Origin of the sequence: Paenibacillus sp. FSL L8-0470, assembly GCF_038008625.1 — a bacterium.
Lineage (GTDB): Bacteria > Bacillota > Bacilli > Paenibacillales > Paenibacillaceae > Paenibacillus_AQ.
This window is the reverse complement of sequence record NZ_JBBOZM010000001.1, coordinates 7,304,287-7,361,957: the sequence shown is the minus strand read 5'-3', so window position 1 is coordinate 7,361,957 and position 57,671 is coordinate 7,304,287. Positions and strand designations below refer to the sequence as shown.

Genomic DNA, 57,671 nt, shown 5'->3' with positions numbered 1-57,671 from the left:
TAATCGTAATGACAACCTCTTCACGCGGGATCAGATCCTCGTCAAGAATGCTTTCTTCGCCGACAGTGATTTCGGTGCGGCGGTCATCCGAAAATTTATCACGGATTTCCTGAAGCTCGCTGCTGATGATATCCAGCACGAGATGCTCATTGGCCAGAATTTCCTTATACTCGGCAATCTTGACTAGCAATTCATTATACTCGTTCTCAATTTTCTCCCGTTCTAATCCGGTCAGGCGCTGCATCCGCATATCGAGAATTGCTTGAGCCTGCTCAATACTGAGGCTGAATGTTTCCATCAAGCCTTCACGGGCGATATCCGTCGTACGGGAAGCCCTGATCAGCGCAATAACCTCATCCAGATGATCCAGTGCAACACGCAGACCTTCCAGAATATGCGCCCGTGCCTCAGCCTTCTTCAGATCAAAGATCGTCCGCCGGCGGATAACTTCGATTTGATGCTGTAAGTAGTGATACAGCACGTCGCGAAGATTCAGGATCTTCGGCTCGTTGCCTACAATAGCCAGCATATTGATACCGAATGTAGATTGCATGGCAGTATGTTTGTACAAGTTATTGAGTACGACACTTGGATTGACATCACGCCGCATCTCAATTACAACGCGCATACCGTTACGGTCGGATTCATCACGAAGATCAGTTATTCCCTCGATCCGTTTCTCACGTACCAATTCTGCAATCTTTTCAACCAATCTCGCTTTGTTGACCTGATAAGGCAGTTCATGCACAATGATCCGCGCTTTACCATTGTTCTCCTCAATGGTTGCTTTAGCACGCATCGTAACTGATCCGCGTCCTGTACGGTAAGCTTGGCGAATACCTTCACGGCCCAAAATATAGCCCGCTGTAGGGAAATCCGGCCCTTGAATATATTCCATAAGCTCCATAGGTGTGATCTCTGGATTCCTGATCATCGCCTGTACGCCATCAATGACTTCACCCAGATTATGCGGAGGAATGTTGGTAGCCATCCCTACAGCGATCCCGGATACCCCGTTAACGAGCAGGTTAGGATAACGCGCAGGCAAAACTACAGGTTCATTCTCTTCACCGTCATAGTTAGGTGCGAAATCAACTGTTTCCTTGTTGAGATCGCGAAGCATTTCTCCGGCGATTTTGGACAGGCGTGCCTCGGTATACCGCATTGCTGCCGCCATATCTCCGTCAATGGAACCGAAGTTCCCATGACCGTCTACGAGCATGTAGCGCATGGAGAAATCCTGCGCCATCCGTACCATCGTCTCATAAACAGCGGAGTCCCCGTGAGGATGATACTTACCGATAACCTCACCGACGATTCTCGCTGACTTCTTGTGAGGTTTATCCGGAGACATTCCAAGTTCCGACATCGCAAACAAAATGCGTCGGTGAACAGGCTTGAGTCCGTCCCGCACATCTGGCAAAGCCCGGCTTACAATGATGCTCATTGCGTAATCCATAAAGGATTCGCGCATTTCCTCACCAATGTCCCGATCTTTGATTTGCGGGTTATTTTGTTCAGCCATGAGTTGCTGGACCTCCTTCAGTTAAAAACCGCTACCCTTTATTATATTACTTTCACAAAAGCAGCACAATTAAACACTATAGATTTATATCTTCTATATTCATTTCTTTTGGCACAGTCAGGGGTAAATGCCCTTTCCGCCAATGTCTTCGTTACATAGACTGTAAAGACAAGAAGATTGGTTATATGGCCCTGGTTTTGTCCAAAAAGACATAACCCCATATCCTTATATTATAACATTGTTTAGTTAGCTTGTCCTAAAATTTCAGCTTTCCAGATTCATCACTCAGATCAACCCACAAAACTTTAAGTTTATGCTTTCGGAGCAAGTTTTGTACGAGGAGAATTCAATGCTGTTACGCTCACAAAACTTTTAAAGGAGGAAGATAATGAGGATTCAACGGGTCTCCAGCAAATGGGCAAAAACTAAAGTTATCCTGCAAAACCGCCTACTGGCAATCTTCATCCCGGAAACACGAAAGTACAGTTTGGCCGCTCTTAACGAATTGCTCGGAACCTACGGGACGGTATATATAAAACCTGACCGCGGGACTTATGGGAATGGTGTGATGCGAGCCGAGCAGCGTATGGTGAATTTAAGTCCCAGCGGACAGCAGCCGGTCAACGGGGATTACGGTACTGGAAGCAGTGAAGCCGCGGTTGAACAAAAAATAATGTATATCTTGCGTCATGGTTTGGAGGCAGAAGCATTCTCCACAACGGAGGAACTGCATAATGCTTTGAAGCCGAAGATTAGAGGACGTTCCTACTTAATCCAACAGGGAATTGATTTGCTCCGGCATGCTGACCGCCCGTTTGATTTGCGCGTACTAACGCAAAAAAGACCGGATGGAGGGTGGGAAACAACCGGAATGCTGGGCAGAGTCGCCGCTCCGCAAAAGATTGTGACCAATTATCATAATGGGGGCAGTGTCTTTACCGTCAATGCGTTGTTTAAAGAACATATGAGCCCGGCAGAGATGGCATCCACTCTTCAGTCGTTAAAATCCCTGGGTGTAAAAATTGCCATGCAGCTTGAAACAGCCTACCCTGGGCTTAAAGAAATCGGGCTTGATATCGCCCTGGATCAGCATCATGATGTATGGCTGCTTGAAGTGAACACCCTTCCCTCCATCATTGCCTTTAAATTAATTCACGACAAATCTGTTTACCGCAAAATTCATCGTTATGCTGTGGCGTATGGACGGTTAAAGAGAAGAAAAACAGCCGTCTCCCGCCGGTAACCCCTCTCCTGAGCAAAAGACTACCTAACCAAAAGAACCTCCGGCTTCTATTCGCCAAGGAATAGGAAACTGGAGGTTCTTTGCTAAGAACATATGCTTCAGCCCTGTATGAGGACCGGTGTGCGCATATGATTAAATATCAAGGTTCCGAACAGATTGGGCATGTTCCTGAATGAACTCGCGACGCGGCTCAACGTTATCGCCCATCAGCGTATCGAAAATTCCGTCAGCCAAGATGGCATCATCAATCGTTACCTGCAGCATCATGCGGCTCTCAGGATCCATGGTGGTATCCCAAAGCTGAGTGGCGTTCATTTCTCCCAGACCTTTGTAGCGCTGAACATTTACCTTAACATTCTCACCAAAGGTAGCAATGATCTCATCGCGTTCTCTCTCACTTTGAGCATAGCGGATGACTTTGTTGCGCTCAATTTTGAACAGCGGCGGCTGGGCGATATAAATATAGCCAGCTTCGATAATCTTCCGCATGTAGCGGTAGAAGAAGGTCAACAGCAGAGTCCGGATATGGGCTCCGTCGACGTCCGCATCAGTCATAATAACAACCTTGTGATAACGCGCCTTGGACAGATCGAAGTCCTCGCTGATCCCGGTTCCCAGAGCAGTAATAATCGCCCGGATTTCGGCATTGGATAGGATACGGTCAAGCCGTGCTTTCTCTACGTTCAGGATTTTACCGCGCAATGGCAGAATCGCCTGGAAGTGACGGTCCCGGCCCTGCTTGGCTGATCCACCGGCAGAGTCACCTTCGACGATATACAGCTCACTGATCGAAGCGTCCTTGGATGAGCAGTCTGCCAGCTTACCCGGCAAGGCACTGACTTCAAGAGCGCTCTTGCGGCGGGTCAGTTCACGGGCTTTGCGGGCAGCCTCACGGGCACGTGAAGCCTGCAGTGACTTCTCCAGCACCCGCCGGGAAACTGCAGGGTTCTCTTCCAGGAATTCCTGCAGCTTCTCACCGAACAGGGATTCTACAATCCCGCGGACTTCACTGTTGCCGAGCTTGGTCTTCGTTTGCCCTTCGAATTGCGGCTCAGGAATTTTCACGGAAATAATCGCCGTCAATCCTTCACGAACGTCATCTCCGGTCAGATTGTTGCTGCTGTCCTTGATCACGCCGGTCTTGCGGGCATAATCATTGATGATCCGTGTCAATGCACTCTTAAAGCCAGATTCATGTGTTCCGCCTTCATGTGTATTGATATTGTTGGCAAAAGAGTAAATGTTCTCTGTGTACGAATCGTTATATTGCAGAGCTACTTCAACCGCAATCATATCCCGTGAGCCTTCCACGTAGATCGGATCTTCATGAAGCGCCTCTTTTTTCTCGTTCAAATATTTCACATATTCTACGATACCGCCATCGTATTTGAAGGTATTGGAAACCCCCGTCCGCTCATCCAGCAGTGAAAGCTCGATTCCCTTGTTAAGGAACGCCAGCTCGCGGATACGGGTAAGGAGCGTGTTGTATTCGAAGACTGTCGTTTCGGTGAAAATCTCCGAGTCTGGATGAAAGGTTGTAGTGGTACCCGTCTCGTCGGAATCTCCGATAATCTTGATATCATATTGCGGTGCACCGCGTCTGTATTCCTGCTGGTAGACGTGGCCGTCACGTTTGACGGTTACAACTACCTTCTCGGATAATGCGTTCACAACCGATATCCCTACACCGTGAAGACCGCCCGAAACCTTATATCCGCCACCGCCGAATTTACCACCTGCATGCAGGACAGTCATTACAACCTCAAGTGTCGATTTCTTCAGCTTCACGTTCTCACCGACAGGGATACCCCGTCCGTTATCAATAACGGTCACACTGTTATCTTCATGAATCATCACTTGAATCCGGTCGCAAAAACCTGCCAGCGCCTCATCGATACTGTTATCGACGACCTCCCAAACCAAATGATGCAGACCTTTAGCGCTAGTGGAGCCAATGTACATGCCGGGACGTTTCCGAACAGCTTCCAGCCCTTCCAGTACCTGAATCTGGCTCTCATCATATGTCGGTTGATTCATTGACATGCCTTCACCTACTTCTTTCTGATTATCTCTTGTAACCTGAAAAGATTATATTTCCAACAAGATTTTGGCTCTTTTTTTGAGAGTGGAGGAGGAAATAGGGGAGTAGTACACAGTATTTTTGGTCACGACAATGGACTTCGCTTCCTCTTCACCGATTCGTTCCAGTTTTTTATCCTGCTGGGAATGAACAATGAACTGCTTCGACACCTTCGAGGACTTCTCAATTGATATATCAAATATAGCAATCAGCTCTGAGGATCGAATAATCTTTTCTCCGCCCAAATGAATATACATTCTCTTCCTCCGCTCTTTATAACTCCACTTTTCCATCATGAACATGGTATAGGCTTGCGCCTTTTAATTTATCGGCACTTAAACTTTCCACACCGGTGGCAGTGATGAAGGTTTGTACCTTGCTTTGAAAGGTTTCTATAAGCTGAGTCTGGCGGTAAGGATCAAGCTCGGACAAAACATCATCAAGAAGCAGCACAGGGTACTCCCCGATTTCTTCATGGATCAGTTCGATTTCCGCCAGCTTGAGCGATAAAGCTGCCGTGCGCTGCTGCCCCTGAGAACCGTAGACCTGAGCTTCTCTTCCGTTGATAAAAAAGGACAGGTCATCCCGATGGGGACCCGTCAGCGTCATGCCGCGCCTAATTTCCTGATCTCTTGTTTGTGATAACTTTAACATAAATTTGTCTAATAAGACAGCTTCATCTTCCTCGTCCCGCTCGCCGAAAGAGGGGACGTACAGCAATTTCAGCTCTTCCCCGCCGTTCGTAATGCCCCGGTGAATGCTCTCTGCCCAGATTTGCAGCTTCTTTATGAATTGTTTCCTTTTTTTGACGATTTTAACACCATGCTCTATAAGTTGGGCATCCCATATGTCCAACAGCTCCTTGCCTGCTGCTTCTTTACCCCATAGCTGCTTCAGCAGATTGCCTCTTTGCAGAAGCACCTTCTGGTATTGCTGCAGATGGAAAAGATAACTTGGCTGCACCTGGCCAATCTCCATATCAAGAAACCGGCGCCGTATTCCAGGTGTCCCTTTGACGATCTCCAGATCTTCCGGAGCGAACATCACCACGTTGAGCGAGCCGACGAATTCACTGAGCCTGCGCTGTTCCAGCCCGTTGATTCTGGCTTTTTTGCCTTGGGCGGACAAGGTTAGCTCCAGCTTCAAATCGCCATATTTACGTTCCACCTCGGCAACAATTTGCGCGGATCCTCCGGGAGCATCAAAAGAAATGAGTTCCCGGTCCTTCGAGGTACGGTGGCTCTTGGTCATCGCCAGGACGAACAGAGCCTCCATGAGGTTTGTTTTGCCCTGGGCATTCTGACCGAGAATCAGGTTCACATCGCCCAGGTTCTCCAGACGCAGCAGCCCGTAGTTACGGTAATGCTGCAGACCGATATTTTTAACAAACACGAACCTCTGCCTCCTTGGGTGAACTACTCTTTTATTCCGCCGCCTTCAATCTCGAATGCGCCGTTGTCCTGAACCTCTATTGTATCACCCGGATAAAGCTTTCTGCCACGTCGTTCTTCTTTTTCCCCGTTAACCTTCACGTAGCCTTCCTGCAGCAGCGCCTTCGCCATGCCGCCTGTGGATACGCAATCCGAAAGCTTCAAGAACTGGTCCAGCTTAATATATCCACTGTGGATAAGTATTTTTTTCATGTTTTTTATCCTTTCCGCCACTTATCCACAGGTCCGTGAACAGCGGCGTTTAATTTGTTGTGCGGTACGGCAGAATGACATACAGACTGCGGCTGTCATCCAGCGGTCTAAGAATAATCGGACTCATCATACCGGTGAAGGCGATGACGAGCTGCTCGCTTTCGACAACTTTCAGGACATCGAGCATATATTTGGAGTTGAAGGAGATTTTGAGCGGCTCGCCTTTGAAATCAAGCACTTCCAGTTCTTCACGGACCTTCCCCAGCTCTGACGAGCTGGAAGAGATCTCAACGTCGCCGTTTTCCAGTGTCTGCATACGGACAATGTTTGTTTTTTCTTCACGGGACAGCAAATAAGCGCGGTCAATTGATTCGCTGAGTTTTTTTGTATCCAAAGTTAGTTCTGTTTTGTAGTTGGTCGGAATAATTCTAGAAGTATCCGGATAAATTCCATCCAAAATCCGCGAATAGAACAGCACCTTGTCGATTTTGAAGAGCACCTGATTATCGGCCACGACAATATCCACCAGCATATTCTGGTCCGGAATGATTTTGCTTAACTCATTCAGCGTTTTGCCGGCAATGACGATGTTGGCGAATTGGACATTCTCGGTCCCTTCCAGATGCGCAGCTCTTGTGGCCAGACGGTGGCGGTCGGTAGCTGTAAATTTAAATTCATTCTCACTCAGATTCCACAGAATCCCTGTCAGAATAGGCGTTGTCTCTTGGGTGGAGATGGAGAACGCTGTTTGTTTAATCATATTTTTCAGCAAATCACCTGGAATTGAGATCGTTTCGTTCTCCTCGATGCTGGGCAGTACCGGGAATTCCTCGGGGTCAAGACCGACGATCTGAATCTCCGTGGAACCGGAAGAGATATAGGTTTGAAAGCCCTCTTTGACTTCCATGTGAATTTCTTTGGAGGGAAGCTTCTTGATGATCTCGACGAAAAATTTGGCTGGAAGCACAACGCTTCCTGGCTGTTCCACTTTTACGATGGTATGGCTATCGTTCTCTGCAGGTATGAAGGACTGAATGGAAATGTCCGTATCACTTGCAGTCAGGGTAACGCCTTGATGGCTTACCTCCAGCTTAATGCCGGTCAGAATGGGGATCGTGGTTCTGCTGGAGATGGCCTTGGATACGTGCCCGATTGATTCGTTGAGTTCATTTTTAAGAATGCTGATTTTCATGATTTCACTCCTAGCTGAAAAATTGGGAAATAGGTGTACGTAAGTCCTCTTCGAAACCTGCTCTTAGAAGATGAATTATTATAGTTATTTAATAGTATTAGTAGTAGGGGCGCCGTTTATGTGGATAACCCCAGAAACAGCATAAAATTAAGCCTATCCACATGTGTATAGATTGTGCATAGGCTCTTTGTTCCTCTTAGGAAGGATTTTTAATTTTCTCCGCAAGATTATTTACCACTTTGTACAACTCCTGGTCTACCTTTAATTGCTGCGTAATCTTCTCATGGGCATGTATAACTGTCGTATGGTCACGTCCCCCGAAAGCTTCTCCGATTTTGGGAAGCGAATAATCCGTTAATTCACGGGAGAGATACATAGCGATTTGACGTGGAAAAGCTACGGCTTTGGTGCGTTTGCGCGCCTTGAAATCTTCCATGCGCAAATTGTAATATTCGCCGACCTTTTGCTGAATATCGTTCATGGTGATCATCTTCGGCCGGCTGGAAGGAATGATATCCTTCAGTGCTTCGGCTGCCAGATGAGTGGTCACGTCCTGGTTGGTAAGCGATGAATAGGCAACAACACGGATCAATGCGCCCTCAAGCTCGCGAATGTTCGTATCGATCTGGTTGGCGATGTACATCATGGCCTCATTGGGGATATCCAGGTTCTCCGCTTTGGCTTTCTTGCGCAAAATGGCAATCCGCGTCTCCAGATCAGGCGGTTGAATATCGGTTATGAGTCCCCATTCAAAACGGGAACGAAGCCGTTCTTCCAGAGTGGGAATTTCCTTTGGGGGACGGTCGCTGGAGATAATAATTTGCTTGCGTTCTTCATGAAGAGCGTTAAACGTATGGAAAAATTCCTCCTGCGTTGACTCTTTGCCGGCCAGGAATTGAATATCGTCAATCAGCAGAATGTCAACGTTGCGGTATTTGTTACGGAAGCTTTCACCGCGGTTGTCACGGATGGAGTTGATGAATTCATTCGTGAATTTCTCGGACGAGATGTAGATAACCTTATTGTTAGGGTTATGTTCCAGGACGTAGTGTCCGATGGCATGCATTAGATGAGTCTTCCCGAGACCCACCCCGCCGTACAAAAACAAGGGGTTATACGCTTTGGCAGGCGCTTCCGCTACAGCCAGAGAGGCTGCATGCGCAAACCGGTTGCCGGAGCCGATAACGAACGTATCGAAAGTGTATTTGGGATTAAGCAAATGAGTCTGCGCTTCTTCACGCGATACTGCGGGAGAAGGCGTCATTTGCTGGATTACAGGCTCTACGGGCTTGTTCTCCTCAATCACAAATTTGACGTCAACCTGTTGTCCGGTAACTTCATAAACCGTAGCTCCTACCAATTTGGTGTAGCGACTTTCCAGCCATTCTACGGCAAACGTTGTAGGTGCCGAGATGATAATGGCGTGCTGGCTAAGAGTTAATGCCTTCGTAGCCTTAAACCATGTATCGAAGCTCGGTTTGCTTAATTTGGTTTGAATAATCGATAATATTTGCTGCCATAATTCGGAAGTATGGCTGTCCACAGACTGTCACTCCTTTAAATCTTCCAAATGTGGCATCAGCCATGAAGTGGAAATGTCGAAGAAAATGGGTTAGTGCTGAATCTTATCCCCAATATGCAATATCAAGAGACAAAAAAATATGGATAAATTTGAATTGTTCACAACTTTATCCACAGCTTGTTGATAATATATAGAACAAACAAATCTATTCACATTCAAAAGTAATACCATCATAGCAAATGCCCCCTTATTTTTCAATGAGCGACGCCATTTTATCCACAAATTCAAGCACTTGTGTATAATTTTTAAGAACAACACTACATATTGTTGATAATTTGTTTACCGTTCGACAGTTTCCGTCATGACTTCGATTTTTTTATACACAGGTTGTGCGCATGTGTGATTAGTCGACTTCATTCTTTGCACACAGGTGGATAACTGTAAAACGCTGTGGATTAAATTTTTCGATCGGTGGATTGTGGATAAGCCGATTTAAATGTGGGGGAGTAAGGTTGGAGAGACAAGGTTGACTTTTTCGCACATTATGTGTTTAAATATATAAAGGTGTTTTCTGTGAGGATATGTCTTCAAATTATAATGACAATACTTGTAGATACTGTCCCTACTCAAAAGAGCGGCTTAGTCCGTTTCTGCTAATATGACAGTAATTAAGTTCCTGTAAGGGAGGTGCAATACATGAGACCGACGTTCAAACCGAATGTGAGCAAACGCAAGAAGGTGCATGGTTTCCGCAAAAGAATGAGCACGAAAAACGGCCGCAAAGTGCTGGCAGCCCGCCGCTTGAAAGGCAGAAAAGTTTTGAGTGCGTAAGTTAGGCCACTTAAGGACCACTGCGGTGGTCCTTTTTTAAATATAAGGGGGCTGGACAGGTGGATCATCTGATTCGCTTCCTTATATAGCCCGAGAAACGGATATCGGCCTTTATAATGAAGGAGGTTCCCTTTTTCACGAGTGCATGAATAATTGTTAAGCTCTGCAGAGGATGTTGGCTACACTTTGCGGGGCTTTTTAATGTATGCGGATGTAAATGAAGGAATAAGCCATATGTCCGGACTTAACCGTTTATGGCGGCAGCCGGATGACTATACTAATTTAGAAGAAAAATTCCGGAGCTCCTCGTGTCCGGTCTTTGAATAGGAGATTCCCGTGCACAAAAGATTACGATTACGAAACCGTGCTGACTTCAGTCGCGTATATCGCCATGGGAAGTCATTTGCGAATCATCAATTTGTAGTGTATTGGTTCAGCAGAAAAGAGGTGGAGCGGTTCCGGTTGGGTGTGTCGGTTAGCAAAAAGGTCGGAAACGCCGTCGTCCGAAACCGGATGAGACGACTGGTGAAGGAAATCATCCGCCATCATGAACCGGAAATTGCCGGCGGGCTGGACATGGTCTTCATCGTTCGTAAAGGAGCACTTTCTATGGATTACGCCGAGCTGGAGAAAAGTGCGCTTCATGTACTGCGCAAAGCCAAGCTGCTCAAGGCTTCACGCAAGTAAGGGGCTTGTTTATTTGTATTCATAATTATGGTATGATTTACGGTGCAATGGAATGTTTATGAGAGGGGTTTTGAAGTGTCTCTATTGAAGACTAGACGAGGAAAACAATTTCTTCTCCTCGGCCTAATGGTACTGATGATTGCTGTTCTGTCAGGGTGCGCTCCATCATCAGCGGTTACGCACACTACGGAGGATTTGAAGAACGGAAGCTTTTGGCAAAGTAATGTCGTTTATTATTTCGCCATAGCGCTCGATACTTTCGCAAAATGGTTTGATGGACAGTATGGACTAGCCGTACTTGTAATGGTTTTGATCGTCCGCACTTTAATTTTGCCGCTTACCATGAAGCAGGTAAGGAGCTCGCGTGCGATGCAGGCCATTCAACCGGAACTCCAAAAGATCCAGAAAAAATATAAAGATCAGCCTGAAAAAGTACAGCAAGAAACGATGCGCCTGTTCCAGGAAAATAAGGTGAATCCGATTTCCGGCTGTCTGCCGCTGATTGTGCAAATGCCAATTTTTATCGCTCTATATAACTCGATCTATTACAACCCTGCTCTGCGGGAGCATTCGTTCTTGTGGCTCCAGCTCGGCAAACCCGATCATCTGTTCATCCTGCCGTTGCTGGCTGCCGCTACTACATTCCTGCAGACCAGAATGATGACCAAGATGAATCCGGTTCAACAGCAGGGCCCTATGCAGTTCATGATGATGGTATATCCGGTTTTGATTTTCATCATGTCCTACAATTTCCCTTCAGCACTTCCACTGTACTGGTTCTACAGTAACCTTTACACCATTATTCAGAACTACTTCTTATACCGCAACAACGATAAGACCAAATTGGCTGTTGCAGGTGCCGGTAGCAGCAGTGAAGTTAACCTTGTGAAGAGCAAGAATCCTGCTTCCGCTACGAAAAGCAATGGAAGCAAAGGATCGAAGGGGGCCAAAAAGTCAAAATGAGCAAAATCGTCGCAACAGGGAAAACCATTGAAGAAGCTGTAGAACGGGGACTTAACCAGCTTGGAGTTCAAAAGGACCGGGTCACGGTCAACGTACTTGAACAGCCGTCAAGAGGATTCCTTGGATTGATCGGTGCGAAGGATGCCAAGGTTGAATTAACCTTAATTGCCGAGGCCGCACCGGCATCAGCGGCGAGTGCTCCGTCAATGCCTCAGCAGTCATCTAGAGAGAGCAAACAGGAGGCTGTCGGCGGCGTGCCGCGCCAAGATTCCGGACAACCGGTGGAGGAAGCATACCAAGAAGCCGTTCATTTCATCGTGGATGTCGCCAAGAGTATGGGGCTAGAGGTAGAAGTGGAAATCGTTCATACGAAGGAATCGACCATTCTGCAAATTTCCGGTCCGGATCTGGGGCTGCTGATCGGCAGAAGAGGACAAACTCTCGATGCTTTGCAGTATTTGGCTAATATTGTGGCCAACCGTTATTCTGACAGTTTCATCCGGCTGGTGCTGGATGCGGAGAATTTCCGCGAACGCCGCAAAAAGACATTGGAAGAGCTGGCTGACCGGCTTGCGGGACGGGTAGTTCGAACCCGTAAAGAGGTCGTGCTGGAGCCGATGTCACCGCAGGAACGGAAGATTATACATGCCAGGCTGCAGGATCACCGGCAGGTCAACACCCTTAGTAAGGGTGAGGAACCGAATCGCCGTGTCGTTATAACATTGAAGTAGAGACTAATATTGCCGCAATGACTCCTTGACCAATGTAAGGGGTCATTGCTTTTTTTAAAATAGAGGAAAGTATAGATTATATTGAGGTGAATAACAGCATGCTTAGTGACACCATCGCTGCCGTATCAACGGCATTAGGCGAAGGGGGAATTGCGATCATCCGGGTGAGCGGCCCACAGGCCATCTCCCAGGTTGCACCCTTATTCCGCAGCCGGGTTCCGCTGACCGAAGCGGAATCACATACCGTTCATTACGGCCATATTATAAGTCCGGCTGACGGAGAACGAATGGAAGAAGTGCTGGTAACTGTGATGAAGGGACCACGTTCTTTTACAACAGAGGATGTAGTGGAAATCAGTGCCCATGGCGGGGTGATTTCGGTCAGAAGAGTGATGGATCTGCTGTTGCAGCAGGATATCCGATTGGCTGAGCCGGGTGAATTCACCAAGCGTGCTTTTTTGGGCGGACGAATTGACCTTTCCCAGGCAGAAGCGGTGATTGATTTGATCCGTTCCAAGTCGGACCGGGCTTTTTCCGTTGCGCTGAAGCAGGTTAGCGGTTCATTGTCCCAGCGTATCCACTCCCTGCGCCATACCCTTATCGAGACGCTGGCGCATATTGAAGTGAATATTGATTATCCCGAACATGATGTGGAAGCCTTAACCGCCGAGTTTATTAAAGACAAGAGCAGTGAAGTAATGGACGGCATTAATAAGCTGCTCAAGACTGCTAATGAAGGTAAAATTTTGCGCGAAGGCATTACGACAGCTATTGTGGGCCGTCCCAATGTCGGTAAATCATCCCTGCTGAACGCATTGGCTCGCGATAACAAAGCGATTGTAACGGATATTCCAGGAACAACGCGTGATGTCATAGAGGAATTTGTAACGATTAATAATATACCGTTGAAGCTCCTCGATACAGCAGGTATTCGTGAAACCATGGATGTCGTGGAAAAAATCGGGGTAGAGCGTTCCAAAGCAGCTTTTAGTGATGCTGACCTGATTCTACTGGTGCTGAACGCAAATGAAGAGCTGCATGAAGATGAGCTGGAACTTATGGAACAAATCCACGGTAGACAAGCCTTAGTCATCATGAATAAAATGGACTTACCGGCACGCCTGGATAAAGCCAAGCTGCACGAATATTTTAGCGAGGCCAGCATTGTCCCAATGTCGGTACTGGAAGAGGAAGGCCTGGATAAACTGGAAGAAGCTATTTCGGAGCTCTTTTTTGGCGGCAAGCTGGAATCGGGAGATTTGACCTATGTAAGTAATGTACGCCATATCGCACTGCTCAAAAAAGCGCATAGGTCGCTACAGGATGCGTACGAGGCTGCGGAGATGCATATTCCAATTGATATGATCCAGATCGATGTAAGGTTGGCTTGGGAGCAGCTTGGAGAAATTATCGGGGATACTGCTGCCGATTCTCTGCTGGATCAAATTTTCTCACAATTCTGTTTAGGCAAATAACATGCTTCTTGCGAATGATTCATTACTGAGTTATTGCAGATCATGTTCATTATATTACTGCGATTGAAACGCAGCCTTTGGGGAGGAACAAGACATGAGTTATGAAGGAGGCAGCTATGACGTTGTTGTCATAGGCGCCGGACATGCCGGTTGCGAGGCTGCTCTGGCGGCTGCACGCATGGGCTGCAATACGTTGATGATTACGATAAACCTGGATATGGTGGCATTTATGCCCTGCAATCCGTCCATTGGCGGACCAGCCAAGGGCCATGTAGTGCGCGAAATTGATGCACTCGGCGGTGAAATGGGCCGCAACATCGATAAGACATACATTCAATTGCGTATGCTTAACACAGGCAAAGGACCCGCCGTCCATGCCTTGCGTGCGCAAGCGGATAAATTTCTGTATCAGCATGCGATGAAAGAAACGATGGAGAAAACCCCTAACCTAACGCTGCGCCAGGGTATGGTGGAGGAGCTTATCGTTGAAGACGGCCGCTGTGTCGGCGTAATTACGAAGACAGGTACAGTCTACCGCAGCAAGACGGTTATTCTGACGACTGGAACTTATTTGCGGGGCAAAGTGATTATGGGTGAGCTGACATATGAGAGCGGGCCGAATAATCAGCAGCCTTCAGTACGGTTGTCCGAAAATTTGCGTGAGCTTGGTTTTGATCTGGTGCGCTTTAAGACAGGAACACCCCCACGTGTGCATAAGGACACGATTGATTTTTCCAAAACAGAAATTCAGCCGGGTGACGACAAACCGAAGTTCTTCTCATTTGAAACGAAGTCGTCGCAGAATGAGCAGCTTCCTTGCTGGCTCACCTATACCTCTGAAGTGACTCATCAGATCATTAATGACAATCTTCATCGGGCGCCGATGTTTACTGGAATAATTGAAGGAACAGGACCCCGTTATTGCCCTTCTATAGAAGATAAAGTTGTCCGTTTCAGCGATAAATCCAAACACCAGATATTCCTTGAACCGGAAGGGAAAAACACATCGGAATACTATGTACAAGGACTTTCCACCAGTCTTCCTGAAGATGTTCAGCTGGCGGTTCTGCGTTCGATTCCAGGGATGGAAAAGGTCGAAATGATGCGTAATGGTTACGCGATTGAATATGATGCCATGGTTCCTACACAGTTATGGCCTTCGCTGGAAACCAAACGTTTGCCTGGGCTGTTCACTGCCGGTCAAATCAATGGCACCTCCGGCTATGAAGAAGCAGCAGGGCAAGGGGTTATGGCAGGCATTAATGCAGCGCGGAAAGTTCAGGATAAAGAACCGGTAGTACTTGATCGGTCCCAAGGTTATATTGGCGTACTGATTGATGATTTGGTGACCAAAGGAACTAATGAACCTTATCGTCTGCTCACCTCGCGTGCTGAATATCGTCTGCTGCTTCGCCATGATAATGCTGACCTGCGTCTGACGCCTATCGGACATGATATTGGTCTGATCCCAGAGCAGCGGTATACGGCTTTCCTGGATAAAAAAGAGCGTGTTGAACGTGAAATCGTCCGGCTCCAGGAAACTAAGGTAAAACCAGTGGAGGTCAATGATGCGCTTGCGGGTTATGAGTCTGCCCCAATCGCAGATGGAAGCAACATGCTTACACTGATGCGCCGCCCTGAGCTTACGTATAGTTTCGTGGACCAGGTTTCTCCTTCTCCTGAAGCACTGGACGAAGAGATGAAGGAGCAGGTTGAAATTCAGATTAAATATGCCGGATATATCGAGAAACAGCTGCAGCATGTGGAAAAGCTGCAAAAGATGGAGAAGAAGAAGATTCCTGACACTATCAACTATAACGAAATTCATGGATTGGCAATGGAAGCACGGCAGAAGCTGACTAAAATTGCTCCAATCTCAATCGGGCAGGCTTCGCGGATAGCTGGAGTAACACCAGCAGATATTTCGATTCTTCTTGTACATTTGGAGCATTTCAATCGTGTGACGGCAGCGAAAGGATAATCTATGGATAATACTGTAGCACAGTTTACGGCTCTACTTCAGGAACAGGGAATCAAGCTGAACCCGGAGCAGCTTAAGCAATTTGAGCTTTATTATCAGGAACTGGTTTCCTGGAATGAAAAAATGAATCTCACCGGAATTACCGAACGGGATCAGGTATATACTAAGCATTTCTATGATTCCCTTTCACTTGCTTTCTATTTAAAGATGGATGATGCGAAAAGCTTGGCTGATATCGGATCAGGAGCCGGCTTCCCAGGGATTCCGCTAAAGATTTGTTTCCCTCATTTGAAGCTGACAATTGTTGATTCCCTAAGCAAACGAATTTCCTTTCTCCAGCATGTATGCGATACACTTGGATTAGAAAATGTTCAACTGATTCATGGCCGGGCAGAGGATGTATCCCGACAATTTGTTCATCGCGATGCCTATGATATAGTTACGGCCCGGGCGGTTGCCCGTTTATCCTTGTTGAATGAATTCTGTCTTCCGTTTACAAAAAAAGAGGGTGTGTTTGCAGCAATGAAGGGTAGTGATCCTGCTGAGGAACTAAAGGAGGCGAAGTTCAGTTTCAAGGAGCTTCGCGCTGAACTGCAAAAAGTTGAATCCTTCAGTTTACCCGTAGAGGAATCTGGCAGACATATCGTTATTATTCGCAAGACAGGAGCTACTCCAGCAAAATATCCGCGTAAAGCGGGAATTCCGGCCAAATCTCCTTTGATCTGATTGTTTCACGTGAAACATCGTTTAAGCGAATAAATGCTGTAAAGATCAAGTCCTTATTCCTTAGGGCTTGATCTTTTTTTATTTCTCCATCGCTTTATTCGTAGCATGCATTGCAGGAAAAATAGGTCCATATGGAGAATAGGATTATGAGCGGAAAAGTGATAGAATAATATAGTAAGACTTTTCACCAACAAAACTGCAATATCTTTTGAAACAAAATCAATAGAAGCTTTCTTTTTGCTGTACGATACGATAAGCTTTTCGCTAGGCAGGGTCAAGGCGATCGTACTATAACGAAATTAGGTGGTAATGAACGGAATGAAAGAACAATTCACCAAGCTTTTTGGATTTACCGAGCGGAGCAGCGGAGAAGAGATCAAACAAATCCCGGTTCATGAGGTCATCAGTAGTCCTTATCAGCCACGGACTATTTTTGATGACGATAAGATAGACGAGCTCTGTCAGACTATCAAAACTCACGGTGTGATCCAGCCTATTGTCGTGCGGATGCGCGATTCCCAGTATGAGATTATCGCGGGTGAACGGCGCTGGCGGGCTGTGAAGAAGCTTGGTCTGGGGACAATTCCGGCTATTGTTCGTGAGTTCAATGATTCACAGGCTGCATCTATTGCCTTAATCGAGAATTTGCAGCGTGAAGGGTTGACCTCAATTGAAGAAGCTATCGCCTATCAGAAATTGATTGATCTTCATCAATTGACTCAAGAAAGCTTGGCACAGCGTCTCGGTAAAAGCCAGTCAACAATCGCGAATAAAATCCGCTTGCTGCAATTACCTGAACAGGTTAAAACTTCACTTATGGAACGCCAAATCACAGAACGGCATGCCCGTTCCTTATTATCTCTAGACAGTGTGGAAATGCAGTTGAAGGTGCTTGCGGAGATTATTTCTAAAGGCTTAAATGTTAAGCAGACAGAGGCAAGAATCGCATTTTATAAAGCTGTGAATCAGACCAAAAAATCCAAACGGGTTTCCTATACAAAGGATGTCCGGCTCGCTCTAAATACAATTCGTCAATCCATAGATATGGTATCAGGTTCTGGAATGGAGATTAAAACCTCGGAAAATGACCGCGGTGACCATTACGAGATCGTAATCCAAATCCCAAAAAGATAATTCGTTTTAAAAGCTGAAGGCGGCCCTGAGGTGATTGGCCGCCTTTTCTGTGACTTGAACCGGAGTATATCACATAAGACAGAAATGAAATGATACTTGTATATTTGTCTATATTTCTCGCAAAAAGTGATGCCGTATTCAATTTACGATTGCGCCGTAAAACAACTCACGACCTACAAGATGATTCTTCCTAACAATTCGAGGTGAAATAAGTGTCCAAGATTATTGCCATAGCAAATCAAAAAGGTGGAGTCGGTAAAACGACAACCTCTGTGAACCTTGGTGCCGGTATGGCTACTTTAGGGAAAAGAGTGCTTCTTGTCGATATTGATCCGCAAGGCAACACTACAAGCGGCGTTGGCGTCAACAAAGCGGATGTAGCAAATTGCATTTATGATATTCTTATTAATGAAGTGAATCCTCAGGAAACGATATTGGAAACACAAATTGAGGGGCTTCATATTATCCCGGCAACGATTCAATTGGCGGGTGCGGAGATTGAATTGGTATCTACAATTTCCAGAGAGCTGAAGCTGAAGAAGGCGCTTAATGCAGTGAAGAGCAATTATGATTATATTATCATTGATTGTCCTCCATCATTGGGTATCCTTACCATTAATTCACTGACGGCTGCGGATTCAGTGATTATTCCTATCCAGTGTGAATATTATGCCCTTGAGGGATTAAGCCAGTTGCTTAATACTGTAAGGCTTGTACAAAAGAACCTCAACCCGCATTTAAAGATTGAAGGGGTATTGTTAACCATGCTTGATGCCCGGACTAATCTGGGGATTCAAGTGATTGAAGAAGTGAAAAAGTATTTTCAGGAAAAGGTTTACAAAACTATTATCCCACGCAATGTACGGCTAAGTGAAGCGCCTTCCCATGGGCAATCCATTATTACTTATGATACCCGTTCCAAAGGAGCGGAAGTTTACTTAGAGTTGGCAAAGGAAGTGATCTCTTATGAGTAAGCGTTTAGGGAAAGGTCTCGATGCGTTAATTCCGTCCTTGTCTATCAATGAAGACGATAAGGTTGTGGAGATACCTTTAGGACAATTGCGCGCTAACCCTTATCAGCCCCGTAAGGACTTTAATGAGGAAGCCATACAAGAGTTGGCTGAATCCATAAGACAACATGGTGTAATTCAACCGATTATTGTTCGCGCAGTGCTGAAAGGTTATGAAATCATCGCTGGTGAACGCAGATTCCGTGCTTCACAGTATTGTGGAAAGGCAACCATTCCTGCTGTTGTGCGAAGTCTTAGCGACCAGCAAGTCATGGAAATTGCCCTGATTGAAAATCTACAGCGGGAAAATTTGAATGCGATGGAAATTGCAGTTGCTTATCAAGGGCTAATGGATCAATTTTCGCTTACCCAAGAGGAGCTTTCACTGAAGGTTGGTAAATCAAGATCGCATATCGCTAACTTTTTACGACTGCTGACTTTGCCGGAAGAAGTGAAGGAATATGTTTCACGTGGAACAATTTCCATGGGACATGCTCGGGCAATCGTTGCCTTGAAAGATCCGGAGACGGTGAAACAGTTGGCGGATCAATGTGTGGAACAGCAGTGGAATGTCAGACAGTTAGAAGAGGTCGTAAAGAATCTGGACCGTAAACCTGCCAATGGCATAAAAGCGAAAGTTGTTAAACGTGATCCATACATTGATAATGTTGAAGAAGGATTGCGCGAGCGATTCAAAACAACAGTGAAGATTAAACAAGGTAAAGAAAAAGGGAAAATTGAAATCAATTATTACAGTGCCCAAGACCTGGAAAGATTACTGGAACTATTGGGAAACTGATTTGGATATCTGTGCCCGAAAACATATCCTGAGATATCCTTTAGCGGATATGGAAGGGTGTGTTTTTTAAATGAAAAAAAGTGAGGGTGGAGAGATGGGAGAATTGATTTATTTAGATCATGCGGCAACTTCATGGCCTAAGCCCCCAGAGGTGGCTGCTGCGATGCTGGATGCCCTGCAACACTCCGGCGCGAATGCCGGCCGTGGTAATCACTCGCTCGCCATTGGGACAGGCAGGGTGCTGGTGAGAGCGCGAAGCATGCTTGCTGAACTTTTTTCTATCTCCAACGCTCAGGATATTGCCTTTACCCACAATACAACAATGGGGCTAAATATGGCCATTAAGGGTACACTGCAACGGGGGGATCATGTCATCTCAACGATGACAGAACATAATTCCGTTCGTAGGCCGCTGGAGTATTTACGCCGGACTTTAGAAGTGGAAGTGGATTATTTGCGCGTCGATGCTAAAGGCCAGGTCGATTTGCTGGAGCTTCAAAAAACATTAAGACGAAATACTAAAATGGTGATCTGCAATCATAGTTCCAATCTGCTGGGCAGTATTCTGCCAATCGGAGAAATTGGCGATATCGCAAAGTCTCACGGGGCGGTGTTTCTGGTGGATGCTGCGCAAAGTGCCGGGACGCTGGAAATAGATGTAGCCCAAATGAATATTGATTTACTTGCATTTCCTGGTCATAAAGGGCTGCTTGGACCGCAGGGGACAGGGGGGCTATATATTGCTCCAAACCTTGATTTAGAGCCACTGATGCATGGAGGGACAGGCAGCCAGTCTGAAAACAGTGAACAGCCTACTGTTCGGCCTGACCGGTATGAAGCGGGGACACAGAACGCTGTGGGGATAGCCGGGCTGCTTGCAGGCTTGAAAAGGATTAAGTCTTTAGGCCCGGTGAATATTCACCGGCAGGAATGGCTGCTGACACAGAAACTAATGGAAGGTTTGTCCGGCATTCCTGGTATGAGGTTGCTTGGGCCTGAAATTGGTGTTTCGCGTAGTGGAATTGTTTCGTTTACAATAGAAGGGCAGGAGTCGGCAGAGATTGCACATCGGCTGGACCGGGAGTATAACATTGCTGTGCGTGCCGGGATGCACTGTACCCCGTTGGCCCATAAAGCGGCGGAGACACTGGAAAGCGGTGCTGTACGGGCAAGTGTAGGAGTCAGCTCCACAGAAGATGATATAAACAGAATGCTGGTCGCCATGGAGGAACTATATGGCTTTGCCCGCAGCAGATAAATACGAAGGATGGTCCATATATGTCAGAATTGAATCAGTTAATAAATGAACAATTATCCTGGTTTGTTATTGCGTTCACCGTTGTGGTTATAATAATGGCTATAGTGTTGATTCTTCAGAGCAACAAGCTTGGCAAGATGCGGCGCAGATATGAAACGATGATGAGCGGTAGCGGTGTGGAAGATCTGGAAAGCTTGTTAATTGATCTTAAGAATCAAGGCGATATGCTGGAAGAGGAGCAGAAGGAACATAAGGCTTTGATTGAAGCTGCTCAGGCTAAAATGCGCGGCATGAAGTCAAAAATGGCTCTGAAGCGATATAATGCCTTCGGTGAACGCGGAAATGACCTGAGTTTTTCGCTGGCAATAGTGGATGACAATCGCAGCGGAATTGTGCTCACCAGTCTTCATAATCGTGAGAACTCCTATATCTATTCCAAACCGCTTGAAGCGGGAGAATCCCAATATCCTTTGTCTCCAGAAGAGAAGGAAGTTATTGCTCTCGCGTTGCAGCAGATTTAGCGTGAAGATTCCACTGTTTCAAGGCGGAATGGAGGCTGACAGCAATAATATCAGATAACCGCATTACAAGACTCAATCTTGTATTTTGTAATACGAAATACTCCATAAATCCGCCTACATTAACGATGCCAGTCAGATGGATATCGCCAACAGGGGGAAGTTGCTTGTTAACGCCGGCTCCGGGCTTTAAAGGTCCATCTACGACCTGAATACAGCCGACACTCGTAGAATGTCCCAGGCAGGCATCAATACCAATGATAAAAGGGTTATTATATTTCTCTCGGATGAGGGTAAGTGTTTCTTCCAGATTAACGGCATGCACAGGCTCGTCCAGTGTTCCATACAGCTGGAACAGAGGGCTGTGGAACCGCGCCAAGGCTGTTCCAACCAGCGGTCCGAGTGAATCTCCGGTTGAACGGTCCGTGCCTATACAGACGATTATAATCGGTGTATCGGGACGGGTGCGGGAAAAGTGAAAAAGCAGACGGTGAGTAATAGCAGAATAGATATTGGGATCGTCATGTGATATTTTTAAACAGGATGGTTCTTGCAGTGGTGCAGCTTTAGAAGAAGAATTCATAAAATCTTCCTTTCTGAAGGGGACTCTACCAAAATATCAGCAGGCTTGTCTTTCCATTGAAAGGTTGCTGATGATCCTAGTATATGGATGAAAGAGATTTTTTATACTACAGGGGCAAGAGATAGGACGTTTAACCCAGAGGGAGGCGTGGAGATGGAGGAAGAGCTGCTGATTGCTTTTGATTCTACGCAGCAGGCGCTGCGCGCCGAAATGCTGCTGGAATACGCGGAAATCGAAATTGATATCTTCCCGACTCCCAAAGAAATTACAGCAGGCTGTGCAATGTCTATTCAGTTCTTTCGGGGGGCCATCGGGGAAGTCCGGAAGATTATAGCGGAGCAGGACGTTGAAATCCGCGGGATCTATGGCAAGGACAATGAAGGAAGAGGTTATACACTTATCGCGGAAGGGGAGGAGTAGATGAATAAGTGGATGTTGAATGCAGAAGAACATACAGATCCATTGAAAGCCGCATATACTCTTAGTGATAAGGTGTGGGAGTTTTTCACCAACACGGAGATGTGGGCAAATGTGCTGTTTTCGGGCTTGCGGATTCTTATCATCTTCATCCTGACACGGGTCATTATAAAAGTGGTATCCAAGATCATTGACCGTTCAATGGAGCGGGAGACCCGTGGAAGAATGTTAGTGAACAGCCGCCGGTTCTCAACCGTTGGGGGACTGCTGAAGAATGTGGTTACGTTTATCTGTAATTTTGTAATGATCATGATAATTCTCGCTGAATTTAATTTCAATTTGGGACCACTGCTGGCAGGAGCCGGGGTAGTGGGGCTTGCTATTGGTTTTGGAGCGCAGAGTTTGGTCAAAGATGTAATTACCGGATTCTTTATCATTTTTGAGGATCAGTTCGCGGTAGGCGATGTAATCCAGACCGGTACTTATAAAGGGACTGTAGAGATGATTGGTCTCAGAACGACAAGACTGCTGAGTACTACCGGTGAGGTTCATATCATCCCGAATGGCACCATTATCAATGTGACCAACTATTCACTTGCCAATGCTTTGGCAGTGGTGGATGTTCCGGTGAAAATAGAGCGGGGGCTTGAAGCCACTCTTTCATTGATTGGTGAAGCGCTTGTGGGGATTGAGGAACGTAATTCAAATGTACTCGCGTACCCGAATATACTGGGTATTCAGTCCATGAGCACTTCAGAATATGTGATTCGTGTAGCGGCGAATTGTCTCCCTAACGCCAGAGACTCGGCAGAACGGCAGATCCAGAGCGATATCAAACAGGCGCTGGAGAAGCAGACTAGTCTGGAGGCGGCTAAGGCCGAGCAGGAAGCGCGTGAGCTGGCGGGACGCGTAGCAATGGCGGAAGCGGAAGCCGAGGCGCTTGAAGCGGCACGGAGAGCCCGGGAAACCGAGGGGAATAACCCGAGAAGGCAAGTCGCTGCGGCTCAGGAAAGAGAAGGCGAAGAGGGGGAAGAGTGATGGAACGGAAGGTTTTCCAGTTAGGTGATGTTGTGCTGATGAAGAAGCCGCATCCTTGCGGTACTAATGAAATGGAGATTATCCGCATGGGTATGGACATCCGCATTAAGTGCACCGGCTGTCAGCATAGTGTCCTGATTCCCCGTGCAAAGTTCGAAAAGAACATGAAAAAGGTTCTGCGTGCAGCGCAAAGCGGACTTGAATAATTAAGCTTGCAAAGCAAGCTGCATCATGATACAATAATTCTTGCTGCGGAGAGGTACCCAAGAGGCCCAAGGGGGCTGACTCGAAATCAGTTAGGCGTGTCACAGCGTGCGTGGGTTCGAATCCCACCCTCTCCGCCACTACAGCACTTTATAATCGTTAATCCAACCTTCGCTGATCGGCGGAGGTTTTTTTATTTGTACTTGATCAACAACAAAAAAGAGGAACCCTATCGGGTCCCTCTCCAGAGGCAGTACATCAATGATGTTCGGAATTTCTCTGTGTAAAGCCGCTAAAGTGATTGGGTTGTGCTGAGACTGTGCTTTTTTTAGGAGCCCAGCCCTTACTCTTCCCGGGTTACAATAGTTGCTGAATCAGAATCCCAGTGATTGTGTTCGTCTACGACGTCCAACGGAACCACACCTCTCTTTTGTACTGCCTGAGTTTATTATGGGACAGGATCGACTCTTTTATACATGATGCTCAAAAATTAATGGACCCGAGCTTTCTCGACCTTTTTCCATTTGCGGTTTTTGTTGGTGGTTTCGGGGAAGGTATCACCCTTTTCCATTTCGATCCGTTTCGGATTATTGATCTGTGTGTGGAAGCTGCGTGCTTCGCCTACTTCCATGTAGACACCGGGGTTAGGTGCTTTGTCGCCTTTTTCATATTCCGTCTGTTCGCCCATGATATCCCTCCTTCTCTAGAGTGGTGAATACAGTTATATTGTGCGCACTCATGAGGTTGTTCATGTAGCTAAAAAGTACCTGGAAATGGTATTGATTAATATTGCTTGCACTCGTCAGAACTATTTGGTATATTAATATGGTGCGAGTCTATGTTTGTGCTCGTTCCTTGCTCCTGACGTGATTAGGGGCCGCAGACCATAAGGAGGTGAAAATTATGCGCAAATATGAAGTCATGTACATTATTCGTCCTGACATTGAACAAGAAGCCGTTCAAGCAGCAGTCGAAAAATTCCAAGGCATCATCTCCAACGGCGGAGAAATTACAAAGCACGATGTGCAAGGTAAACGCCGTCTTGCGTATGAGATCAAGAAATTCCGTGATGGCGTTTATGTTTTGGTTAACTTCAATGCAGAACCTGCAGTAGTTACCGAATTGGAACGTCTCATGAAGATTTCCGACGAAGTAATTCGTTATCTCATTACGAACGACGTTGCCTAAGATGTTGACAAGCTTTGTAATTGATCGCGTTAAAGGAGGGGATTGAATTGTTGAACCGTATCATTCTGATCGGTCGGTTGACCCGTGACCCGGAACTTCGTTATACTCCCGCTGGTGTAGCCGTAACGCAGTTTACACTTGCTGTAGACCGCAACTTTACGGGCCAGAACGGTGAACGCGAGGCGGACTTCATCCCGGTAGTAACCTGGAGACAGCTGGCTGAGACCTGTGCCAATTACTTGCGCAAAGGACGTCTGACAGCCGTGGAAGGACGCATCCAAGTACGGAATTACGAGAATAACGAAGGTAAACGTGTATACGTAACCGAAGTCATTGCCGATAATGTCCGTTTCCTGGAATCTTCGCAAAACCGTGAAGGCGGAAATACACCAAGTGATGCAAGTGTTCCTGAAGAACCAGCCTATGGTGGTAGCGGTGGTAACAGTGGGCGCGGAAACAGCAATAATTTTTCGCGTAACAACAACAATAATCAAGATCCTTTTTCGGGCGATGGAAAACCGATCGATATATCGGACGATGATTTGCCATTTTAATAAGGAAGGACTGAACTGAACATGGCTTTCAAACAAAGAGAAGGCGGAGACAACGACAAAAGACCGGCACGTCGTGGTGGACGCAACAAGCGCAAAAAAGTGTGCTACTTCACTGTGAACAAAATTACTCACATTGATTATAAAGACACTGAGCTTCTTAAGAAGTTCATCAGCGAACGCGGAAAGATTTTGCCGCGTCGTGTAACAGGTACAAGTGCAAAATACCAACGCGCTCTGACCATTGCTGTAAAACGCTCGCGTCAAATCGCGCTGCTGCCTTACACAACGGAATAGGACGTTTTATACAAAGCAGCCGGGCAACCGGCTGCTTTTTTATTTGCCCCTAAACGACACCCTCCCGCATTAATCAGCTTCAGCTAAGAAGAAAGACGGATAAAACCAAATGATAGCAGGACGGCTGCGCTCAAAGTATGCCCGCTTGGTCATAAATACTAAATTGTATATAATGAGTAAGAAATGACGGAAGCTAAACAGCCGCATAATTTAATTCTTGGAGGCATGATGATGGTCAGTGCAAGCCCCTATGTAGTCATTGAGAATATACAAGATTCGGTAGAATATTATCAGAGCGTGTTTGGCGGGGAAATTAAGATTTTGAATGAGCATAAAGGCAAGTGGCTGCATGCAGAGCTGCATCTGGGCCAGAGTCTGATCCATTTCTCCGATGATTACGGGAAAGGCGCCAAGACGGAAAATGTCAGCATTATTATGGGGCTGGACAGTGAGGAACAGCTGCGCGGAATTTATGACAAACTGATTACTGATGGCGGTCAAGTCCTGGTTGAGCTGCAAAAGACTTTCTTCGGCGCTCTTCATGGACAAGTTGCAGATAGTAAGAATAGAATTAGTTGGGTATTGAACTGTTTTGTTGCCAATTGACGGATGTCACAGAATGTAGTAAATTACAGTTATCCTAAACTAAAGGGGAAATTTTGATGTTGGTGAGCGTTCTTAACTAAGCAATTTCATATTACCTGAACAATTAGCTGCGCCAGGTATCGGATTAGGCGATACGTGTGCTCTGTTTGAGTCTGTCCCGCGACATGCTCTGGTTGTTGAAGGTGAATGATTTAGTTAAGAACACACGAAGCGTCACGATGGCCTCTTTACGGCTGTTGTTCTCTTTGTAATTAACCGTGCTCTTGCAGCACGGTTTTTTCTATTTTCAGAGACAACAGCCTATAAATGAGGGCAAGGACTGCCGTAGTGGCAGTCTTTGCCCTTTTTTGCGTTAGGAACAATCACGCCTGACACATTCAGGCCGACAATAGAGGAGGAGAAACATTGAATCTGCAAAGTTTGAATACCCTTGAATACGAAGAGATCAAACAGGATTTGGCACGGCATGCAGTATCCTATGAAGGAAGAAGATATGTAAATGAGCTGGCACCGATGACTTACCTGCCGGCAATCCACCGGGCAATGGATGAAACGGATGAAGCCTATGAGCTGTTGGGAAGAGGGGCAAGTGTTCCGCTGCCTTCTCTGGAGGGAATCGAGTCGATCATGTCACTGTTGGGTACGGGATATATGTATAACGAGCAGGATCTTATGTCGGTATGCACCTTTCTGAACAGCTGCAGCCAGCTGCGCAAGTATATGGCCTCCAAGGAGCAAAGTGCGCCGCGGATCGCCGCCTACGGGGCTTCTTTGCAGGAATTGAGGCATGTCAGAGAGGAAATAGAACGTTGTATCCGGTTTGGGGTCATAGAAGACCAGGCGAGTAAAGGGCTGGAGAGAGTGCGCAAGCGCCTGGCAGTGGCTAAAGAGCGGCTAAACAGGAAGCTGGAGAGTATTATGTCCAAGCACCAGTCTATCCTCCAGGAGAATCTGGTCAGCATGCGCGGCGGGCGTTATGTTATTCCTGTAAAACGCGAATATCACAAGCAGGTGAAAGGCTCAGTGCTGGATCAATCCACCAGCGGACAGACCGTCTTCGTCGAGCCTTATGATATAGCCGCCCTACAGGGAGAGCTGGAGCTGCTGGCTGCTGACGAGGCACGGGAAGAGGGAATGATTCTAAGCATGCTCAGCGGCATGGTGGAACAGGAGCAGGAAGCCTTGCGGGTCAATATCGATGTGACGGGCACGTATGATTTCATCTTTGCCAAAGCTAAGTACGCCCGCACACTTGGGGCGAGGAGAGTAGCTTTGAATGACCGTGGTTACTTGAGGATGAATGGCGGCAGGCATCCGAAGCTGAAGGATATGGTGCCGGTCAGCCTGGAGTTAGGCAAGGGCTATAAGTCTTTGATTGTAACAGGCCCCAATACTGGCGGGAAAACAGTTGTGCTCAAAACACTGGGCCTACTGACCTTAATGGTGCATTCCGGAATGCTGGTTCCTGTAGAGGAGGACTGTGACTTTGCTGTATTCAGCGATGTAATCAGTGTTATTGGAGACGGACAGAGCCTGACGCAGTCGCTGAGCACCTTTTCTGCCCAGATGAAGAGCATTGAGGGAATGCTGCAGGAAGCCGGAAAAGGGGTACTGCTGCTGATTGATGAGCTGGCGGCAGGGACAGATCCCGGTGAAGGTTTTGCTCTCTCGATAGCTATTCTTGAGGAATTGAACCGCAAAGGGGCGAATATCATTGTCACTACCCATTTTAATGAGCTAAAAGTGTTTGCTGCTTCAACCCCGGGATTCCAGAATGCGCGGATGGAGTTCGATAAAGAGACACTCCGGCCGCTCTACAAGCTGACCATTGGCGAGGCGGGTGAAAGCTACGCGCTGCAAATCGCCGAGAAGCTGGGTATCCCTGCCAATGTCATCCAGCGCTCGCAGCAGCTTGTAGCCCAGCAGCGGGAACAGCAGGGCGGGAGAGTGAACTGGAGCAGCCCTTATGCCGGGCACACAGGGCACAAGACTGATGAATTGAGAGTGTCCGTTGAATCGAATGAAGAGGACAAAGAGCGGACTCAAGAAGGCGGAGAGCAGAATGACTCTGCGGAGGAAGCAGGCAGCAAGAAGCAGGCCATGAGTTTTGAGGTAGGCGATGCGGTGTATGTTAGCTCCCTTGGAAGAACAGGAATTGTGTATGAGAAGCGAAATGACTTGGGAATGGTTGGGATTATGATTCAAAAGCAAAAAATGCAAATAAATCATAAACGCCTGAAACCCTACCTCTCCAAAGCGGAGCTGTACCCTGACGATTATGATTTTGATATTATTTTCGAGAGTAAGGATACCCGTAAAAAGCGCAAGCTGATGCGAAAAAGACATGTTGAAGGCGTGACGATCATCCATACGGATGAGGAGCAATAGGCATAAATTCTGAACGGAGGTCTGCCCCGAAAAGGCAGGCCTTTTTGTGTCCGACGCACAAAGGTTACAAATATGGTCTTTTCTTTACGGAGAATATTGTATATCCTCTATAATGTGGTTTATCAAAACCGTGTTTTAAAAATTTTACGTAAACTGATATATATAGCTTAAATTGGAATAACAACTAAATTTTAATAATAAATTCAGTAAAATAAACATTAGAAAACGCTTCCATATAGGGTTATAGGAACAGAAGAAAGGAAGGAATACATGCATAAACGTAAACTTGGCGGAATGCTGATGCTCATGGCTTTCCTACTTTCAGCATGCAGCGGTTTAGGCTTAAGCAATAATTTAAATACAATATCCTTCAGCAAAACGGCTGATGAAGCGAAGGCAGGAGGTACCGTTACCTATGGCTACACCTCTCCGTTCCAGGGACTGTTTGAACCCGCTTTTTTTGAAGGAGATGATGATTCCAATGTTCTTGATTTCATTACGGAGGCTATGTTTACCGTCGAGGATGACCTGACAACCGTACCGAATATTGCTTCCTGGCAGGAATCCGAAGATCATACCGTGTTCACATTCAGCATTAAACCTGGTGTCCGCTGGCATAACGGCGATGAGCTGACGGTGGAAGACTGGAAATTTGCACTTGAGACAATTGCCAGCCCTGACTACACAGGTTCAAGGTATTACAGCGTGGAAATGATTAAGGGAGTAGAAGATTATCATAGCGGTAAAGCGAAGGAAATCTCCGGAATCAAAGTCATTGATCCTTATCGGCTGAGAATTACGGTAAATGCTGCACGCGTGAATACTATTGACAATTTGTGGCCTTATCCGATGAACAAGAAATATTATAGCGGAGTGGCTGTTAAAGATATGCCGGAAAGTGATCAGGTGCGGAAAAACCCAATTGGCATTGGCCCCTTCGAGGTAACTCAAATTCAGCCGGGGCAGCTTGTGGAAATGAAGCGGTTTGACCATTATCACCGGGGAAAGGCTTTGCTTGACGCTGTTGTATATAAGGTAGTGGATCCTGAGAGCCTTTCTCCCCAGTTCAAGGAAGGTATGATCGATATTGGAACGGTTCCGCGGGATAATTTTGCAGCCATAAAGGACTTGGATAACATTGAGGTTCTGCAATCGCCAGAGCTGTCCTACGAATATATAGGCTTCAAATTTGGACATTGGGATGATGTAACACAGCAAAATATCATGGATAACCCCAAGTTTGCAGACAAGCGCTTGCGCAAAGCTATGTATTACGCACTGGACCGTCAAGGTATTATCAATAAATTCTCCAATGGGCTGGGAACGCTGATTGAAACTCCGGTCCCCAGTACAAGCTGGGCCAAAATTGCCGGTTCAGAGATTAATACCTATCCCTATCACCCTGAACTTGCCAGGTCATTGCTTGATGAAGCGGGATATGTGGATATGGATGGCGACGGCTTGCGCGAGGACCCCAAGGGAGCTAAATTCATCATTCACTATGATGCCATGAACGGCAGCAAGACCTCAGCGCCGCGCACGCAGGCGATTCTGCAGAATTGGCGGGAGGTCGGACTGGATGTACAGCTAAACGGTGGAAGTCTGAAAGAACTGAATACGTTCTACGAAGCGGTAGAGAACGATGATCCTTCGGTCGAGCTGTTTAACGGGGTATGGGGACTAGCCAGTGACCCGGATCCGTCAGGCTTGTGGCGCTCATCGGATCTGTGGAATTATTCGCGCTGGTATTCAACCCGCAGCGAAGAACTGATCCGTGAGGGTGTGGGCACCAAATCGTATGATAAGGAGCATCGCAAGCAGGTGTATTATGAGTGGCAGAAGCTGATTAATGAGGAGGTTCCGATGATCTTTTTTGCCGAACGGGCCAATATTACTGCTGTTAATCATCGACTGCAGGGGGTAAGAGTGAATGCTATAAGCAATATTGTAGAGCCGCAGAAGTGGTGGATTAAGGATATCGATTAGACATTTGAGACCGCAAAAACCGCATCCCAAAAGATCGCGGGGGTTGCGGTCTTTATGTGTTAAAGCCTAAGCTGTCAGCAGGTTTTTAAATATTTATTTGTCAAGCTGCATAACAAAATAGAGTTTTGCTCGTCATATACTTTATGGATTACAAGTGGCTGCAGCACAAATGATGTCGGTATTTGTTGTTTCTTTTTATGCGTCAAGTGATTACAATAGAAATATTGTTTCTGTGTCAAAGTTGTTTTCCAGGTTTATTCAACAATTAGAATGACCCTAATTCCTGAAAGGGGGAATACTAAAACTGAATAGGGGCAGAGAGCATGTTCAACAAAAGAAACCCAGTCATGACTGTCTGGTAAGCAGCAGGCAAGCATTGTAAATAGATCTTCAAGCAATCCTGTGTATATTCCACCATAAAGAAGGAATCCAATGATGAAGAAGAAAAAAATGAAAAAAAGGTATATTGCCCTTATAGCACTTGTAGTCATTCTCGCCGGGGGCTTTCTGTTTCAGAAACAGCTGGCCGTCGTGGCCTTTGATCTTTTCCTGTCAGACCGGGTCGAAAAAACATTGGCGGAAGAATCTTATCAGCCGCTGAACGACAAAGTCAAACCGGAGCCGGTTGTTTATAAAAGCGACCCGTTCTCTCTCATGCTTCTGGGTACAGACCAGCGTGACAATGAAACGGCGCGTTCCGATACGATGATCTATGCGGTCATTCGTCCAGAGGATTACAAAATGCTGCTCATTTCCATACCGCGTGATACGTATACCGAAATCATCGGGCATAATGACAACAAGAAAGACAAAATCACACATGCTTACGCATTTGGCGGCCAGCAAATGGCTAAGGATACGCTGGAGGCACTGCTGGGGCACGATATTCAATATTATGCCACAATTAATTTCCAAGGCCTCAAGGATGCGGTGAATGCCATTGGAGGCGTACCGCTGCCGATTAAGAAGGATATCGTAAACAAAGGCAAGGATCACGAGAAATTTACGATTGAGGGCGGCAAGCCGAACTACGATGGTGAAGAGGCGCTCAATTACACCCGTTACCGGGAGGACAGTGATTTTAACCGGACCAAACGGCAGCAGGTCTTTATTGATGTGGTTGCGAATAAAATGTTATCAATCAGTCAAATCGGCAAGATCCCTGAGCTGCTGGACATTATGGGTGAAAATTTCAAGACCGATATCGAGCCGTCCACCATTATTAGCCTGGCCAAGAAATTCATGAGCGGCAAAGACATGGATATTTCCAGCTTTACCGTGATGGGTGAAGGGGAGCGCATCAACGGATTGTATTACGATATCATAGATGAAGAAGACTTGAAGGAAGCGAAGGCCTTGATCGACAATTGGATGAGTGCCAGCACACCGGTTGATCAGCTGATTGAGCCGGGCAAAGCGGAGAACGCGCTGGAGCCCAAGGCTACAGCTCAAGCACAATAGAACGGTCGGGACCAATATCATATCCTAAAAAAAGCAGCAGCCATGTGCAAGGTTAGTGGCTGCTGCTTACTGTCTTCATGGTATAATGAGATGGAACTTATTGCTCGCTGAGGCGTATAACTACAATGGCCCTGTAACAAGGGGAAGGTAAGTGTTAATTCCTTCGGAACTCTTTGAGGAGGATCAAGAGATGAATATTGCGTTTTTTTTACTTCCGAAGCAGGAGGTCGCGTGCGTGACACTGGATTCAACGCTGCGGCAGACTTTGGAACGGATGGAATTTCACCGCTATACTGCTGTACCGATCCTGAACCGCAACGGGGAATATGCCGGAACCGTAACAGAAGGCGATTTGCTCTGGTACATGAAGGACTCGGGCGGGGCGGTTACGTTTGAAAATGCTTCGAAATATTTGCTTAAGGATGTGCCGCTGCGGATGAACAATCTGCCGGTATCGATCGACGCCGATATGGAGGATTTGATTAATCTGGCCAAGGTGCAGAACTTTGTGCCGGTGGTCGACGATATGAACCGATTTATCGGTATTGTCCGCCGGAGTCAAATTATTGAATATTGTGAGAAGGTTGTTTCGCGGCAATCGCAGGAATCGTTATAATTTATTGATGCATCAGATGCAAATGCAGCAAGGCCTGTATTTCCGGCAACAAACGGAATGCGGGCCTTTTTTGAAGAGGGATGGCCCGTAGAAGCGGTGTTAACCGGCCTATTGTCTGAAGACAAACTTGGCTCTTTCCGGGGGGCTGACCGTCCCGTGTGGCTGGGAAATATTTATGCTATAATGGAGAATAATGCTTTTTGCCGGAGGTTAAGAGACATGCCCAATGTGCCGAAGGATTTGGATGTGGCCAAACGCGCCAAGGTAATTGAGTGGTTAAAAACCGAAGTAATTGATCAAGTCTCAAGGCTGTTCAAGGCATTGTGGGAAGGCAGCACCGCCCGTGTGGGCGACAGTCTGGCCAGCCTGATTATGAGCTCATATATTCTGGGGCGCAGACTGGGTATTCCCTATCGGGAGCTGGATGATTTATTAATCGAAAAGCTTAGAAAGCACAGGCAGGAAGGGCATCAGCTTGAAGAATGGTACCAGGATATATCTGCGTTAGAAGAACATATGCGTAAGAGGTGAATACTGTTGAAATTTCGCTGGACATCTGTGGCATGGAGCATCGTCTACTTGCTGCTGCTGCTATCCTTATCAACCCCGCTGCTCATTATCACTACCCTTTTCTTGATTATTCCGGCTGTAGTGCTATTCACTACTCTGAGTACTAAACAGTTTATTGTACATCTACTGCCAGTACTGCTGATTGTAGGCCTGATTACGCCTGTTTACGTAGTGTTAGCGCTCTATTTCTTAATCCCGGCAATAGTTATGGGACGATGGTACAAGAAACGCGCTTCGGCGCTGTCGACCATCCTTGCGGGAACCGTTACGATTTTAGGCGAGTTTCTGCTGCTGCTGGTGATCGGTACGGCGCTGTTCAATTTTGATCTCTCCAGTTATGTCAATGATATGATGCAGATGGTTACGTCCCCGCTCTCTGATCTGGGCACGGGCAATCCGCTGATGACCGAGTTCAATCTTACATCTGAGGATGTAAATACAATCAGTCATATGACCATACAGGTTATTCCTATGACGCTGATTCTGAGCTCGTTTATGATGGCTGTAATCACCCACTCCATTGTCCGCCCCATCCTTAACAGCATGGACTATGCGGTTCCCAAGCTGAAGCCCGCGCGTGAATGGAGACTTTCAAGATCATTTATCTGGTACTATCTGTTGGGAGTCGTAATTAACCTGCTGTTTGGCAATTCTGACAACAGCTTTATGCTGATGATCTCGGCCAATCTGTTGCCATTGCTGCAAATCGTATTTAAAATCCAGACTATCGGATTCCTGTTCTTCGTGGTCTATGAGCGTAAATGGAGCAAGATTGTGGCGATACTGCTGGCACTGCCGGTTATTTGGCTGCCGGGATTATGGATTATCGGTATTATCGATATGGCGTTCCCACTGCGAGAGCTAGTGAAGAAATCGAAACGATAGGGTGAGAGCTCATGCCTAAATTTCTGCAAAGACGCTGGCACGGCTATCATACCGTATGGGCGTTCCTGCTGCTGCTGGTCCTTATTATAGTCGTCAGTATCTATAACTGGGCTCTGGGGATTGCCAGCCTGTTCCTGGCCGGCACTTTATGTTTCTCCATGCTGCAAGCGGAGATCTCATTCCGGCGCAACCTGGTGGAATATATCAACGGGCTTTCTTTCCGCATCAAGCGGGTGGAGGGTGAAGCTGTCAGCATGCTTCCGCTCGGCATTATCCTGTATAGCGAAGACCGGACGGTGGAGTGGAACAACCGCAATGCCGGTGACATCTTTTCCCGGAAGTCCCTGGTAGGTGAAGCGCTGCAGGAGCTGCTGCCTGAGGTGATGTCCTCTCTGACGGTAAATGTGCCGGTTAAGCGGGACCCTGCCAAAGAGGGCGTGCTCAAGGACATCAGACAGGAAATTTCAGTGGATGACCGGTATTATCAGGTTGTGGCCATACCCAGCGAGCGTCTGCTCTATTTGTATGACATTACCGAGCTTGTGGTTCTGCGGGAAAGGTATGAGGAAGAGAAGCTGGCCATTGGTATTGTGATGATGGACAATCTGGATGAAGCAGCTCAAGGCATGGATGATCAGCAGCGCACTTCGCTGATCGCCAAGGTAGCCAGTGAGATTACGGAGTGGAGCAAGCAGTTTGAAGTATACTTGCGGCGGTTGTCCTCAGAGCGCTACTTGATGCTGCTGAATCACCGCAGCCTGCAGGCGCTGGAAGAGAGCCGGTTCGTTGTACTCGACGAAGTGCGTGAAATGACGGCAGACCTCAAGGTGCCGATGACCCTGAGCATAGGCCTTGCCTATGGTTCAGAGTCCGCCAGTGAGCTCGGAGCGCTGGCGCAATCCAGTCTGGATATGGCGCTGGGCCGCGGCGGGGATCAGGCAGCCGTTAAGGCGGGCCAGAGGCTCTCCTTCTATGGAGGCAAGAGTAACGCGGCGGAGAAGCGCACGAGAGTCCGGGCGCGGGTCATTGCGCATGCGCTGCGTGACCTGATGCAGGAGAGCGACAGGGTGCTGATTATGGGTCACCGGGTCCCCGATATCGATGCCGTAGGGGCTGCTATTGGGCTGCTTAAGGCGGCACAGATGTACAATGTGGAGGCAAACATCGTGATGGAGACGCCTAATCCGTCCATCACTAGGATGATGGAGCAGATCCGCCGCGATGATGAGCTGTACAAAACCTTTGTTACTACAGAGCAGGCACTCCAGATGATGACTGAACATACGCTGCTGATTGTCGTGGATACGCACAAGGCCTCCATGACGATGGAGCCGCGCCTCGTGCAGTACGCCAGCCGCATTGTTGTTGTTGACCATCATCGCCGGGGTGAGGAGTTCATTAATGATGCGGTGCTGGTATATCTGGAGCCCTATGCCTCTTCCACCTGCGAGCTGGTAACAGAACTGCTGCAGTACATTCATGACAAGATTAAGCTCAGTCCGCTGGAGGCTACCATGCTGCTCGCGGGAATTACGGTCGACACGAAGCATTTCGCGTTGCATACCGGCTCGCGAACCTTTGAAGCGGCAGGGTTTCTGCGGCGGATCGGCGCGGACACGATCCTTATCCAGCGTATGCTGAAAGAGGATTTGCAGGAGTACATTTCCAAAGCAGAAATTATCAAACATGCCCGGATGGTGTATGATCATATTGCACTCGTTGTAACCTCACCGGGAATGAAAATTCCACAGCTCTTAATTGCCCAGACAGCGGATACGCTGCTGGGAATGACGAATGTGGTGGCTTCATTCGTGATCAGTGAGCGGCCTGACGGCCTCATCGGCATCAGTGCCCGGTCACTCGGACGAATGAATGTGCAGGTGGTCATGGAGAAGCTCGGCGGCGGAGGGCATTTGTCCAACGCAGCGGTGCAGCTCGAGGGAACATGCAAGCAAGCAGAAGCCAGACTAATGGAAGTTCTGGCTGAAATTGAAGCGAAAGAGGGGCTATTCGAATGAAGGTCATTTTTATAAAGGATGTTAAAGGTCAAGGCAAGAAGGGGCAAGTGAAAGAGGTGTCGGAAGGCTATGCAGCGAACTTTCTGCTGCCGCGCGGCTTGGTCCGCCCGGCCACAGACGGCAATGTGAAAACTTTGGAGAATCAGGCAGCAGCTGAGCAGCGCCGCAAGGACCAGGAGAAAGAGGAAGCGCAGCAGCTGGGTAAGAAGCTGGACGAGCTGACGCTGACCCTGAAAGCAAAATCGGGTGAAGGCGGCCGTCTCTTCGGCGCTATAACAAGCAAGCAGATCGCCGAAACTTTGGTGGAAACACAAGGGATCGTAATCGACAAGCGCAAAATTGAGCTGAGTGATCCCATTCGCCATGTAGGTACGTTTCAGGTAAGTGTGAAGCTGCATACTGAAGTAAAGGCTAACCTTACGGTTCAGGTAACGGAGGAGTAAGATGGGTGGAGATCTCTTTTTCGATCGGATTCCCCCGCAGAACCTGGAGGCAGAGCAGGCTGTAATCGGTGCTGTTCTGCTGCAGGATGAAGCGCTGGTTACCGCGATGGAGCGGGTGAATACCGAAGACTTCTACGATAAACCGCATCAAATGATTTTTGAGGCGATGGTGCAGCTCGGAGAAGAGAGCCAGCCGATTGATCTGGTTACGCTGACGTCCAGACTGCAGGATAAGGGGCAGCTTGAGGATATCGGCGGTGTCAGCTATTTAGCTAAGCTGGCGCATGCAGTGCCGACTGCGGCCAACGTGGAGTATTATGCGCAGATCATTGAGGAGAAGGCGATGCTGCGGCGGCTGATCCGTACAGCGACGCAGATCGTCAGTGAAGGGTACACCGGCGGTGAGGATGTCGCCGATATGCTGAGCGATGCCGAGCGGCGGATTCTGGAGATCTCCAACCGCCGGAGCGGCAGCGGCTTCATCGCCATCCGCGATGTGCTCATGCAGGTCTTCGACCGCGTGGAGCTGCTTCATCAGAATAAGGGGGGAACCTCCGGGATTCCGACCGGCTTTGCCGATCTTGATCATATGACTAACGGCTTCCAGCGTAATGACCTGATTATTGTAGCGGCCCGTCCATCCGTAGGGAAGACGGCATTCGCGCTGAATATTGCCCAGAATGTAGCAGTCCGTGCCAAAGAGACCGTAGCCATCTTCAGTCTGGAAATGTCGGCGCCGCAGCTGGTACAGCGTATGATCTGCGCGGAAGCCAACCTCGATGCCAACATTATGCGTACCGGTGATTTCAAAAGTGATGATGATTGGTCGAAGCTTACGATGGGGATTCAGTCCTTATCGGAAGCAGAAATCTATATTGATGATACTCCTGGGATCACGGTTACAGATATCCGGGCGAAATGCCGTAGGCTCAAGAAGGAAAAAGGCCTCGGCATGATCGTCATCGACTACTTGCAGCTGATTCAGGGACGCGGCAAGGGCGGGGAGAACCGCCAGCAGGAGGTCTCCGAGATTTCCCGTACCCTGAAGCAGATAGCCCGTGAGCTTGATGTTCCGGTCATTGCCCTTTCCCAGCTCAGCCGGGGTGTGGAGCAGCGGCAGGACAAGCGCCCGATGATGAGTGACCTTCGGGAATCCGGTTCCATCGAGCAGGATGCCGATATCGTAGCCTTCCTGTATCGTGATGACTACTATAACCAGGATACCGAAAAGAAAAATATCATTGAAATTATTATTGCCAAACAGCGTAACGGCCCTGTCGGCACTGTAGAGCTTGTGTTCCTGAAAAATTTCAACAAGTTCGTCAACTACGAGCGGGCACACGCTGAACCTTTTGCAGGGTAGATCATTTATTCACAATTTCCGAACGATTGCACATTTCCTTGTGTGATCGTTCGTTTTTATTTGACTTTAAAAAGTACCGCTGTTACACTGGTTATTGTGCTTTAGCAGGTTAAAACTGCTTTGGCGTCCGGAGGGCTGCGTACATAAGAACGCTGTACAGAGCCCATATTATGAAAAATAATGGTGCTAGCTTGCACCTACGGAGGAATGAATATGTCAACGGTAGTCGTCGTGGGAACACAATGGGGAGACGAAGGCAAAGGGAAGATCACGGATTTTCTGGCAGAGAGCGCAGATGTGGTCGCCCGGTATCAGGGGGGTAACAATGCCGGTCACACGATTCTGATTGACGGAAAGAAATTCAAGCTGAGCTTGATTCCATCAGGTGTATTTTATAAAGAAAAGACTTGTGTAATCGGTAACGGAATGGTTATTAATCCGGAAGCCCTGATCCAAGAAATTAATTATATTCATGAGAACGGATTCGACACCAAAAATCTGGTGATCAGTGATCGTGCCCATGTCATTATGCCATATCATATGCTGCTTGATGCCTTGGAAGAAGACCGTAAAGGCCCGAACAAAATCGGTACTACACGCAAGGGAATTGGCCCGGCGTATATGGATAAAGCGGCACGCAACGGAATCCGGATCGCCGATCTGATGGATGCCGAGGAATTTGAGCTGAGACTGCGCCAATTAATGGAGGAAAAGAATCAGGTCATTACCCAGGTTTATGGAGCGGAAGCTTTGAACGTGGAAGAAATTCTAGTCAAATATCTGGAGTATGCAGAAGTGCTTCGCGGTTATGTGACGGATACTTCAGTGGTTCTGAATGATGCTATAGATGCTGATTCCAGAGTACTGTTTGAAGGTGCACAAGGTGTAATGCTGGATATCGATCAAGGGACTTATCCGTTTGTTACATCGTCGAACCCTTCGGCTGGCGGTGTGTGCATCGGGTCTGGCGTGGGCCCTTCGAAGATCAAGCAGGTTATCGGGGTTGCTAAGGCCTACACTACCCGTGTTGGCGACGGTCCGTTCCCTACCGAGCTGAACGATGCTACAGGTGATTACATCCGTGAAACAGGCCATGAATATGGTACTGTAACCGGACGTGCCCGCCGTGTGGGCTGGTTCGACAGTGTGGTTGTCCGTCATGCCCGCCGGGTCAGCGGAATTACCGGTCTGTCGCTCAACTCGCTGGATGTGCTTAGCGGCCTTGAGACGGTGAAGATTTGCACCGGCTATAAATTCCGCGGCGAGGTGATTACTCACTATCCGGCCAGCCTCAAAATGCTGGCTGAATGCGAAGCCGTCTATGAGGAGCTTCCAGGCTGGAGCGAAGACATCACCGGAGCGAAGACACTGGACGATCTGCCGGCCAATACACGCAGATATGTGGAGCGGGTATCGGAGCTTACGGGTATTCCGATTGCCATCTTCTCCGTAGGACGCAACCGTGAGCAGACCAATCAGGTTCTGCCTATCTATATCTAAGATTCCTGTAAGTAAAGGGGCCCTATGTGGGTCTCTTTTTTTTGTGCTTCAACAATTATGTAATATTTTGGTTTCCCGGAGCCGGTTCTAGTCAATACTGGGAGGATGAAAGCAATAACGCACTGATCCTCCAGAGATTGAATATGAACAGGGCGCAAGGGAGTGATGAAGATGAAGATAGTAAGACGTGCACTTGGAGTCTGCCTGATTGTCGTACTGGCCAGCGCACTTTCGGTTCTGACCACGGCATTCGTCGTCAATACGTATATACAGTCGGTGTTGGCCAGTTTTGATATAGAGCTGGAGGGCCCGTCACCGGGAATTGGCGGTTTTATTAAGAGCCTCACGGGAATGGGAGCCACAGATAACGCCAAAAATGTAGCTGAGGATGATAAAGGTGCTTCCGGTGCAAAGAAAGACAGCAAAAGTGAAACGGTGGATACACCAGAACAAAAAACGGAGAAGTCCGTGGAGGAAAAGGCGCCTGAGGATGCTTTGGCTGTAATGGGAGAGGCTTCCGGAGAGGAAGAACAAAGTGACAGTGCACTGGACCAGCAGCTGGTAATGACACCGGAAGCGATGGGTGAGCTCAAGGACAGTCTGCCCATGGATGAGAAATCCAATATTTTCAATATCCTGATGACCAAACTTCCGCAGGAGGAGATGCAGAAAATCTCAACGGCGATGGAGGATGGGTTGACGGAGAATGAAGTGAGGGAACTGCAGCAAGTCATTGCCAAGTATGTGAATCCTGATGAATATGACACTTTAATGAAAATGCTTACACCAAATTCAACTGAGGGTACCACAAACTAAAAATTGTCATTTTTTGGACACGTACTTGATGTTAAAATGTCAAAATCATGGAAGAAACCCGCGATTATCGCGGGTTTTGTCTTTGGGGTAAAGTTGAAATTTTTCTGCCGTCTATGGTACAGTAAAAAAGGACTATAAGGGGTTAATTTTTTGTAACCTTTTTAAATATAAGAAAAGTACGAATTTCACCTCATACTTTATGCTTATATTTTGGACGGAAACGAAATGCAGTTACACTAACGCACATAGTAAATAGATGCAGCAGCATATATAAAAGGGGTCGAATAACAAGGTTGGCCGCTTCTAAGCGGACTGAAAGGGAGAGTTTCATGAAAGGATTTAAGTTCATGCGCGGGATGGGGAAACTGCGGGACAAAGCAGAGACATCCGCAGAATTCAGCGCAGAAAGTCAAAAGGGCAGTTCTGCCTCTAGCGAAACTAACGTCTTTTATCAAGAAACCAAACCTCGGAGATTCCGGCGGTCCTGGATAGCAGCTTCTGCCGGTCTGGTGCTTCTGGCGGCCTTTTCAATCACGGCAGAGAAGAAATATGTGACCGCGAACACGGTAACCTATTATAAGGTGCTGGTTAAGGGTGAGGAAATCGGAAAGATCAGCGAGGAAACGGAGCTGGATCGGCTGTTCGAAGAGAAGCAGCAGGAATATCAGCTCAAGTATCCGGATTCAGTGATGGTGCTGCAAACAAGCGGCATTACGACAGAGGCGGAAAAAGCGTATAAACCGGAGATAGACAGTGCCGCTACGCTGGACAAGCTGGATGGCATGCTTAAAGCTTATGCAGTGGGAGTGCAGCTGACGGTGGATGGCAAAGCTGTGGGGATTGTCAAGGATCAGGAGACAGCGAATGCCGTCCTGCAGGGCGTGAAAGAACACTACGTTCCGGCTGCCGCAGTTTCAACGGGCGCCCAGCTCAAGAAGACAGCAGCTACGCGTTCCGCGAAGGCGGCTGCACCGGCAAATGCAGACAAGGTAGAATCGGTTGCCATTCAGGAGGACGTTTCCGTTGTTCCTGTCAAGGCGGACCCCACCCAGGTGCTGAGCGTCCAGGAAGCGGTCGAGGTGCTCACCGAGGGGAAAGAGGAGCCGCTTGTTTATGCGGTTCAGGAAGGGGATACCGTCTCTGGGATTGCCAAACGTTTTGAGATTACGCAGGCTGATATTTTCCGCAACAATCCGTCGGTGGAAGAGCTGACCCTGCAAATTGGAGACGAGCTGCAATTGACCGTACCACAGCCAGAGCTTACTGTAGTAACCGTAGAGCAGGTATCGGAGCAGCTTGTCACTGAGCCGGAAGTGATTGTCCGCAAGAGCGATGAGCTGGCAGCAGGCAAGAGCAAGGTTGTCCGGGCAGGACAGACCGGCCTGAAACAGATGAAGTACAGGGTGACCAAGGAAAATGGTCTCGTAGTGAAGGAAGAATGGATGGGCCAGGCGGTTCTGAAGGCTTCCTTGCCTGAGGTGGTCTATCGCGGCACGAAGGTAGTCGGCGAAGGAACGGGCATGTTTGCCTGGCCGGTCAGTGGGGCGAGCCTCTCCAGCAGCTTTGGCCAGCGCTGGGGACGAAGCCATAAAGGAGTCGATCTCGTATCCGGTAACCGGACCATCACAGCTGCAGATGCCGGGACGGTTACTTTTGCAGGCGTACAGAGCGGCTACGGCAATGTGGTCATTGTGGATCACAAAAACGGATATGTCACCTACTACGGCCATCTGAGAAGCATCTCAGTATCTGTCGGCCAGCGGCTGGAGCAGGGAGCCAGCATTGGTGTTATGGGCAACACGGGGCGTTCAACCGGTACCCACCTGCATTTTGAGATCCGCAAGAACGGCACAGCGGTCAATCCGCTGAGATATCTGAAATAATCCATAGGTTATAATCAGCCGTCCGAGTTTTCGGGCGGCTTTATCTTTTAAAGCTAAAAATATATTGATGAGCAGGATGAAAGTACAGTGCTATCCCCACTTCGTAGGATGTGACGCCAGTGCAGGTATGTTAAAATAAGAGAATGAGTGATTAGTACGCTTAGAAAGGTGAAGCTGAGCATATGCAGATGGGAACGATTCTGGTAGTAGACGATGAACAGCCTATTGCTGATATATTAAAGTTTAATCTCGAAAAAGAGGGCTATGAGGTAATCTGTGCCTTTGACGGCAACAGTGCTGTGGAGCTGGCTCTGTCCAGACGGCCCGATCTGATGCTGCTTGATCTGATGCTTCCCGGCAAGGATGGCATGGATGTCTGCCGTGAAGTGCGCTCTGCGCATTTGGACATCCCGATCATTATGCTGACAGCTAAAGACGGTGAGATCGACAAAGTGCTGGGTCTGGAATTGGGTGCGGATGATTATGTAACCAAGCCTTTCAGCACGCGAGAGCTGCTGGCCAGAGTCAAAGCTCAAATGAGGCGCCAGCATAAGCCATCGCCGTCGGAAATGCTTAGTGAAAGAGCGGAGAGCAAACAGGGCGTCAATCATTTCGGCCTGTTCGTTGATACCGACATGTACATGGTTTATAAAGACGGAGAGCCGCTCGATTTAACACATCGTGAGTATGAGCTGCTCTATTATATGATTCGCCACGCCGGCAAAGTAATGACCCGGGAGCATCTGCTGCAGGCGGTATGGGGCTTCGAATACTTCGGGGATGTGCGGACCGTGGATGTCACGATCCGCCGGCTGAGAGAAAAAATTGAGGAGAATCCCAGCAAGCCGGAATATATCTTCACCCGGCGCGGACTCGGTTATTTGATGCATAGCCCCAAAAGCGGGGGGCTGTGATGAAAGGGCGGTCCTTTTTCCGGACGATTCAGGCCAAGCTTATCATTATTTACGTGCTGCTGATTCTGATCGCGATGCAGCTGATCGGTGTATATTTTGTCAGCTCGATGAAGAATTCACTGACTGATAACTTCACCAAAGATTTAAAGGCACGGGCAGAAATGTTGTCGATCCTTACGGCAGATAAACTGGGCAGCGAAGCCGGAACAGCCGGTGAAGAGACTGCGGTGGAGAGTCTGCGCGGAATGGTCAATAATCTGTATATCAGCGGAGCTGAAATTCAGGTACTGGATGCCAGCGGTAAAATTATTACGACATCTGTCCCTTCGCAAAACGATTATGTCGGGCAGCGGAACACACAAACCGTGGTCAGCCGTGCCCTGCAAGGCATCAGCGATAATGAGGAATATATCATTGCCGATGATAATGTGCGCAAGAAGGTGGTCGCCAAACCGGTTCTCTCCGGCGACAAAGTGGTAGGGGCGATTTATATTGCTGCCGATATGAAAGATTTATACGCCACGATGAGCCGGATTAATAGCGTGTTCCTCTCCGGTCTGCTGCTGGCGCTCGCCCTGACGGCCGTTCTGTGTGTCATTCTCGCCCATACAATCACCCATCCTATCAAGGAGATGACCCGGCATGCCACAGCGGTTGCTGAGGGCCGGTTCAACCGTAAGATGCCTGTGTTCGGCAATGATGAAATTGGGCAGCTCAGTCAGGCGTTCAACTACATGACAGGAAGGCTCCGCGAAGCGCTGTCGCAGAATGAAGAGGAGAAGGAGAAGCTTGCTTCCATCCTGACCAACATGAGTGACGGCGTGGTTGCTACAGATGAAAGCGGCGTCGTAATTCTGATGAATACCCGGGCAGCAGATATGCTTGGAGCGGAAGGCCCGCTTCCGGAAGGGGCACCGCTTGATGAGCTGCTTGGTCTCGATCATGAGCAGTCGGGGTCGCTGGCGCAAGGCAACGCCCAATCAGCAATGCTTCATCTCTCGCCAATGGGCGGAGGCGAGCCCAATATCGTCCGGGTCACCTTCACCCCCATTCACCGACGTGAAGGCGGAGGGATTGCCGGAACCATTGCGGTGCTGCAGGATGTTACCGAGCAGGAGAATCTGGAGGAATCGCGGCGGGAGTTCGTGGCGAATGTCTCGCATGAGCTGCGGACTCCACTGACGACGATCAAGAGCTATGTTGAAGCGCTTGATGATGGTGCGCTTGATGATCCGCAGCTTGCTGCGCGGTTTGTCGGAGTCATCCGCAATGAGACAGAACGGATGATCCGGCTTGTTACGGATCTGCTGCATCTCTCGCGGCTGGATTCGAGGGAATCGAGCCTGCGCATTCAGCAAACGGATATCTCCGAGATGCTGGAGGATGTGGCTGACCGCTTCTCCTTCCAGATTCGCCAGAAACGAATTCATATCAGTACAAGAGTGCGCAAGGAAGTCGCCACGGCCTGGCTGGACCGCGATCAAATTGATCAGGTGCTGGGCAATTTGGTCTCCAATGCGCTGAAATATACGCCAGAAGGCGGAACCATTCAATTGGAGGCACTGAAAACCGAAGATGGAATGCTGGCCGTTTCTGTACGTGATTCCGGGATTGGGATTCCCAAGAAGGATATCGAACGGATTTTTGAACGTTTTTACCGGGTTGATAAAGCCCGCTCGCGCAATATGGGCGGCACCGGACTCGGGCTGTCCATTGCCCGGGAAATTGTCAAGGCGCATGGAGGGTCAATTTCCCTGCAGTCAGAGCTTAATGAAGGCTCGCTGGTAACCTTCACACTGCCTCTGAAAGAGCAAAGGGGGAGTTTATTGTGAAGGAAACAATCAAGTCATGGATACTTGCCCTGCTCGTTTGCGGAAGTCTTGTAGAGAGCTATTATCTGATCTACCGGCTGCCGGGGAGCGACTCAGCGGTGATGTCAGAGAACTTGTATGTGAAGACAGATAATATGGGGCCCAAAGAAAAAGTTGAGAATCTGCTCTACCCTGATAAAATGATCATTCATATGGGGGAGGACAAGCATACGCTGTTTTATCCCGGCTCCACCTTCTATGACCTGATCATGAACCGGCTGAAAGGACGCGGGTTTGAGAGCTTTCAGCGGCGCTCGGTGCAGGATTTCGATTGGGACAAGATCCGCCGTGAGAATTCGGGCATTGAGCTGTCCTTTGGTGCCGGCATTCCGGTAACCTTGCTGCAGCGGGTAATGCAGCTCGCTCCCGATTCGCTGTTCCAGGGAGAGAGCATTGACCGGATATGGATTTACAATATTAAAAATGATTCCAAGGCACATGCCGTCTTTTTCAGTACTAGAGGCGATATCGTATATGAAGCGGCTAAGGCCGATTTGACCGTTCAGGACGTGCAGCAGCATGTAGATTTCGGTACGAATTGGACGCCATACACCGCAGTAAATGGCGATTATTATGTGCCGGAAGAAAAAATATCGCTGGTTGAGGTGGAAATGCCCTCCGGCATGTACACCATTGAACAAATGCAGAACAATCTATTCTTTGATGCCGGTAGCACCAGATATATTCCAGAGAAGGATGGCTCAAAGATTTATACAGACAGCAAACGCAGCCTGCAGGTTGATCAGGAACAGAACTGGATGAGCTATAGCGATCCGGCTGCGCTTCCTGCGGGTGAGAGTACACCTGCGAAGGATGCCCTGGAAGCGGTGGATTTTGTCAACAAGCATGGTGGATGGAACGGTACATACCGTCTGGCATCAACGGAGGAGGGCAACCAGGAGCTGACCGTTTCCTTCCAGCAGTACTACGGTTCTTATCCGATTATGAGCAAGCCAAAGCTGCAGTATGGTGTTATTAACCTGGAGCTGCAGCAGGGCACAGTATCCTCCTATGAGCGATCGCTGATGTATACAGAAGAGGGAAAAGCCGTTAAACAGGTTGTGGAGCTTCCCGGTGGCGATGAGCTGCGGGCTAAGCTGGCCCAATTCAGCGAAGCTTCGCCTGTGAGGGATTTGACCCCGGCCTATGTTGCTTCAGTAAACGGGGAGAAGCTGAAGCTCCTGCCGGTATGGCAGGTAACGCTCCGTGACGGCACTTTCCTTACACTGAACTAGAGTAATAGATGCGCGGGAAGGCACACGACGAAGCAGAATCACGAAGTGAATGCTCACAAACGAAGCGGATGCTTCCGAAGCTAGTTTGTTCGAAGCAAATTCAATGAAGTAAATGCTCACAAACTTTAAGGAGGAGCGGTATGGACTGGGGAAGAGCCAAAAATGTGCTGATTTACGCCTTTCTGGTATTGAATCTGCTGCTTTGTTATCAGCTCTGGATGGACTTGCGCGATCAGGCCAGTGCCAATCTGGATTTCACTTCCCTGTCCGCAGAAACGCAGGCGGTGATGGAACAGAAGGGGATTCGTGTGTTGTGTCCCATTCCGGCTGCCACTCCGCAGCTGCCCGATATCACTTACCGCTACTCCGGGGAAGAGCAGAATGAGGAGCCGGTTGAACTGAAGGTGCCGATAGACAGCAAGCTGATTTATTCATCATTTGCCGAACTGAGCACTTCACTGGCAGACCAGATCACAGACATCGCCAATTATCGCTTTGATTCGCAGGAGAGCGAGGTCGGCAAATTTATACTTCATCCACTGGTCGACCATAAGTGGTCTTTATTCAGAGTGCGGCTTGAGTTGATAAACAGCGATCAAAAAATTGTGGCTTACCGTTGGCCGAAGATTGAAATCGGAGCTACAAACAGTGACGAAGATATCCAGAAGGTGCTTCCGGCCTCACAGGCACTCAGCAGCCTGATTGAGAAATATTTTCCGGCGGATTCGGTAGTTAAAGAGATTGAGCTTGGCTATTATGGGGAATTGTTCAACTCTGAAAGCCAGGTGGCTTCGCCAATGTGGCGCTTTATGCTGGAGAACGGCAACGCCTATTACGTCGATGCCATCAGTGCGGACATCATCAGTCCGAAGACAACAGAGTAGAAGGAGCGGAGAGAGATATGGGGATTTCATTTACGGTACTGTCCAGCGGTTCTACCGGCAACGTAACAGTGGTGCGAAACGGGGAAACGGCGCTTATGATCGACGCGGGCCTCAGCGCCAAACGAATCGACGAGCTGCTCGCGATGCGTGAGATGACAGGCAAGGAGATAGACGGAATACTGGTTACGCATGAGCACTCGGACCATATCAAGGGACTTGGAGCGATGGCCCGCAAATACGATCTTCCGATCTACGCCAACTCCAATACCTGGGGGGCGATTGAGAAGGGCATAGGCACTATTGCCGAGCATAACCGGATTATTATGGAGACCGGACAGCACAGGGATTTCGGCAGTCTGCGGGTAGAGTCATTTGCAATCTCCCATGATGCGGCTGAACCGGTAGGGTACAATTTTTATGACGGCAAGGAGAAGCTTTGTGTTGCTACGGATCTTGGGTATGTTAGTGATAAAGTGCGGACGGCGATTGCCGATTCGGATGTGCTGGTACTGGAGGCCAACCACGATATAGAGATGCTGAGAATGGGGCGTTATCCGTGGAATACGAAACGGCGGATTCTTGGCGATTTAGGCCATCTCTCTAATGAGGCGGCGGGAGCGGCACTAAGCGAGATTCTTACCGGACGGACCAAACGGACCTATCTGGCTCACTTAAGCCGGGATCACAATATGATGGATTTAGCCAAAATGTCGGTGCGCGGGGCAATGGAAGACCGGGGCTGCTTTTTCAGAGACAGTGAGTTCAGATTGTGTGATACCTATTATGACCAGCCTACGCCGTGGGATAAGGTGAGCCAGTCATAAGCTGGTCTACCTCCGTAATTTTACGTTCCAACTCTTGGCGTGAGAAAAGCCCTTTATCAATCAACAGCTCGATCATAGCGCTTTGAACCAGGATCAGATGATAGTGTTCATCCTTAAGGTCACCCAGTTTGCCGATAAATTGCACCAGATCCATACTTGTTGAAAAAGATTCCATATTTATTCCTCCTTTTGAGCTAAACGAAAGCTGATCTGTAAAAAATTTGTAGGGTTTTTGCGTCAGAAAAAACGTGGGTGCTAGCCCTGCCTGTGATACAATCATAAAGAGCAGAATTTAGCCTGAGTTTAAATAGTACTTCTATTATTGTAGTCTTTTAAGTTGGAAAATATTCCGGATTGAAGCTTATCCTTTTTTAATATGTTGCAAGAATAGGAGACCCCTTGCGCTTATAACACACACATTTGTGGTGAATGAATGAAGTGAAACCTTTTAGAGCTTTCAGGAGTCTAAGAGATAAAGCGGAAAGCTCGGGCGTGGTTGCTTGGCGTTCAGGTTATGGATGCAGTGGCAATAGAGGGGAGAGGATGTAACGGTGGGACTGTTTGATGATGATTTTTATTCAACCAAGGTACCTCGGCGCGAAGGCAGAGGGCAGGAACCCTCTAAGGTCTTAACGAGCCGGAATTGGTCTGCCCGCAAATCACGGCGGAGCCTGGCAACTTGGCAGGTGTCTGTCATTAGCTCAGTGATCAGTGCGGTGGTTGCAGTGCTTCTGTTCAGTCTGGCTACAGGCCAGTTGACACAGGAGAAGGCGGAGCAGCCGAAAGTGATTGAGAAGGTGACTGCAAGCAGCGGTGACCCGTATGAACGGATTGTTCAGGCTGCGGCTCTTGTCCGGCCGGCCGTTGTGAGCATAATTAATCATAAAGAAGATAATAAGGAACTTAACATTCTCGATGAGTCGGCACTTGGCTCGGGAGTGATCTATAAGAAGGACGATAACAAGGCCTTTATTATTACCAATAATCATGTGATTGAGGGCTTCGGCAAGCTGGAAGTGGTTACGGTGGATGGTGAGACACGCAAGGCAACACTTGTGGGTACGGATAAAGTAAGTGATATCGCAGTGCTCTCCATTGATGCCAAAGGCATTACCACAGTCGCCCAGATTGGTGATTCCTCCAAGCTGCGGTTTGGGGAGACGGTCATTGCTATCGGCAATCCGCTGGGACTCGGCGATAGCCTGACCTCGGGGATTGTCAGCTACACAGAACGGACCATTCCCGTATCATTGAACCAGGACGGTGTCTATGACTGGGAGCAGGAAGTCATTCAGACAGATGCTGCAATTAACGAGGGCAACAGCGGAGGCGCGCTGGTCGATCTGGACGGCAAGGTGATTGGTATTAATACAATGAAGATTTCCGATACAGGCGTGGAGGGACTTGGTTTTGCCATCCCGGCCAATCATGTTATGGAAACGGCGGGTGAGCTTGAGGCAAACGGGAAGATTTCCCGCTCTTATCTGGGAGTGTATTCCGTGGATTTGAATAACCCTTATGTGCCGCTCGCGGAAGACCAGCGCAAGGAGCTTAATCTGCCAACCACCGTTAAAGACGGAGTAGTTGTGCTGGATGTAGTAGGGCCGGCCAAGGATGCAGGACTGCAGTTCAATGATGTGATTACCAAGTTTGACAATGAACCGATCACATCGACCCTTTCGCTGCGCAAGTATCTGTATGATCACACCAAAATCGGAGATGATCTGAAGATTACTTATTACCGTAACGGAGAGGTAAAACAGGTGACGGTGAAACTTCTTGAAAAACAAAAGGAATAAAAGCGGCATCAGCCGTATATAATAATGTGGCAGTCAAGATCAGCGAGACGGCCCAGCCGTCCTTATTATAAAATTAAGGACGGCATCCGTTTCGAAGTCAAATCATCTGGGTATATTACTTAATATGGATGCAAATCCCCCTTTTTATAAAGACTGGTAGCCCTTACATTGGGAACAACACCTTATAAGGGGAAATACGGATATATTCGGATGTTGGCTTGCCTTTGTAACTCCGGTGTGGTAACATGAGATTAATCATACATTTGATACCTAATTCTCGTATTGAAAAGGGCTGTCAATGGTAATACAACCTTTTTCAATGTGTGAATTTTTTCTTTGTTTGAAGATAAAAAGAACATATTAATTTAAATTTGTGGAGGTAACACACATGCAAACAGGTACAGTTAAATGGTTCAACGCAGAAAAAGGATTCGGTTTCATCGAAGTTGAAGGCGGAAGCGACGTATTCGTTCACTTCAGCGCAATCACTGGCGACGGCTTCAAAACTTTGGACGAAGGCCAACGCGTTGAATTCAACGTTGTTCAAGGCAACCGCGGACCACAAGCCGAAAACGTTGTAAAACTGTAATAATAGAAGCACCGTCCCCGCTTTTGCAAGTTGGGACGGTCTTTTTTTATAAGATCAACTGCTATATCATCATGAAACCACAACATGATCTTGAAGTAGAGCAACTGCAAATGAAGGATTGTAAGCATCTTAGAAAGAGTATAATTGGATGCTTTTTTACTTGTTTCTCAACTTGTAACATAAAGGAAGGGAGGAACGGCAATGAACTACCGGAAGAAGCCTTTAGAGGAAGTACCGGAAGAAAATACCGCAATTTGGGCCTGTACCAATGATGGATGCAACGGATGGATGAGGGATAATTTCGCATTTGAACATGCGCCTTCTTGCCGTCTCTGTCATGCCCCAATGGTTCGCAGCATGAAGATGCTGCCGCAATTGCTTAATTCTAATGGCGATCTCAAATCGCTGAAGAAGGGTATTTCGATTACCTAACCAATGCCTTTATGAGTCAAGCTTTCTATAGAACGACGAACAAATCCAAGACGGTAAAACCGTCTTATTTTTTTTGCTTTCTGAACGTAATATTGTGATATTTGTCACAAATTTATTGTTTTTTAGGCTGAATCCGGGTGTATAATGTGATAATTATCACACTTTAAGCCTTAAATTTTTGACAGAATAGACATAACGAATGGGGAGAAGAAAGGGGAAGGAACATGGATACAGTTATGCTGTCGCGTATACAATTTGCGTCGACGACGATCTTTCATTACTTCTTTGTACCGGTATCTATTGGACTTGCACTCTTGATTGCGATCATGGAGACGATGTATGTCCGAAAAGGCAACGATGAGTACAAAAGAATGGCGCAGTTTTGGGGAAAGCTATTTCTCATTAACTTCGCAGTAGGGGTAGTAACAGGGATATTGCAGGAATTCCAGTTCGGAATGAACTGGTCCGATTATTCCCGCTTTGTCGGGGATGTATTTGGGGCTCCACTTGCCATTGAAGCGCTGCTGGCGTTTTTCCTGGAGTCTACATTTATCGGCCTATGGATTTTCGGCTGGGACAAAGTCTCCAAGAAGATTCATTTACTGTCCATCTGGATGGTAGCGCTGGGAACGATGTTATCGGCATTCTGGATTCTCGCAGCCAATTCCTTTATGCAGCACCCTGTTGGTTTTGCGATGAATAATGGCCGGGCCGAAATGAATGATTTCCTGGCTTTGATGACAAACGGACAATTGCTGGTGGAATTCCCGCATACGGTGCTCGCGGCTTACGCTACAGGGGCATTTCTGGTTACGGGCATCAGTGCCTATAAAATGCTCAAGAAGCAGGATGTGCCTTTCTTTAGAAAATCGTTCGAAATTGCGGCGATTGTCGGCATTGTCTCCTCTATGGGTGTAGCCGTTGCAGGTCATGCCCAAGCGCAGTATCTGGTAGAGACGCAGCCGATGAAGATGGCAGCTACGGAAGCCCTTTGGGAGGACAGTGGTGACCCTGCGGCTTGGACAGCCAGTGCTTTTATCGATCCTGACAATAAATCAAACTCTGGGGAAATCAAGATTCCTTATATGCTGAGTTTCCTGTCCTACAGTAAGTTCTCCGGTGAAGTTAAAGGGATGAATACGCTGCAGGCTGAATACGAACAAAAATACGGCCCGGGGGATTATATCCCGCCTGTGCGTACGACGTTCTGGAGCTTCCGGATCATGGTGGTTGCAGGCACGCTGATGATTGTGCTCGGCATGTATGCGATGTATCTGATGTGGCGCAAAAAGATGGAACGTCCGAACACCTGGTTTATGCGGTTCATGTTCTGGGGGCTGCTGCTTCCGCCAATTGCTAATACTGCAGGCTGGATCATGACAGAGATCGGACGTCAGCCTTGGACGGTATTCGGATTAATGACGACAGAAGACAGTGTGTCTCCTAATATATCGGCTGGACAGGTGCTGTTCTCGGTGATCTCCTTTACGGCGATCTACGCTATTCTGGGAGCGGTGCTGATCGGATTGTTCATCAAAGTTATTAAAAAAGGCCCTTATGCCATGGATAACGATCACGATCACGGTCAGTCGCATGATCCATATAATAAGGAGGGATCGCATGCTTTCTCTTAATGAATTGTGGTTTGTGCTGATTGCGGTATTATTTATCGGATTTTTCTTCCTGGAAGGCTTCGACTTTGGCGTAGGAATGGAAACACAGTTCCTGGCCAAGAATGATACGGAACGCCGGGTGCTGATCAACTCGATCGGGCCGTTCTGGGATGCGAATGAGGTATGGCTGCTGACGGGCGCTGGCGCGATGTTCGCTGCTTTCCCCAACTGGTACGCAACGCTGTTCAGCGGATTCTATATTCCGTTCGTCTTTGCCCTGCTGGCGCTGATTGCCCGCGGTGTCGCCTTTGAATTCAGAGGCAAGCGTGATTCACTGGCCTGGAAAAGAACCTGGGACGCCTGCATCTTCTTCGGCAGCTTCCTTCCGCCGTTCCTGCTGGCAGTAGTGTTCGCGAGCTTCATTAAAGGACTTCCGATTGACGGTGACATGCAGATGTATGCCGGATTCTTCGACATCGTGAATGTGTATACCGTAGTCGCAGGGATTACTGTAGTGCTGCTTTGCCTGGTGCATGGCCTGATGTTCACTACGCTCCGTACGGTTGGTGATCTGCAGGTTCGTGCGCGCAAGCTGGCGCAGAAGCTATTGTTCCCGCTGGCTGCGCTGCTGGTTGCTTTTGTAATTATGACTTACTATATGACAGATGTATTTGAACAACGTGGTGCAATGCTGCTGGTATTAGTGATTCTAGGCATTGCCGCCTTCGTTCTGTCCGGCTATTTCATGACCAAGAAGAAAGACAGCTGGGCGTTCGGGATGACCGGAGCGGTTATGGCTTTGTCGGTGATGTCGATATTTGTGGGCCTGTTCCCACGGGTTATGATCAGCTCTATTGATGAGGCGTTTAACCTGACGATCACCAATGCGGCTTCGGGCCATTATTCACTGAAGGTGATGTCGATTGTAGCGCTGACGCTGCTGCCGTTCGTGCTCGGTTATCAGATCTGGAGTTATTTCATCTTCCATAAACGGGTTCACGAGAAGGAGCATCTTGAATACTAATGGATAAAAATTTGCTTGGGTACAAAGGAGTTAAGCCGGTCTTTCTGATCGTAGGCTTCCTTACCCTGGTGCAAAGCCTGTCCATTCTTCTGCTGGCCAAGTCACTGGCAGAAGTAGTCTCTGCGCTATTTGCGGGAGAACCGCTGAAGGAACAAGGGGCGACAATGCTCTTGTTCCTTCTTGCGTTTCTTGCACGCCATGCCTGCGCCATGCTGATGAGCCGTGTCTCTTACCGCTTCGCGGAGAACACCGGCAGCAGTATGCGGAGACAAATGATGGACAAGCTGTTCCAGCTGGGACCGAGGCTGGCGGGCGACCGGGGAACGGGAAATCTGGTTACGCTTGTGCTTGAAGGAGTAACGAAGTTCCGCACCTATATAGAGCTTATTATTCCGCGGATGGTAGGGATGGCAGTAACACCTGCCTTGCTTCTGGTATACATCTATACTCTGGATACGTCGAGCGGTGTTATTCTTACCCTGACGATGCCGATTATTATCGTCTTTATGATTCTGATCGGAATGACCGCCCGCAAGCAAATGGACCGCCAGCTGAAGTCCTACCGGACGCTGTCCAATCATTTTGTTGATTCGCTGCGCGGGCTGGAGACACTGAAGTTTCTCGGGCGCAGCCGCAGTCATAGTGACAGTATTGCCGAGGTCAGTGACCGCTACCGTTCGGCTACAATGCGTACGCTGCGTGTAGCATTTTTGTCTTCCTTCGCGATGGACTTCTTCACGATGTTATCTGTGGCCTCAGTAGCTGTAAGCCTTGGCCTGCGGCTGGTCAATGAGCAGATGACCCTGGTTACCGGGTTAACCATTCTAATCCTGGCGCCGGAATATTTCCTGCCAGTCCGGCTGGTCGGTGCGGATTTCCATGCTACGCTGGATGGCAAGGAAGCCGGTGAAGCAATGAAGGACATTATCGACCGGGATACGGTAACAGCGGAGGTATTGAAGCCTGAGGGAATGGAAGCTATTACAGCCGCGCCGTCTCCTGCCGCTGTATTTTCTTGGCGGCAGGATAGTGTGCTGAAGCTGGAGCAGGTTGGCATTAAATATGAAGCAGACGGGATCGCCTCACTGGAGGGCGTTAACCTGGAGTTCAAGGGTTCTGCGAAGATTGGAATTATCGGAGAGAGCGGCGCGGGTAAATCCACACTGGTCGATATCCTGGGCGGCTTTCTGCATCCTACCTCAGGGAGCATAAGCATTAACGGGAACCTTGTCAGTGCGCTTACCGATGAGGAGTGGCGCAAGCAGACCTCATATATTCCGCAGCGGCCGTATATTTTCAGCGGTACGCTGGCGGATAATGTGCGTTTCTATTACCCGGAAGCTTCGAAGGAAGCTGTGGCTTCGGTGATTGCCGCCGCTGGATTATCCAAGCTGGTGGAGTCGCTGCCAAGCGGACTGGATGAAATGATCGGCGGCGGCGGCCGTTCGCTCAGCGGCGGTCAGGAACAGCGCGTCGCGCTGGCCCGCGCACTGCTGAGCAGCCGCCCGGTCATGCTGCTCGACGAGCCGACCGCCCATCTCGACATAGAGACGGAATACGAGCTGAAGCAAACAATGCTGCCGCTATTTGCAGGGAAACTTGTGTTTCTCGCCACCCACCGCCTGCACTGGATGATCGATATGGATCTGATTGTCGTGATGCAGCAGGGACAGGTGGCCGAGGTTGGTACCCATCCGGAGCTAGTTGCCCGGCGAGGTGCTTATTATGAGCTTATTCAAAGTCAATTGGAGGGAATCCATTGAAACGTGAAGGATGGTTTGCTCCCTATGTCTCCCCTTATTTCTGGCGGTTTCTGCTGATTATCGTGCTGGGTGCGTTGACGATTTTCTCAGCATCGTCCCTGATGTACACCTCGGGATTTCTGATCTCAAAGGCGTCCATACCGCCAGAAAATATACTGATGATCTATGTGCCAATTGTCGGCGTGCGCACGTTCGGGACGAGCCGGGCGGTCATCCACTATGCGGAACGCCTGGTCTCGCATGATACGATCCTGCGGATTCTCTCGAAGATGCGGATCCGGCTGTACAATATCCTGGAGCCGCAGGCGCTGTTTCTATCTTCGCGGTTCCGTACCGGGGATATTCTCGGAATGCTGGCCGACGATATTGAATATTTGCAGAATGTGTATCTGCGCACTGTATTCCCGAGCATTATTGCTCTCCTGATCTATGCGGCGGCGGTGATTTCCATCGGTACGTTTGATCTGGCTTTCGCTCTGCTGATGGGACTCTATATGCTGGTGCTGGTAGTTGTGCTGCCGCTGATTTCCCTGCTGCTGACACAAAAACGCCAGCGGCAGGTGAAGCAGGAGCGCAACCGCCTCTACCAGAAGCTGACCGATGCTGTGCTGGGGATGGGCGACTGGGTGATCAGCGGACGGCAGGGCCAATTCGTTGAAACCTACGAGGCCGATGAGCGGGCTGTCGCCCACACCGACGGAGCGCTGCGTCGCTGGGCGCGCCTGCGCATGTTCATCGGGCAGGCGGTTGTTGGCATCGGCGTGCTGTCGATGCTGTACTGGGCCGCCGGTCAATTCGCGGACGGGGCCATTGCCGGAACGCTGATTGCAGCGTTCGTACTGGTGGTCTTTCCGGTAGCAGATGCTTTCCTGCCGGTCTCGGAAGCGGTCGAGAAGATCCCGCAATACCGCAATTCGCTGGAGCGCCTGGCCGGTGTGGAAGCCGCGGAAGGAAGTGTGGCGGGGGCAGCGCCGGATTCGGGTAAGGCTGACACTGCCCGCCATGTGGATGCTGCGGTCAAGGCGATCAAGGAAACTGGGCAGGCGCCTATCCGGCTGGAGAATGCCGGTTACCGTTATGCTGCAGGGGATGACTGGTCAATCCGCAATCTGACGCTCAATATTCCTCAAGGCCGGAAGATTGCCGTTATCGGGCGCAGCGGGGCAGGGAAATCGACACTGCTGAAGGTGATTCAAGGCGTCATTACGCCTTCCGTCGGTTCGGCCACGATTAAGGGCATTGAAGCTTCCGCTTATGGGGAGAGAATTCCGCAGCTTATTGCCGTGCTGAATCAGAGCCCACACTTGTTTGACACTACCGTAGCCAATAACATCCGGCTTGGTGACCCCGGGGCGTCTGATGAGGACATTAAGCAGGCAGCCAAACTGGCCAATCTGGATACATTGATCTCATCGCTGCCGGAAGGCTATAACACAGCGGTGCGCGAGGCGGGCCAGCGCTTCTCCGGCGGGGAACGCCAGCGGATAGCCCTGGCGCGGATTCTGCTGCAGAATACACCGGTAGTTGTGCTCGATGAGCCAACCGTCGGGCTTGACCCGCGTACAGAGCGGGATCTGCTGGCTACTATGTTCGAGGCCATGGAGGGCAAGACGCTGATCTGGGTCACCCACCATCTTGTCGGTGCAGAGCAGATGGACGAAGTGATCTTTATGGAGAACGGGTTCGTGGAAATGCGCGGCACCCATGCCGAGCTGATGGACAAGGAACCGCGCTACCGCAAGCTGTATGAGCTGGACCGGCCAAGCGGGTTCGTGAGCACGGGAGCAGGAGAATAGAGATGTATACGAAAAGGCTCTTTCCACCCAAGAGGGGAAAGGGCCTTTTTTAAAAATACAAGAATTTATATGCTTCACGCTATTGGCGGTTCACGAATTACCTACTGCTCCCTCTCCGAATCGCTCCTTCACCCATTCTGTAAACATCACGAAGTCTTTCTCCACCTGGGTGGCATAGCCGTAAGCCCATTGGGAAATATAGCGGGCAAAAGCTTCAGGGTCCGGGCCCATCGCTTTGGCAATTTCTTTCTCGCTGTGGTAGAAGAGGATTCCTTGGTCCACATCGGCATCGGCTCTGGCATGCATTTTGGCCGTTAGGCTGCCCATGACTTCAACAACCTGGAGCATATCATCTACAGTTGCGATGTCTTTGAGCTTCAGGCTTTTTTTATACGGGGAGCGTTCGCGGACATAAAAATCCCGGCCATCCATCGTCAGAAAGCCCAGATAGGGATCAGCTTTGTGATGCATCGCCTGCTGTGTGGCCGCTACACGTTTCCCTTGATGTCCGAAGGTGCTCCAGAAAGATTCCGAATAAGGCATGAAATAAGCCGGGACTGGCACACGAACCTCTTTTACTTCCAGAATGGTATCGTCGGTATCTTCTTGACTACTTCCGCCTTCGATCAATATATAGTAACGGTCCAGCCCGATGGATGCAGTGCCCGAGCCATGTTTGATAGCAATGTCCTTCATCCGGTAATGATCGTCATTCCAGCTGCGGGCAACAATGGTCTGCATATAGAAACTCCAGGCCTTCTCCAGCAACGCTTGCTCCGCTACCTCAGGGACAGCC

At 48.5% G+C, this 57,671-nt stretch carries 55 protein-coding genes and 1 tRNA gene (2 of these 56 only partly in view); 45 read left to right on the top strand and 11 right to left on the bottom strand.

The genetic code is table 11. The annotated features are described in order from the left end of the window. On the bottom strand, nt 1-1,525 hold the 5' portion of the coding sequence (gene gyrA, locus NST99_RS33590) for a DNA gyrase subunit A (RefSeq protein WP_341097491.1). The gene continues 1,019 nt to the left of window position 1, outside the view; only the first 1,525 of its 2,544 coding nucleotides appear in the window; the start codon lies at nt 1,523-1,525; the stop codon falls past the left edge of the window. Nucleotides 1,526-1,913: 388 nt separating this feature from the next. On the opposite strand from gyrA, the gene NST99_RS33585 reads away from it, so the two are divergent. Next, a complete protein-coding gene (locus NST99_RS33585; RefSeq protein WP_341097489.1) occupies nt 1,914-2,768 on the top strand; it encodes a YheC/YheD family protein in 855 nt (284 codons plus the stop codon). Nucleotides 2,769-2,900: 132 nt separating this feature from the next. Here NST99_RS33585 and gyrB read toward each other — a convergent pair whose 3' ends face one another. The 6 genes from gyrB to dnaA form a co-directional block, all read right to left on the bottom strand. After that, entirely contained in the window at nt 2,901-4,811 is a 1,911-nt protein-coding gene (gene gyrB / locus NST99_RS33580) for a DNA topoisomerase (ATP-hydrolyzing) subunit B (RefSeq protein ID WP_341097488.1), read from the bottom strand. A 45-nt stretch (nt 4,812-4,856) separates the two neighbouring features. Continuing rightward, nucleotides 4,857-5,105, bottom strand: coding sequence for an extracellular matrix regulator RemB (gene remB, locus NST99_RS33575; RefSeq protein ID WP_076114400.1), 249 nt, complete (start codon nt 5,103-5,105; stop codon nt 4,857-4,859). A 16-nt stretch (nt 5,106-5,121) separates the two neighbouring features. Next, nucleotides 5,122-6,240, bottom strand: coding sequence for a DNA replication/repair protein RecF (gene recF, locus NST99_RS33570; protein ID WP_341097486.1), 1,119 nt, complete (start codon nt 6,238-6,240; stop codon nt 5,122-5,124). Nucleotides 6,241-6,263: 23 nt separating this feature from the next. Continuing rightward, complete coding sequence (yaaA, locus tag NST99_RS33565; protein ID WP_038584289.1) at nt 6,264-6,491, bottom strand: S4 domain-containing protein YaaA; 228 nt, start codon at nt 6,489-6,491, stop codon at nt 6,264-6,266. Nucleotides 6,492-6,540: 49 nt separating this feature from the next. After that, nucleotides 6,541-7,683, bottom strand: a complete 1,143-nt coding sequence (gene dnaN / locus NST99_RS33560) for a DNA polymerase III subunit beta (protein WP_038584286.1) — start codon at nt 7,681-7,683, stop codon at nt 6,541-6,543. A gap of 196 nt (nt 7,684-7,879) precedes the next feature. Beyond that, nucleotides 7,880-9,226, bottom strand: a complete 1,347-nt coding sequence (gene dnaA / locus NST99_RS33555) for a chromosomal replication initiator protein DnaA (RefSeq protein ID WP_038584283.1) — start codon at nt 9,224-9,226, stop codon at nt 7,880-7,882. A 675-nt stretch (nt 9,227-9,901) separates the two neighbouring features. Here dnaA and rpmH point away from each other — a divergent pair. From rpmH to NST99_RS33495, 12 genes are all read left to right on the top strand, one after another. Next, the gene (rpmH, locus tag NST99_RS33550; protein WP_019914530.1) at nt 9,902-10,036 is read left to right on the top strand and encodes a 50S ribosomal protein L34; all 135 of its coding nucleotides are present in this window, start codon (nt 9,902-9,904) and stop codon (nt 10,034-10,036) included. A 336-nt stretch (nt 10,037-10,372) separates the two neighbouring features. Continuing rightward, complete coding sequence (rnpA, locus tag NST99_RS33545) at nt 10,373-10,723, top strand: ribonuclease P protein component (protein ID WP_038598273.1); 351 nt, start codon at nt 10,373-10,375, stop codon at nt 10,721-10,723. A gap of 75 nt (nt 10,724-10,798) precedes the next feature. Continuing rightward, a complete protein-coding gene (locus NST99_RS33540) occupies nt 10,799-11,686 on the top strand; it encodes a YidC/Oxa1 family membrane protein insertase (RefSeq protein WP_340895743.1) in 888 nt (295 codons plus the stop codon). Continuing rightward, nucleotides 11,683-12,417 carry an RNA-binding cell elongation regulator Jag/EloR gene (gene jag / locus NST99_RS33535; RefSeq protein ID WP_038598268.1) on the top strand — a complete coding sequence of 245 codons (735 nt, stop codon included), beginning with the start codon at nt 11,683-11,685 and terminating at the stop codon, nt 12,415-12,417. The genes NST99_RS33540 and jag overlap by 4 nt, the downstream gene beginning before the upstream one ends. Nucleotides 12,418-12,515: 98 nt before the next feature. Beyond that, nucleotides 12,516-13,892: a tRNA uridine-5-carboxymethylaminomethyl(34) synthesis GTPase MnmE gene (mnmE, locus tag NST99_RS33530; protein ID WP_341097481.1), complete on the top strand. Its 1,377-nt coding sequence runs from the start codon at nt 12,516-12,518 to the stop codon at nt 13,890-13,892. 94 nt (nt 13,893-13,986) lie between these two features. Beyond that, the gene (gene mnmG / locus NST99_RS33525) at nt 13,987-15,873 is read left to right on the top strand and encodes a tRNA uridine-5-carboxymethylaminomethyl(34) synthesis enzyme MnmG (RefSeq protein WP_341097479.1); all 1,887 of its coding nucleotides are present in this window, start codon (nt 13,987-13,989) and stop codon (nt 15,871-15,873) included. A gap of 3 nt (nt 15,874-15,876) precedes the next feature. Beyond that, nucleotides 15,877-16,599 carry a 16S rRNA (guanine(527)-N(7))-methyltransferase RsmG gene (gene rsmG / locus NST99_RS33520; RefSeq protein ID WP_341097478.1) on the top strand — a complete coding sequence of 241 codons (723 nt, stop codon included), beginning with the start codon at nt 15,877-15,879 and terminating at the stop codon, nt 16,597-16,599. Nucleotides 16,600-16,917: 318 nt separating this feature from the next. Then, the gene (gene noc / locus NST99_RS33515) at nt 16,918-17,733 is read left to right on the top strand and encodes a nucleoid occlusion protein (protein ID WP_341097476.1); all 816 of its coding nucleotides are present in this window, start codon (nt 16,918-16,920) and stop codon (nt 17,731-17,733) included. A 212-nt stretch (nt 17,734-17,945) separates the two neighbouring features. Continuing rightward, nucleotides 17,946-18,707, top strand: coding sequence for a ParA family protein (locus NST99_RS33510; RefSeq protein ID WP_038598260.1), 762 nt, complete (start codon nt 17,946-17,948; stop codon nt 18,705-18,707). Further along, a complete protein-coding gene (locus NST99_RS33505) occupies nt 18,700-19,542 on the top strand; it encodes a ParB/RepB/Spo0J family partition protein (protein WP_340895750.1) in 843 nt (280 codons plus the stop codon). Before NST99_RS33510 ends, NST99_RS33505 begins: the two co-directional genes overlap by 8 nt. A 94-nt stretch (nt 19,543-19,636) precedes the next feature. Further along, nucleotides 19,637-20,800 (top strand): aminotransferase class V-fold PLP-dependent enzyme, encoded by a 1,164-nt coding sequence (locus tag NST99_RS33500; protein ID WP_341097830.1) that lies wholly within the window; start codon nt 19,637-19,639, stop codon nt 20,798-20,800. 20 nt (nt 20,801-20,820) lie between these two features. Beyond that, nucleotides 20,821-21,321: a DUF4446 family protein gene (locus tag NST99_RS33495; protein ID WP_341097473.1), complete on the top strand. Its 501-nt coding sequence runs from the start codon at nt 20,821-20,823 to the stop codon at nt 21,319-21,321. On the opposite strand, the gene yyaC is transcribed toward NST99_RS33495, so the two are convergent. Continuing rightward, entirely contained in the window at nt 21,293-21,901 is a 609-nt protein-coding gene (gene yyaC / locus NST99_RS33490) for a spore protease YyaC (protein ID WP_341097472.1), read from the bottom strand. The genes NST99_RS33495 and yyaC overlap by 29 nt on opposite strands. Before the next feature lie 153 nt (nt 21,902-22,054). On the opposite strand from yyaC, the gene NST99_RS33485 reads away from it, so the two are divergent. The 4 genes from NST99_RS33485 to NST99_RS33470 all read left to right on the top strand — a co-directional run bounded on the left by NST99_RS33485 (nt 22,055) and on the right by NST99_RS33470 (nt 23,700). Next, a complete protein-coding gene (locus NST99_RS33485; RefSeq protein ID WP_341097470.1) occupies nt 22,055-22,321 on the top strand; it encodes a DUF3343 domain-containing protein in 267 nt (88 codons plus the stop codon). Continuing rightward, complete coding sequence (locus tag NST99_RS33480) at nt 22,322-23,356, top strand: mechanosensitive ion channel family protein (protein WP_445745009.1); 1,035 nt, start codon at nt 22,322-22,324, stop codon at nt 23,354-23,356. It abuts the gene before it with no gap. Continuing rightward, nucleotides 23,356-23,562 (top strand): DUF951 domain-containing protein, encoded by a 207-nt coding sequence (locus NST99_RS33475; protein ID WP_341097469.1) that lies wholly within the window; start codon nt 23,356-23,358, stop codon nt 23,560-23,562. Before NST99_RS33480 ends, NST99_RS33475 begins: the two co-directional genes overlap by 1 nt. A 47-nt stretch (nt 23,563-23,609) precedes the next feature. Then, a tRNA-Ser gene (locus tag NST99_RS33470) sits at nt 23,610-23,700 on the top strand. A 350-nt stretch (nt 23,701-24,050) separates the two neighbouring features. Here the strand turns inward: NST99_RS33470 and NST99_RS33465 are convergent. Beyond that, a complete protein-coding gene (locus NST99_RS33465) occupies nt 24,051-24,248 on the bottom strand; it encodes a YjzC family protein (RefSeq protein ID WP_341097468.1) in 198 nt (65 codons plus the stop codon). 215 nt (nt 24,249-24,463) lie between these two features. Here NST99_RS33465 and rpsF point away from each other — a divergent pair, with 215 nt between their 5' ends. From rpsF to NST99_RS33360, 21 genes are all read left to right on the top strand, one after another. After that, nucleotides 24,464-24,748, top strand: a complete 285-nt coding sequence (gene rpsF, locus NST99_RS33460) for a 30S ribosomal protein S6 (protein ID WP_038598251.1) — start codon at nt 24,464-24,466, stop codon at nt 24,746-24,748. A gap of 47 nt (nt 24,749-24,795) precedes the next feature. After that, on the top strand, nt 24,796-25,302 hold the full coding sequence (gene ssb, locus NST99_RS33455; protein WP_341097467.1) for a single-stranded DNA-binding protein: 507 nt from the start codon (nt 24,796-24,798) through the stop codon (nt 25,300-25,302). Nucleotides 25,303-25,323: 21 nt separating this feature from the next. Continuing rightward, entirely contained in the window at nt 25,324-25,596 is a 273-nt protein-coding gene (rpsR, locus tag NST99_RS33450; RefSeq protein WP_019914552.1) for a 30S ribosomal protein S18, read from the top strand. A gap of 231 nt (nt 25,597-25,827) precedes the next feature. Then, nucleotides 25,828-26,202 (top strand): VOC family protein, encoded by a 375-nt coding sequence (locus tag NST99_RS33445; protein WP_341097826.1) that lies wholly within the window; start codon nt 25,828-25,830, stop codon nt 26,200-26,202. A gap of 405 nt (nt 26,203-26,607) precedes the next feature. Further along, entirely contained in the window at nt 26,608-28,590 is a 1,983-nt protein-coding gene (locus NST99_RS33440; RefSeq protein WP_341097465.1) for an endonuclease MutS2, read from the top strand. 270 nt (nt 28,591-28,860) lie between these two features. After that, entirely contained in the window at nt 28,861-30,576 is a 1,716-nt protein-coding gene (opp4A, locus tag NST99_RS33435) for an oligopeptide ABC transporter substrate-binding protein (protein WP_341097463.1), read from the top strand. A gap of 435 nt (nt 30,577-31,011) precedes the next feature. Further along, nucleotides 31,012-32,037, top strand: a complete 1,026-nt coding sequence (locus NST99_RS33430; RefSeq protein WP_445745008.1) for an LCP family protein — start codon at nt 31,012-31,014, stop codon at nt 32,035-32,037. A gap of 190 nt (nt 32,038-32,227) precedes the next feature. Beyond that, nucleotides 32,228-32,653, top strand: coding sequence for a CBS domain-containing protein (locus NST99_RS33425; RefSeq protein ID WP_020425709.1), 426 nt, complete (start codon nt 32,228-32,230; stop codon nt 32,651-32,653). Nucleotides 32,654-32,872: 219 nt separating this feature from the next. Continuing rightward, entirely contained in the window at nt 32,873-33,184 is a 312-nt protein-coding gene (locus NST99_RS33420; RefSeq protein ID WP_036706324.1) for a MazG-like family protein, read from the top strand. A gap of 6 nt (nt 33,185-33,190) precedes the next feature. Further along, complete coding sequence (locus NST99_RS33415) at nt 33,191-34,108, top strand: DUF2232 domain-containing protein (protein ID WP_341097460.1); 918 nt, start codon at nt 33,191-33,193, stop codon at nt 34,106-34,108. A gap of 11 nt (nt 34,109-34,119) precedes the next feature. Continuing rightward, nucleotides 34,120-36,126, top strand: coding sequence for a DHH family phosphoesterase (locus tag NST99_RS33410; protein ID WP_341097459.1), 2,007 nt, complete (start codon nt 34,120-34,122; stop codon nt 36,124-36,126). Then, entirely contained in the window at nt 36,123-36,569 is a 447-nt protein-coding gene (gene rplI, locus NST99_RS33405; protein WP_038598236.1) for a 50S ribosomal protein L9, read from the top strand. The genes NST99_RS33410 and rplI overlap by 4 nt, the downstream gene beginning before the upstream one ends. 1 nt (nt 36,570) lies before the next feature. Beyond that, nucleotides 36,571-37,932, top strand: coding sequence for a replicative DNA helicase (gene dnaB / locus NST99_RS33400; protein WP_341097458.1), 1,362 nt, complete (start codon nt 36,571-36,573; stop codon nt 37,930-37,932). A 213-nt stretch (nt 37,933-38,145) separates the two neighbouring features. Further along, the gene (locus NST99_RS33395) at nt 38,146-39,432 is read left to right on the top strand and encodes an adenylosuccinate synthase (RefSeq protein ID WP_341097456.1); all 1,287 of its coding nucleotides are present in this window, start codon (nt 38,146-38,148) and stop codon (nt 39,430-39,432) included. Between the two features lie 171 nt (nt 39,433-39,603). Beyond that, nucleotides 39,604-40,248: a hypothetical protein gene (locus NST99_RS33390; protein WP_341097454.1), complete on the top strand. Its 645-nt coding sequence runs from the start codon at nt 39,604-39,606 to the stop codon at nt 40,246-40,248. 329 nt (nt 40,249-40,577) lie between these two features. Further along, entirely contained in the window at nt 40,578-42,131 is a 1,554-nt protein-coding gene (locus tag NST99_RS33385; protein WP_341097453.1) for a M23 family metallopeptidase, read from the top strand. Between the two features lie 182 nt (nt 42,132-42,313). Further along, on the top strand, nt 42,314-43,045 hold the full coding sequence (yycF, locus tag NST99_RS33380) for a response regulator YycF (protein WP_038598226.1): 732 nt from the start codon (nt 42,314-42,316) through the stop codon (nt 43,043-43,045). After that, nucleotides 43,045-44,877, top strand: a complete 1,833-nt coding sequence (walK, locus tag NST99_RS33375) for a cell wall metabolism sensor histidine kinase WalK (protein ID WP_341097451.1) — start codon at nt 43,045-43,047, stop codon at nt 44,875-44,877. The genes yycF and walK overlap by 1 nt, the downstream gene beginning before the upstream one ends. After that, on the top strand, nt 44,874-46,151 hold the full coding sequence (locus NST99_RS33370; protein ID WP_341097448.1) for a YycH family regulatory protein: 1,278 nt from the start codon (nt 44,874-44,876) through the stop codon (nt 46,149-46,151). Before walK ends, NST99_RS33370 begins: the two co-directional genes overlap by 4 nt. 140 nt (nt 46,152-46,291) lie before the next feature. Continuing rightward, on the top strand, nt 46,292-47,035 hold the full coding sequence (yycI, locus tag NST99_RS33365) for a two-component system regulatory protein YycI (RefSeq protein WP_341097447.1): 744 nt from the start codon (nt 46,292-46,294) through the stop codon (nt 47,033-47,035). Nucleotides 47,036-47,052: 17 nt separating this feature from the next. After that, on the top strand, nt 47,053-47,859 hold the full coding sequence (locus tag NST99_RS33360) for an MBL fold metallo-hydrolase (protein WP_038598218.1): 807 nt from the start codon (nt 47,053-47,055) through the stop codon (nt 47,857-47,859). Here the strand turns inward: NST99_RS33360 and NST99_RS33355 are convergent. Further along, entirely contained in the window at nt 47,828-48,034 is a 207-nt protein-coding gene (locus NST99_RS33355; RefSeq protein ID WP_038598216.1) for a hypothetical protein, read from the bottom strand. The two genes, NST99_RS33360 and NST99_RS33355, sit on opposite strands and share 32 nt — an antisense overlap. Nucleotides 48,035-48,410: 376 nt before the next feature. On the opposite strand from NST99_RS33355, the gene NST99_RS33350 reads away from it, so the two are divergent. The 7 genes from NST99_RS33350 to cydC all read left to right on the top strand — a co-directional run bounded on the left by NST99_RS33350 (nt 48,411) and on the right by cydC (nt 56,875). Beyond that, nucleotides 48,411-49,658 (top strand): S1C family serine protease, encoded by a 1,248-nt coding sequence (locus tag NST99_RS33350; protein WP_341097443.1) that lies wholly within the window; start codon nt 48,411-48,413, stop codon nt 49,656-49,658. 388 nt (nt 49,659-50,046) lie between these two features. Further along, nucleotides 50,047-50,247, top strand: coding sequence for a cold-shock protein (locus NST99_RS33345; RefSeq protein WP_019914582.1), 201 nt, complete (start codon nt 50,047-50,049; stop codon nt 50,245-50,247). A 201-nt stretch (nt 50,248-50,448) separates the two neighbouring features. Further along, nucleotides 50,449-50,679, top strand: a complete 231-nt coding sequence (locus tag NST99_RS33340) for a cold-shock protein (protein ID WP_038598212.1) — start codon at nt 50,449-50,451, stop codon at nt 50,677-50,679. A gap of 224 nt (nt 50,680-50,903) precedes the next feature. Then, nucleotides 50,904-52,313, top strand: coding sequence for a cytochrome ubiquinol oxidase subunit I (locus NST99_RS33335; RefSeq protein ID WP_341097442.1), 1,410 nt, complete (start codon nt 50,904-50,906; stop codon nt 52,311-52,313). Continuing rightward, on the top strand, nt 52,300-53,316 hold the full coding sequence (cydB, locus tag NST99_RS33330) for a cytochrome d ubiquinol oxidase subunit II (RefSeq protein WP_341097441.1): 1,017 nt from the start codon (nt 52,300-52,302) through the stop codon (nt 53,314-53,316). The genes NST99_RS33335 and cydB overlap by 14 nt, the downstream gene beginning before the upstream one ends. Next, complete coding sequence (gene cydD, locus NST99_RS33325) at nt 53,316-55,079, top strand: thiol reductant ABC exporter subunit CydD (RefSeq protein ID WP_341097440.1); 1,764 nt, start codon at nt 53,316-53,318, stop codon at nt 55,077-55,079. Before cydB ends, cydD begins: the two co-directional genes overlap by 1 nt. Then, nucleotides 55,076-56,875: a thiol reductant ABC exporter subunit CydC gene (cydC, locus tag NST99_RS33320; RefSeq protein ID WP_341097439.1), complete on the top strand. Its 1,800-nt coding sequence runs from the start codon at nt 55,076-55,078 to the stop codon at nt 56,873-56,875. Before cydD ends, cydC begins: the two co-directional genes overlap by 4 nt. 90 nt (nt 56,876-56,965) lie before the next feature. Here cydC and NST99_RS33315 read toward each other — a convergent pair whose 3' ends face one another. Next, on the bottom strand, nt 56,966-57,671 hold the 3' portion of the coding sequence (locus NST99_RS33315) for a DUF2252 domain-containing protein (RefSeq protein ID WP_341097438.1). It continues 650 nt past the right edge of the window; the window shows 706 of its 1,356 coding nt (coding positions 651-1,356); the start codon falls outside the window, past its right edge; it ends in the stop codon at nt 56,966-56,968.

What these genes read in the sequence shown, in the direction of transcription:
- NST99_RS33585 (WP_341097489.1), top strand. Translation starts at nt 1,914, where the DNA reads ATGAGGATTCAACGGGTCTCCAGCAAATGGGCAAAAACTAAAGTTATC.
- gyrB (WP_341097488.1), bottom strand. Translation starts at nt 4,811, where the DNA reads ATGTCAATGAATCAACCGACATATGATGAGAGCCAGATTCAGGTACTG.
- remB (WP_076114400.1), bottom strand. Translation starts at nt 5,105, where the DNA reads ATGTATATTCATTTGGGCGGAGAAAAGATTATTCGATCCTCAGAGCTG.
- yaaA (WP_038584289.1), bottom strand. Translation starts at nt 6,491, where the DNA reads ATGAAAAAAATACTTATCCACAGTGGATATATTAAGCTGGACCAGTTC.
- dnaN (WP_038584286.1), bottom strand. Translation starts at nt 7,683, where the DNA reads ATGAAAATCAGCATTCTTAAAAATGAACTCAACGAATCAATCGGGCAC.
- rpmH (WP_019914530.1), top strand. Translation starts at nt 9,902, where the DNA reads ATGAGACCGACGTTCAAACCGAATGTGAGCAAACGCAAGAAGGTGCAT.
- jag (WP_038598268.1), top strand. Translation starts at nt 11,683, where the DNA reads ATGAGCAAAATCGTCGCAACAGGGAAAACCATTGAAGAAGCTGTAGAA.
- mnmE (WP_341097481.1), top strand. Translation starts at nt 12,516, where the DNA reads ATGCTTAGTGACACCATCGCTGCCGTATCAACGGCATTAGGCGAAGGG.
- mnmG (WP_341097479.1), top strand. Translation starts at nt 13,987, where the DNA reads ATGAGTTATGAAGGAGGCAGCTATGACGTTGTTGTCATAGGCGCCGGA.
- rsmG (WP_341097478.1), top strand. Translation starts at nt 15,877, where the DNA reads ATGGATAATACTGTAGCACAGTTTACGGCTCTACTTCAGGAACAGGGA.
- noc (WP_341097476.1), top strand. Translation starts at nt 16,918, where the DNA reads ATGAAAGAACAATTCACCAAGCTTTTTGGATTTACCGAGCGGAGCAGC.
- NST99_RS33505 (WP_340895750.1), top strand. Translation starts at nt 18,700, where the DNA reads ATGAGTAAGCGTTTAGGGAAAGGTCTCGATGCGTTAATTCCGTCCTTG.
- NST99_RS33500 (WP_341097830.1), top strand. Translation starts at nt 19,637, where the DNA reads ATGGGAGAATTGATTTATTTAGATCATGCGGCAACTTCATGGCCTAAG.
- NST99_RS33495 (WP_341097473.1), top strand. Translation starts at nt 20,821, where the DNA reads ATGTCAGAATTGAATCAGTTAATAAATGAACAATTATCCTGGTTTGTT.
- yyaC (WP_341097472.1), bottom strand. Translation starts at nt 21,901, where the DNA reads ATGAATTCTTCTTCTAAAGCTGCACCACTGCAAGAACCATCCTGTTTA.
- NST99_RS33485 (WP_341097470.1), top strand. Translation starts at nt 22,055, where the DNA reads ATGGAGGAAGAGCTGCTGATTGCTTTTGATTCTACGCAGCAGGCGCTG.
- NST99_RS33480 (WP_445745009.1), top strand. Translation starts at nt 22,322, where the DNA reads ATGAATAAGTGGATGTTGAATGCAGAAGAACATACAGATCCATTGAAA.
- NST99_RS33475 (WP_341097469.1), top strand. Translation starts at nt 23,356, where the DNA reads ATGGAACGGAAGGTTTTCCAGTTAGGTGATGTTGTGCTGATGAAGAAG.
- NST99_RS33465 (WP_341097468.1), bottom strand. Translation starts at nt 24,248, where the DNA reads ATGGGCGAACAGACGGAATATGAAAAAGGCGACAAAGCACCTAACCCC.
- rpsF (WP_038598251.1), top strand. Translation starts at nt 24,464, where the DNA reads ATGCGCAAATATGAAGTCATGTACATTATTCGTCCTGACATTGAACAA.
- rpsR (WP_019914552.1), top strand. Translation starts at nt 25,324, where the DNA reads ATGGCTTTCAAACAAAGAGAAGGCGGAGACAACGACAAAAGACCGGCA.
- NST99_RS33445 (WP_341097826.1), top strand. Translation starts at nt 25,828, where the DNA reads ATGGTCAGTGCAAGCCCCTATGTAGTCATTGAGAATATACAAGATTCG.
- opp4A (WP_341097463.1), top strand. Translation starts at nt 28,861, where the DNA reads ATGCATAAACGTAAACTTGGCGGAATGCTGATGCTCATGGCTTTCCTA.
- NST99_RS33430 (WP_445745008.1), top strand. Translation starts at nt 31,012, where the DNA reads ATGAAGAAGAAAAAAATGAAAAAAAGGTATATTGCCCTTATAGCACTT.
- NST99_RS33425 (WP_020425709.1), top strand. Translation starts at nt 32,228, where the DNA reads ATGAATATTGCGTTTTTTTTACTTCCGAAGCAGGAGGTCGCGTGCGTG.
- NST99_RS33420 (WP_036706324.1), top strand. Translation starts at nt 32,873, where the DNA reads ATGCCCAATGTGCCGAAGGATTTGGATGTGGCCAAACGCGCCAAGGTA.
- NST99_RS33410 (WP_341097459.1), top strand. Translation starts at nt 34,120, where the DNA reads ATGCCTAAATTTCTGCAAAGACGCTGGCACGGCTATCATACCGTATGG.
- rplI (WP_038598236.1), top strand. Translation starts at nt 36,123, where the DNA reads ATGAAGGTCATTTTTATAAAGGATGTTAAAGGTCAAGGCAAGAAGGGG.
- dnaB (WP_341097458.1), top strand. Translation starts at nt 36,571, where the DNA reads ATGGGTGGAGATCTCTTTTTCGATCGGATTCCCCCGCAGAACCTGGAG.
- NST99_RS33395 (WP_341097456.1), top strand. Translation starts at nt 38,146, where the DNA reads ATGTCAACGGTAGTCGTCGTGGGAACACAATGGGGAGACGAAGGCAAA.
- NST99_RS33390 (WP_341097454.1), top strand. Translation starts at nt 39,604, where the DNA reads ATGAAGATAGTAAGACGTGCACTTGGAGTCTGCCTGATTGTCGTACTG.
- NST99_RS33385 (WP_341097453.1), top strand. Translation starts at nt 40,578, where the DNA reads ATGAAAGGATTTAAGTTCATGCGCGGGATGGGGAAACTGCGGGACAAA.
- yycF (WP_038598226.1), top strand. Translation starts at nt 42,314, where the DNA reads ATGCAGATGGGAACGATTCTGGTAGTAGACGATGAACAGCCTATTGCT.
- walK (WP_341097451.1), top strand. Translation starts at nt 43,045, where the DNA reads ATGAAAGGGCGGTCCTTTTTCCGGACGATTCAGGCCAAGCTTATCATT.
- yycI (WP_341097447.1), top strand. Translation starts at nt 46,292, where the DNA reads ATGGACTGGGGAAGAGCCAAAAATGTGCTGATTTACGCCTTTCTGGTA.
- NST99_RS33360 (WP_038598218.1), top strand. Translation starts at nt 47,053, where the DNA reads ATGGGGATTTCATTTACGGTACTGTCCAGCGGTTCTACCGGCAACGTA.
- NST99_RS33355 (WP_038598216.1), bottom strand. Translation starts at nt 48,034, where the DNA reads ATGGAATCTTTTTCAACAAGTATGGATCTGGTGCAATTTATCGGCAAA.
- NST99_RS33345 (WP_019914582.1), top strand. Translation starts at nt 50,047, where the DNA reads ATGCAAACAGGTACAGTTAAATGGTTCAACGCAGAAAAAGGATTCGGT.
- NST99_RS33340 (WP_038598212.1), top strand. Translation starts at nt 50,449, where the DNA reads ATGAACTACCGGAAGAAGCCTTTAGAGGAAGTACCGGAAGAAAATACC.
- NST99_RS33335 (WP_341097442.1), top strand. Translation starts at nt 50,904, where the DNA reads ATGGATACAGTTATGCTGTCGCGTATACAATTTGCGTCGACGACGATC.
- cydB (WP_341097441.1), top strand. Translation starts at nt 52,300, where the DNA reads ATGCTTTCTCTTAATGAATTGTGGTTTGTGCTGATTGCGGTATTATTT.
- cydD (WP_341097440.1), top strand. Translation starts at nt 53,316, where the DNA reads ATGGATAAAAATTTGCTTGGGTACAAAGGAGTTAAGCCGGTCTTTCTG.